Raw genomic sequence first — 57671 nt, 5'->3', positions numbered from 1 at the left:
ATAATGTATGATTGCCTCTAGTATGTACTGGAATTAATTTGATGGCAAAACAACGACGTCTGAACAAAGGGCAACTACGCCGAATTAAGTCAAATCAAGAGAAGCGTATTCAACGAGCCGAATTAGAAATCGAAGTTGAAGACGCAGCTTTAGATGCCTCAGAATCAGGTATTGTTGTAAGTCGATTCGGCCAACAAGCAATTATCTGCACCGACACCGAAGCTGCGCTACGCTGTCATATTCGGCGTGCTGTTGACTCGTTAGTTTGTGGTGACGAAGTGATCTGGCGACGTTTTAAACAGCGCTCAGAAGACGTCGCCGGTGTCATCGAAGCTGTACAGCCACGACGCTCTTTGCTCAGTCGCCCAGACTATTACGATGGGGTGAAGCCGGTTGCTGCTAACGTGGATCAAATTCTCATTGTTTCTAGTGTATTACCTGCATTCTCCAGTCAAATTATTGACCGCTATTTAGTTGCATGTGAGGACATTGGTGTTACTCCCGTTATTATCCTCAATAAAGCTGACCTTCTTACCGAGCTTGATTCTGAGCAACGCCAAGAAATCGATCATGCACTCACGGTCTATCGCGATATTGGCTATCAAGTACTTGAAGTCAGTGCAAAACAACCAGATTCATTGCACGCCCTGCAACAATTATTGAATTCACACGTTTCAATCGTGGTCGGTCAGTCAGGCGTTGGAAAATCATCGTTAGTAAACGCCCTACTGCCAGATATTGATGCCGATGTAGGCGCTATTTCAGATAACTCGGGGCTTGGCCAACATACCACCACAGTGGCAACCCGATATGTGGTGCCAACCGGTGGCGTGTTAATTGACTCACCAGGAATACGAGAATTTGCACTTTGGCATTTAGAGCCTGAGCGCGTGGCTTGGTGCTACATCGATTTTCGACCATACTTGGGACAATGTAAGTTTCGCGACTGTAAACATCAGGATGACCCGGGTTGTGCACTCCATGAAGCTTTAGAAGCAGGTGACCTACACTCGTTACGCCTGTACAATTTCCACAAAATTATTGAATCGATGGCGATTAAAAAGCCATCTAGAGCAACTACTCGAGGTAAAAAAACGTGAATTGGGATCGCGTAAAAATTCAAATGCAGCACTGGCTACCTAAGCATGCCGTATCGCGTCTAGTTGGTAAATTTGCGGCTGCAAAAGCGGGCTGGTTTACGCAGCTCTTTATTCGGTGGTTTATCCGCCAGTATAAAATAGACATGAGTGAAGCCATTCACGAAGATCCGAAGGCATATAAAACCTTTAATGACTTTTTCACGCGCTATTTAAAGCCCGAATTACGTCCGTTAATGGCTTCAGATGACAAACAATTTGCTCATCCCGTTGATGGTGCCATTAGTCAACTCGGCGAAATAGAAGAAGGTCGAGTATTTCAGGCCAAAGGGCATGATTACAGTCTCACTGAATTGCTTGGTGGCGACCCTGATGATGCTCACGCGTTTCGTGACGGCGATTTTGCAACCATCTATTTGGCACCAAAGGACTATCATCGCATCCATATGCCGTGTGACGGTGTGTTACGAAAAATGATTTACGTGCCTGGTGATTTATATTCCGTAAATCCACTTACTGTGGCGAACGTGCCAAATTTATTTGCGCGTAATGAGCGTGTTGTCGCGATTTTTGAAGCCGACTTTGGACAATTTGCAATGGTCCTTGTTGGCGCGACAATTGTTGCCAGCATTGGTACTGTGTGGTCAGAAACAGTAACCCCTCCACGCGGTACAGATGTACATACGTGGGAGTACCCAGCCTCAGGTAAGCAAGCAATTCGATTGAAGAAAGGCGAAGAAATGGGCCACTTTAAATTAGGCTCAACCGTCATCTTAGTATTTCCAGACGATGTGATTGATTTTGATGAGGCTCTCAAACCCGGCTCCGTGACGCGTATGGGAACCTTATTAGGTGAGCGTGACGACTAGTTATGCTCATTTTTGCGCATCGGGGGGCAAGTTTCGAAGCACCAGAGAACACCATCGCGGCGTTCAGCAAGGCTCTCGATGCGCAAGCGGATGGAATTGAAATTGATGTTTATCCAATTGAAGACGAGTGGCTGGTGTTTCTTGATCGGTATCTGGCTCGCCTTACCGCTCAATCTGGTCGCCTGCAAGACTTAACCCTCGCACAACTACGAACGTTAAAGGTGTTTGGCCAACAGCCAATACCAACCCTTGATGAAGCACTCGACTTTATTGGCGGACGCTGCCAAGTCAATATTGAGCTCAAAGGAGCTGACATTAAACGCGGGCTGACACGTCATTTACGACGCGCCGTTGAGTATGCAAACTTTGAGCCTGAACAACTATTAGTATCGAGCTTTAATCATCATTGGCTAGCACAGCTGAAGCAAGATCACCCTCTTCAACGCATTGGTGCCCTCACCACAAGCTGTCCCCTCAATTATGCCTATTTTGCTGCGCAGCTCGAAGCATGGTCGGTACATATTGATGTTGATTTCGTGACACAAGAATTCATTGATGACGCACATGAGCGTGGCTTAAAAGTTTTTGTATTTACAGTCGATGAGCCGGACGATATGCGCGAATTAAATCAAATGGGTGTCGACGGGATATTTACCAACCACCCGACACTTGCAAAAAACGTGCTTCACGGGCTTTTTGTTGATGCCCGTGAAGCGAATCGATGGGAATAACCTTAACTACCTTTACTATCTGGGTGCTGTTGCTCAAGCGCTGCAAGCTCGTGAGCAACCGCTTCCGGCGATGTTGTATTGCGCGCCAATAATGCGTACAGCGACGGAATGATAAAGATAGTTAAAAACGCTGATAACGCGACCCCAGAAAAAATAACTGTACCGATAACCATGCGGCTTTCGGCACCAGGACCACTTCCAAGAATTAGCGGAACAGCACTCATCAGCGTTGTAAAGGCGGTCATGACGATCGGGCGCAAACGTTGTTGCGAACCTTTCACAATCGCCTCGTCAAACTTCATGCCGGCATCACGTAATTGATTGGTGAACTCAACAATCAAAATACCATTCTTCGCGGCAAGTCCAATCAACATCACGATGCCGATTTGGCTGTAGATATTGATTGTCATGCCTGTTGCATAGAGGCCGATAATCGCCCCTAAGAACGCAATCGGCACCATTAACATAATCACTAAAGGATGCACGAAGCTCTCGAATTGCGCTGCCAATACTAAATAAGCGACGAGCAACGCCAACACAAAGACGAAGATGACTGAGCTGCCACTCTCTTTGTACATTTGCGATTCGCCTTTATAGTCAATCGATACGTCATCTGGTAACTCGGAGCGGACAATATCCTCAAGATACGCCAAGGCTTCACCGAGCGAATACCCCTCAGCCAAATTCGCTTCTATGGTAATACTACGCATGCGGTTATAGCGATTTAATGACCCCGAAGTCGCTTGTTCTTCAACTGTCACCAAATTCGAGAGTGGAATAAGTTGGTTTGAGCTATTAGAGCGAACGTAGATATTATCGATAGCTGTTGGACTGCGATAATCTGCGCGTTCACCCTCAAGAATCACATCGTATTCTTCACCTCTGTCAAGATAGGTGGTCGCGCGACGTTGACCTAACATGGTTTCTAAAGTACGCCCAATATCGCCGACTGAAACACCAAGATCTGACGCACGCTCTTGATCGATGCGAATCAATAACTGTGGCAGGGTAGCTTTATAATCACTGTCGAGATCCAACAAGTTCGGGTTTTGGCTTGCTTTTTCAATGACAATATCGCGATATGCAGCAAGTTGCTCATAAGTGTTACCTTGCAACACGAATTGCACCGGACGGCCGTTACCACCACTAATACCGCTTCGCATAAAGGCGAAAGCACGTACACCGGTCACGTTATTGAGTTGCTTCGATACCTCATCCATTAACTCAAACGTTGACCATTCGCGTTCTTCAAATGGCACCGCCCCAACAATTGCAACACCAGCAGAGTTGCCCCAACCGGGTGAACGGATAATTAATCGATCGATTTTCCCTTGATCGATATAAGGCATCAAAATGCTTTCTATCTCACGCATATTTGCTGAGTTTGATTCAAAACTAGCACCTTCCTCGCTACGTACCATCACATAGAAAGTACCGCGATCTTCAGGTGGTACGAACTCTTGCTCAACAAATTGCATCATTCCGTAGGACAACACGCCCGCTAGCACAATCAGCGCTGCTGCCATCCATGGATAGGCCAAGGTTCGCTTCAAAACACGAACGTATCCGGACTCAACCCAAACAAAAGCTTTATCGATAATTTGTCCGAATTTACTAGAGCGTTCTTTCTTATGAAGAATTTTCGAGCTTAACATTGGTGATAACGTTAGTGCCGCAATACTTGAGAATGCGACTGCTGCGGCAATCGCCAAGGCGAACTCGGTAAACAACTGGCCAATGTTGCCATCTAAAAACGCTAACGGAACAAATACCGAAATCAGTACTAAAGTCGTCGCAACTACCGCAAAACCAACTTCTCGCGCCCCACGATAGGCGGCAAGCAAAGGCGGTTCACCGGCTTCAATACGACGATAAATATTCTCTAAAACGACGATTGAATCATCAACCACGAGGCCGATGGCCAATACCAATGCTAACAACGTTAGCAGGTTAATTGAGAAGCCCATGGCAAACAGTGCAATGTACGAGGCGATAATGGCAACAGGCACTGTCAATGCGGGAATTAACGTGGCACGAATATTCCCTAGGAACATATAAATGACAACGACCACCAAAGCCATAGCAATACCGAGTGTATTGTATACTTCGTCAATGGAACCTTTGATGAAAATTGATGAATCATAACTTGGCACCATGAACATGGTTTCAGGCAACGTTTGCGAAATCGAATCGATTTCTTTTTTCACGTTCTCCACAACCTCTAGCGTATTCGCCTTCGATTGTTTCACGATACCAATACCGACCATATTAATCCCATTGCCGCGGAAGTCGGTTTTATCGTTCTCGGCGCCCATCTCAATACGGGCAACTTCAGCTAAGCGAACTAGCTGACCATTGTCACCGCGTTTTATGGTTAACCGCTTAAAATGTTCCGGCGTAAGATACGTACGTGCGACACGAACAGTGAATTCACGGTCGATTGACTCAACCTCACCTGCCGGTAATTCAATATTTTCTGAGCGCAGTCGATTCTCAATATCCGTGACGGTAATGTTTCGGGCAGCCATCGCATCACGGTCGAGCCAGATACGCATGGCGTAACGACGCTCACCACCTAGCTGAACTCGGGCAACACCATCCACAACTGAAAGCCGATCGGCAATGTAGCGGTCAGCGTAATCGGTCAATTCGAGCACCGACATGGTCTCGCTGCGTAAGTTGTACCAGACAATGGTACTTTCATCCGAATTCGCTTTAGAAACTTCCGGTGGGTCGACTTGCTCAGGTAGGTTATCGAGCACCCGCGAAACTCGGTCGCGAACGTCGTTGGCAGCGGCATCAATATCGCGGGTTAGTTCAAACTCAATACTGATACGCGAACGACCATTACGGCTGCTCGAATTAATGTTTTTTATCCCTTCAATACCGCTAATACGGTCTTCAATGACCTGCGTAATTTGAGTCTCAACAATATCTGCCGATGCACCCGTATAGCTTGTATCAATGGAAACAACAGGCGGATCGATGTCAGGGTACTCGCGTAGAGGCAACATCGTAAACGCGACGATACCAAACACGATAAGAAGAATATTGACAACCGAGGCAAAAACCGGACGTTTGACCGAAACATCTGAGAGCAACATGTGTGTTAGCCCTCCCGAACTGTGACAGCAACGCCATCGCGCAGACGTACCATTCCTTCGGTTACGATTTTGTCACCCGGTTGAATGCCGTCGATAACCTCGACGATGCCAGGTTTGCGGCGACCTAAAGTGACCAAGGTCTGATGTGCGATATTATTTTCATCAATCACGTAAACATAAGTACGGTCATTGATAGGTACAATAGCTTTTTCTGGCAGAATCATCGCTTCATCAACGCTGCGCAGCAAATTAACTCGCAACAGCATGCCGGGGCGTAGCTTGTTGTCGTCATTTGGTAGTGTTGCGCGAACTAAAATCGAGCGCGTTAACGGATCGACGCGCGAGTCGATACTGCGAATTTCGCCAAGGAACTCTTCGCCTGGATAGGCACCACTGCGCGCAGCAACCGTTTGCCCGACACGTAAACTGGCAAAGAAGAGTTCAGGAACGTTGAAATCCAGTTTCATTGGAGTGACATCATCAAGGGTTGTGATTTGCTCACCTGGCGACACCAAAGAGCCAACACTGACATGACGAATTCCAAGTCGACCGTCAAAAGGTGCAACAATGCGCTTTTGCGCCAACCGAGTTTCCGCAACCTCTAGTTCGGCAATGATTTCTTTGACTAGCACGTCTTGTGCTTCAAGCTGTTGTTGTGATGCCGCATTTTGACGACGCAAATCAACTAAGCGTTGATACTGTCGATTTGCTTCTGCTAGTCGAAATTTTAATTCTTGAACAACCGCATTTTCTTCGCGGGAATCGAGTTCAACTAATACATCGCCGGCTTCAGCTACGTCACCGTCATCAAAATGTACGGCCATGACAATATCTTGCGCCTGAGCGGTAACAACAATTGACTCATTGGCTTGTGCAGTACCGAGCGCTTCAATCACATCGCGAAATTCGCTAATTTGCGCGGTTTGTACGCGCACCGGAACGGCGTTCTGTGGTCGCTCGTCTTTGCCTGCATTAGGGTCTGCAAAACCGAAAAAGTACGCTGCAGCGGCTGCTACAAGTACAAGTATAATAGTGATCGGATTAAATAAATTTCGTGCTGCCATAAATCCCTCAGGTTACCACTTTGGCTTCATGTCATGGTCTGACACTATTGTAACCTAGGGATTCCATGCGACATCCCCGCTCATCGGACAATAAGCGGGGTTTACCGCAAATAGCAGTTACTTATGGTAGGCAGGGCTTAGCTTGTGTACCGCTTCAATGAAAGCCGCAGCGTGATCTGGATTGACTTCTGGATGAATGCCATGCCCTAAGTTAAAGACATGGCCATGACCCTGTCCATAACTTTCTAATATCGTTGCAACTTCTGCTTCAATGCGCGCTGGCGGAGCGTACAACACACTCGGATCCATATTTCCTTGCAATGCAACCTTATCGTTCACGGCTACTCGTGCAGTACCCAAATCAGTGGTCCAATCGACACCTAAAGCATCACAACCGGTCGCGGCCATATCTGCCAGCCAAGCACCACCATTTTTGGTAAACAAAGTTACCGGCACCTGTCGACCATCGGCGTGGCGAGTTAGGCCGTTTACGATTTGCTGCATGTACTTTAATGAAAACTCACGATAATCACGCGGGCTTAATACACCACCCCATGTATCGAATACCATCACTGCTTGAGCACCTGCTGCAATTTGTGCATTCAAGTAGCTGGTCACTGATTGAGCTAGTTTATCTAACAATAAATGCATTGCCTGTGGTTCGCTGAACATCAGCTTTTTTACTTCACTGAAGTTTTTGGTGCTACCGCCTTCAACCATGTAGGTTGCCAGCGTCCACGGGCTTCCAGAAAAACCAATCAATGGTACTTGGCCATTCAATTCGCGGCGAATAGTGCGCACGGCATCCATTACATAGCGAAGCTCTTGTTCCGGATCTGGTACGCCAAGCTTCTGAATACTCGCGATATCGCGAACGGGACGTTCAAATTTCGGACCTTCACCTGTTTCAAAATACAGCCCCAGCCCCATCGCATCTGGAATGGTTAGAATGTCTGAAAATAAAATAGCGGCGTCTAACGGAAAGCGACGTAATGGTTGCATAGTCACTTCGCAGGCAAGCTCTGCGTTCTTACACAGCGCCATGAAGTCGCCAGCCTGTTTACGCACTTCACGATACTCTGGCAAGTAGCGCCCCGCTTGGCGCATCATCCAAATAGGTGTGCGTTCAGTAGGCTGACGCAAAAGCGCACGAAGATACAGATCGTTTTTAAGTTCAGACTTTGCTTCAGACATTATAGCTATCCAAGTTACCCTTTAAATTTTGCCGCATATTTTACCAGCATTAGGAATTTCTTTCCTGATCAATTTCAGCTTTTAGGCGTTTAATCAGTTTATTTGCGATGGTTCCCTCTTGCGGTATTCGCGGTAGCTTATTGATGTCGAACCAACCACCTTCTTCTAGTTCAAACGGATCAATACGAATATCGCCGCTCTCCCATTCGGCAATAAACCCAATCATGAGTGAATTCGGGAATGGCCACGATTGGCTGGTAACATAGCGCGGATTTTTAATGCGTACGCCAGCCTCTTCCATCACTTCGCGGATGAGAGTTTGCTCGAGTGGCTCGCCAGCTTCAACAAAACCCGCTAACACCGAATATAAACCCTCGGGATGCCGCTTACCGCGAGCCAAGAGAATTTGGTTATTTTTACGAATCGCAACGATGATGCATGGCGAAATACGAGGGTAGCAGCGATGCTGACAACTATGGCAGTGCATCGCGATTTCCCAGTCAACCGCTTGCATGCGCGCGCCACAGCGTCCACAAAACCGGTGAGTGGCTAGAAAGTCGGCGATTTGTTTCGCTCTTGCTGCCATAGCAAACAACTCATCATCAGAACCAATAATTAGCTCTCGAACACTCAAAAACTCACCCACTGCATTAAAATTGGTATCGCCGTAATCAGCAATGACTAAGTAACAATGACGCTCTCGCAATTCGCCAATAAACACAGTTTTGTATTCATTTAGATCAGGCAATGGTAAGTCTTCAAGAAGGCCATGCGGTATCTGTTTGGCTTCGGTCATTAATAGTTCGCCACCGGAGATCACAAACCACCATACAGGTTCGTCTTGCGCTGGGCGTTGGTATGGTTTCGTCATGTAAAATAACCTGCAAGTCAGCGAAAATAGTTGACGCTAGCTTAGCATCATCAGTAGATTGGTGGCTATCAATCAAACGGAGAAAGACATGTTAAAGCGTAACGAGCAAGCCAAGCAACGCTGGGGAGGCGCCCACGCTGCCGTGGATACTTGGTTACAAGAACGACAAGCCATGCTTATTGAATACTTCAAACTGGCAGGTCTACCACCCTATGAACGTGAGGCACACGCGCTTCCAGCCGCGCAAGATATTACGCATTTCTGCGAATTGCTCATGGATTACATTTCAGCGGGACATTTTGAAGTGTTTGACACCATCATTCGCAATAGTCAAAAGGCTCCTAAATCAACCCGTGAGCTCGCTGATGAAATTTTCCCATTAATTGGTGACACAACCGAGATTGCGCTTGATTTTAATGATAGCTATGGCGAGGTGACGCCTGAGTCTGAACTGAATGGGTTTGATCGGGATTTATCGAATTTAGGTGAGGCACTTGAGTTACGGATGGAATTTGAAGACCGCCTATTGAACACGCTAGAGCAGCATCAGCTACTCTAGCGTGACCTGAGCGAAGTAAGAATTATTGCTTCGCTTCAATCTCTACTGTTTCTTCTTCTGTTGCTTCCGGATCAACAATGTTGAGCAGTTCAACTTCAAAGATTAACGTCGAGTTCGGTGGAATTTGACCATTACCAGCGCCACGTTCACCGTAAGCAAGATCGGATGGAATAACAAAACGATACTTATCGCCAACGCTCATCAGCTGAACGCCCTCAGTCCAACCAGCAATAACACGATTCAATGGCAACACTAGCGGCTCGCCGCGGTCTACTGAGCTATCGAATACTTCACCGTTTACCAACGTGCCGTGATAATGAACTTCAACTAAATCAGTTGCCGACGGTTGCGCACCACCTTCAGGCCCTTCTTGCAACACTTCATACTGTAGGCCCGATTCAGTAACGGTAACGCCTTCTTTCTTAGCATTTTCTGCCTGATAAGCTTCACCTTCTGCTTGAGCTTTACCACCAATAACCGTTGCCGTTTGCTCAGCAATTTGAGTTTGCATGGTTGTAATCAACTCTTCAGCTTCTGCTTGTGAAATTTTTGCATCGCCTTTAATGGCATCAACAAAACCAGCAATAACTAGTTCTCGGTCTAAAACAAACTCAGCTTGTTCTTGACGCTCAAGTGTTTCACCAACGTATTCACCCAAGGTTGAACCGAATGCGTAGGCCATTTTGTCTTGCTCAGCCTCTGGTGCTGATTCACTTACAGGAAATTTTTCCTGCTGCTGCATACAGCCAGTTACGGCAAGTGCGATTATTGTCAGCGCCAAAGGCTTTTTAAATTGCTTCATTTATTGTCTCCAGGATTGAATTCTCTGTCAGAGTAAGTTGTAATTCGTCGCGCTGAATATACTACACACAATTAGGGGTGTTTGCCTATGGCTGCGCAACACGAACATGATCTATCACGACGTATCGCCGATTTAGAAAGCCAATTGGCATTCCAAGAAGATACCATTGAAACATTGAATCAATTGGTGACGCAACAAGCGGGTGAATTGCAACATCTACAACGTAAGATGCAATTATTGATCGAAAAGTTCCAACAATTAAACGATAGAGAAGGTGGCACATCGACAAACCCTGCTGACGATATTCCACCGCATTACTAATCTGAACAAAACTTGACCGAGTGTAGCTGACCCCGTATAACATTCTTTCTACGTTTTCGGAGGTTTCATGTCGGTTCAACACCCTATCATCGCAGTTACTGGTTCATCAGGGGCCGGTACAACCACAACCAGTCAGGCTCTGCGGCATATTTTCCGCTCATTAAATGTTGAGGCTGCATTTGTGGAAGGTGATAGTTTTCATCGTTATTCTCGACCTGAGATGGAATTAGCCATTCGAAAGGCGCAAGAGCAAGGTAGGCACATAAGCTATTTCGGTCCTGAAGCAAATGATTTCACCCGGCTTGAAGCTCTGTTCCGAGAATACGGGGCAATCGGAAATGGTGAAATTCGACGTTATTTGCATAGCTTCGATGATGCCGTGCCATACAATCAAGTTCCGGGTACGTTCACGCCGTGGGAACCATTACCGAAAGATACCGACCTACTTTTCTACGAAGGCTTACACGGTGGCGTCGTCGGTGAAGGCTATGATGTTGCCCAGCATGTTGACTTATTAATCGGCATGGTGCCGATTGTTAACCTCGAGTGGATTCAAAAATTACTCCGCGATACTTCTGAGCGCGGTCATTCAAGAGAAGCCGTAACGCAAAGTATTGTGCGCAGTATGGAAGATTACATTCATCACATAGTGCCGCAGTTTTCGCGTACTCATATTAACTTCCAGCGGGTACCGACTGTTGATACGTCGAATCCGTTCAGTGCGAAAGACATTCCGTCATTAGATGAAAGCTTTGTGGTCATTCGTTTTCGCGGCATGAAAAATGTCGACTTCCCGTATTATTTACGCATGATTGACGGGGCGTTTATGTCACGTATGAATACCTTAGTGGTGCCGGGAGGCAAAATGGTGTTTGCGATGGAACTAATATTAGCCCCACTGATTGAAGAGATTTTGGAGAAACAGCGCGGCATTAACCGCGCTTAAAGCCAGATACTTTGATATTCTGCACCGCGATCTTGAGCCAACAACGGTGTTAAATAATCCATTATTTCGTTCACTTGCTGAGTTAGACCAAACGGCGGATTAATAAATAGTATGCCGCAGCCATTTAGCTTGGTTCTATCTACTGCTGTACGAATTAATAAATCAACTGCAAATACCTTCTCGACCCCAGCAATTGCTTTCACTTTTTGATGGAAATCGCCGATAGCTAACGGATCTTTAATTGGATACCACACAGCGTATATACCGGTTGCCCAGCGCCGCACACCATCGGTAAGCGCGCGCACCACTTGGTCAAATTCATCGCGCTGCTCAAACGGTGGATCAATGAGTACCATGCCACGCTTTTGTGGTGGCGGTAGTAACGCTTTTATCGCACCATAACCATTGGTGTGCTCTAACACCTTGATTTGCTTTGCCGCAGGAAATTCGTTGCGTACGTTTTCAGCGAGGGCTCCGCTGTCTTGCGGATGCATCTCACAGAGAGTTAAACTGTCTTGCGAGCGCAAATGCTGAGCGCTAAACCAAGGCGAACCTGGGTACCAACGCAGCTCGTTCGGGCTATTTACTTCTTTAACAAAATTAACATAGCGTTGAATGGCATCGGGTAAATCATCGCGCGATAATAAACGCGCGATACCATCAATTGCTTCACCCGTTTTTTGCGCTTGTTCACCTTGCAGATCATACATACCGATTCCAGCATGCGTATCAAGCAGCCAGAACGGTTTCTCTTTCTGCTGCAGATAATCCAGCGCAACACATTGAAGAACGTGCTTGAAAACATCGGCAAAGTTGCCGGCATGGTAACTATGCCGATAATTCATTTAGGCATTCTCGCCTTCATTTTCAATTGCGTAGCTGTGCGTCACTTTTACCGATGCTTCGAGCATTTTAGCGACCGAGCAGTACTTGTCTGCTGACAGCGCCACCGCCCGCTCCACATGCTTTTCAGCAACATCTGTACCGGTGACAATGAAGTGAAGATGAACGTGGGTAAATACAGCAGGAACTGTGTCGGCACGCTCACCTTTTACTTCACATTGAACGCCAGTTACTTGCTGACGCGCTTTTTCTAAAATACTAACCACATCAACCGAGGAACAACCACCAGCGGCCATCAAGACCAGCTCCATTGGGCTTGCGGCTTCGGTTTTATTACCATCCATTGTCACCGCATGGCCTGAGCCTGATTTGGCCTCAAACACTAAACCGTCACGCCAATTTACTGTTGCATGCATGGTCGCCGCCATTTATTACTCCTCGCTTTATTGTCCGTTAGAATTTAAGACCAGGTGCTAATTTCTCTGGCAAGCTGACATGTTCAGCTTCTACTGAGGCAACCGGGTATGCACAGTAATCAGCGGCGTAGTACGCGCTAGCACGATGATTACCGCTCGCACCAATGCCACCAAATGGTGCAGCACTACTGGCACCAGTAATTGGCTTATTCCAGTTCACGATACCGGCACGAATGCGCTTGAAGAAGTAGCGATAGGTTTCTTCGCTGTCGCATAAAATACCTGCTGAAAGGCCGTATTTGGTGTTATTCGCTTCTTCAATTGCCGCATCAAGGTCGGTGTAACGATAAACTTTTAACAACGGACCAAAGTGCTCGATATCCGGCATTTCAGTTACCTTGGTAACGTCTAAAATACCTGGTGTTACGAAGCCTAGGTTATGGTCTTTCTGCAACATTTTCAGCAGCACTTTAGCGCCAGCGTCAATCAAATCATTTTGCGCTTTGACCATATCCGCAGCTGCTTTTGCCGAAATCATCGCACCCATAAATGGTTGCGGATCGGCTTCATAGTCGCCAACTTGTATGTTTTCAGTCACTTCAATGAGGCGCTTCAATATTGCGTCACCTTGTGGGCTCTTCTCGATAAATAAGCGACGCGCACAGGTACAACGCTGACCTGAGGTAACAAAAGCGGATTGCACAATATCGTGCACCGCAGCATCAATGTCAGCAACATCCTTGACGATCAACGGATTATTACCGCCCATCTCAAGTGCTAAAATTTTATCTGGGCGTCCAGCAAATAATTTGTGAAGCACATGCCCCGTGTTTGACGAGCCAGTAAAAAATAAGCCATCAATTTGTGGGTGCGCCGACAATGCTTTGCCGGTATCAACTAGGCCTTGAACTAAATTCAGCACACCGCTTGGAAGCCCTGCTTTTTCCCACATTTTCACCGTAAACTCGGCAACTTTCGGCGTCATTTCGCTTGGCTTGAATATGACTGTATTACCAGCCAACAACGAAGGGACAATATGACCATTTGGTAAATGACCAGGGAAGTTATATGGGCCGTAAACAGCAACAACGCCGTGTGGTTTATGACGCACAAACGCCTTCGCACCTGGCATGGTATTCTCTACGGTACCTGTGCGTTCGTGGTAAGCACGCTCAGAAATGGCTACTTTACCAATCATCGCAGCGACTTCGGTCAACGTTTCCCACACTGGCTTGCCTGTTTCTTCAGCAATAATGTGTGCAAATTTTTGCTTATTTTCTTCCAACAATTCAGCGAAACGCTTACAAATAGCTAAACGTTCTTCAAAGCTTTTATCTGCCCACGCAATGAACGCTGCGCGCGCAGCCATAACAGCGGCGTCGACCTGCTCGTCAGTTGCGGCTTTCGCTTCCCAAATAATTTCATTGCGAGCTGGATCAATTGATTGAAATAACTCGCCTTCACCGGCAACCCAGTTGCCATTGATAAATAAATTCTGTTCAGACATTAGTTTGCTCCTGTCAATGTGACAAATCGAACGTAATCGCCTTCTTGCACACGCAGCGCAGCAGCCGCTTCGGCGTCAATAATGACTTGTTCGTGCTGTTCATCAAGTTGTGTTTGAATGGCACGAAACTCAGCAACATTCGTATTACATACAATGAATCGAGGCTTATCATCAGCAACCTTTCCAATGGTTACTGGTAAGCGCTTACTATCCCTAACGCTCTTAATATTCGCCACGTCGGCTTCGACGGTCGGACCGGCATCAAAAATATCGATGTAGCCACGACTACGGAACCCTTCGCTTTGTAGCATACGCAAAGCTGGGCGTGTATTCTCATGAACTTTGCCAATAACTGCTTGTGCTTCTGGTGGCAATAGTTGCACGTAAATAGGTAGCTTCGGCATCAATTCATAGACAAAGGTTTTCTCGCCTATACCTGTTAGGTAGTCAGCTTGGGTGAAATCCATTGAGAAAAAGTTTTTCTGCAACCAACCCCAAAATGGTGATTCACCATTTTCATCCGATACGCCTCGCATTTCGGCAATCGCAATATCGCTAAAGCGGTTGCGAAACTCGGCCATAAATAACATACGAAAGCGCGATAGCACGCGACCATTCATATTTTTGCGAAATGGTTCACGCAAAAACAAAGTGCAAAGTTCACTTACGCCAGTGTAATCGTTACATAACGTTAATGTTTCGAGTGCATTGTAGATATCTAGCTCTTTAGAGTGATGGACTACTTTGCCAATATGATAATGATAGAAGGCATCGGTGAGGCCTACCGCGGCCTCAATTCCACTGCAACCGACAACCTCACCGGTGTCCGTATCTTCCATGACAAAGAGATAACCTTCTTCACCCGGCTCACTCACTTGCTCACGCGCAAACGCTTCTTGCGCGCGCGCAATGCGACGACGCAGCAAGGCCTCGTCGACAGGCAATGACGTGAAACCATATCCAGACTCAACTGCACAGGTGTAAAGCGCCGCATAATCCTGCGGCGTAATCGGACGCACCACTAACATAGCGTGTCTCCGCTTCAATTAACCAGCAAGCTTAGCAACAGCTCGTTCAAATCGCGCCAAACCTTCAACAATATCTTGCTCAGGAATGATCAGCGACGGCGTAAAACGAATCACACTTGGGCCAGCAACTAACACCATCGTGCCTTCGTCAGCCGCAGCATTTAGAAAATCACGCGCTTTACCTTCAAATTGCTCGGTTAATTCAGCACCCAACAACAAGCCTTTACCACGGATATCTTTGAATACGTTGTATTTGTCGTTGATTTTCTGCAGAGCATCTTTGAACAATTGCTCGCGTTTCTTAACGCCCTCAAGCACGTCATTGGTGTTCACCACGTCAAACACCGCTTCGGCAACAGCACATGCCAATGGGTTACCACCATAGGTGCTACCGTGTGTACCTGGCTTCAAGTGTTGCGCGATTTCTGTTGTGGTTAGCATGGCACCAATAGGGAAACCACCACCAAGCGCTTTCGCCGTTGAGAGAATGTCTGGCGCAACACCAAGCTGTTGATAGGCATACAAGCTGCCAGTACGACCAAAGCCAGTTTGAACTTCATCAAAAATCAAGAGCGCATTGTATTTATCGCACAGTGCGCGTACGCCTTTAACGAAGTCTACGTCAGGGCTAATGACTCCGCCTTCACCTTGCAACGGCTCCATCATGACCGCGCAGGTTTGCTCTGACATCAGTTTCTCAAGGGCTGCGAGGTCGTTGTAATCAACATGTTCTACCGCCCCTGGTTTCGGTCCAAAACCTTCTGAGTAAGCTGGCTGGCCGCCAACCGTTACAGTAAAGAAAGTGCGACCATGGAAGCCTTTGTTGAAAGCAATAATTTGGTTCTTATCAGGACCGAACTTATCGAGTGCCCAGCGACGTGCTAATTTCAAAGCAGCTTCGTTCGCTTCCGCACCAGAGTTTGCGAAATAGACGCGCTCGGCAAAAGTCGCGTCGGTTAATTTTTTCGCCAAGCGAATAGCTGGTTCATTGGTAAATACGTTACTTAAGTGCCAGAGCTTGTTACCTTGCTCGGTTAACGCCTTCACCATAGCGGGATGACAATGACCTAAACAGTTCACGGCAATACCGCCAGCGAAATCGACGTACTCTTTACCTTCTTGGTCCCAAACGCGAGAGCCTTCACCTTTTACCGGAATCATTTTTGCCGGGTTATAGTTAGGTACCATTACGTCATCGAAGAGTGCGCGATCGACTTTATTCGTCGTTGTCATATGTATCCCTCATTGCTATTCAAATCGGTTCAAATTGACCTTCAAAAGAGGCCGTGTAAAGTGGCTATATTATTGCAGAAAAAAGCATCGCTGTCGTGCTTGAGGTACAGAAAAAGTAGGGGTTTTAGGTAACTTAGCTTGATTTGCAAGCGCCTTGCATAAGTATGCAGAAGCGCCTATTTTGGATGAATATCTAACGCCCTAAATTTACTCAAATTAGGTCGCAAAACTCTAAAAATCGCTGAAAGATGGCATGCCCATGTTCGGTTTCGATCGCTTCTGGGTGATATTGAACACCCCAAACTGGCAGACTCACGTGACGTATTCCCATCACCTCTTGTTCACCGCTTGCTCGATTCACCCAAGCATCCACAATGAGTTCGTCTGGTAACGTGTCGTGGTCGAGAAGTAGAGAATGATACCGCGCGACTGTAAATGGCGACGGCAGGCCTTGAAATAACCCCTGATTGTTGTGATGAAGTTCGGAGGTTTTCCCATGCATGACTTGTTTGGCGCGCACGACCTGCGCACCAAACACTTGTCCAATCGCTTGATGACCTAAGCAAACACCCAGTAAGGGAATTTGACCCGCAAACTGTTCGATAACTGGCAACGAAATACCGGCCTCATTTGGCGTGCATGGCCCAGGCGATATGACAATACCGGCTAGCGGTAACTGGTTTATCTCTGCAAGGCTAATTTGATCATTACGAACAACTTTGACGTCGGCATTTAATTCACGCAAATAGCGAACCACATTGTGCGTGAACGAGTCATAGTTATCGATCATTAACAGCATAAGTTATGGCCGCGGTACAAACCCAATCACGTCATACACTTGACGCAGCGTTTGCGCTGCATGCGCGCTTGCCGCTTCAGCACCTTTTGCCATCACGTGGTCCAGATAAGCGCGGTCATGGCGCAACTCGTTGTAGCGCTGTTGAATTGGCTCCAGCATAGCAACAACAGCTTCCGCCGTATCACCTTTCAAGTGACCATACATTTTGTCTTCGTACTCTGGCACCAGATCAGCAATTGAACGACCGGTTGCTGCCGACAAGATGGATAATAAATTCGATACGCCCGGCTTTTCTTCGGTATCAAAGTAAATACGTGCCTGCTCATCAGAATCCGTTACGGCACGCTTTAGCTTCTTAGTAATTTTTTTCGGATCTTCTAACAACCCAATGAAGTTATTCGGATTATCGTCCGATTTCGACATTTTCTTGGTTGGGTCTTGCAAGCTCATAATTCGAGCGCCAACTTCCGGAATAAATGGGTCAGGTATCGTAAATACCTCGCCATAAAGGTTATTAAAACGCGTAGCGACATCACGAGCGAGTTCAAGATGTTGCTTCTGATCATTACCGACTGGCACTTCATTGGCTTGATACAATAAAATATCAGCAGCCATGAGTGCAGGGTAGGTATACAAGCCTGCATTTATATTATTGGCGTGACGATCCGATTTGTCTTTGAATTGCGTCATGCGATTCAACTCACCCATTTGGGTATAGCAGTTGAGAACCCATGCCAATTGCGCATGTTCCGGCACATGCGACTGAACAAAAATGACGCTTTTCTCTGGATCAAGGCCGCATGCCATGTATAAAGCCAGCCCATCTAAGGTTGCTTCTCGTAGTTTTTCGGGTTCTTGGCGAACCGTAATTGCGTGTAAATCAACCAACATAAAGCGGCAGTCATGAGTGTCTTGCATTTTTACCCACTGACGTAGTGCGCCAATGTAATTACCAATTGAAAGTTGTCCAGATGGCTGACAGCCGCTAAGTACAATGGGTTTACTCATATTCTGTATGTTCCGTTATTTAACTATTGTTGCAAGCTGTTGACGCATTTCGTCAATCACTTGCGCATAATCAGGTTGATTGAAAATGGCTGAACCAGCAACGAACATATCGGCGCCAGCTGCAGCAATTTCAGCGATGTTATCAACTTTCACGCCGCCATCAATTTCAAGACGGATATCGCGACCACTGGCATCAATAATTTGTCGCGCCTGACGCAATTTATCTAACGTGGCTGGGATAAAGGCTTGGCCGCCAAAACCGGGGTTCACTGACATCAACAAAATGACGTCAACTTTATCCAGAACATAGTCGAGGTAATGAAGTGGCGTGGCTGGATTAAACACTAACCCAGCTTGGCAGCCCGCCGCTTTGATTTGCTGTAAAGAGCGATCGATATGTGTTGATGCTTCTGGATGAAAGGTAATAATTGAGGCGCCAGCAGCAGCGAAATCATCAATCATTCTGTCAACCGGCTGAACCATCAAATGCACATCAATCGGTGCGGTAATACCATAGTCACGCAACGCTTTGCACACCATCGGGCCAATGGTTAAATTGGGCACGAAATGGTTATCCATGACATCGAAATGCACAACGTCTGCGCCGGCCGCAAGAACGTTCTCAACCTCTTCGCCAAGCCGAGCAAAATCTGCTGATAATATCGATGGTGCGATTAGAAAGTCGCGCATAGGCACCTCACCTGTTAAAAAGTCGCCATAGTGTACCAAAGGTTAGTGCGCTTAGCAGTCAAAAAAATACGCGAATTAGCTTGGCAGTAGCGCCTTTTTCCTGCTATTTTATGAGTTCATTTATTAACCGGAGGTTCCCATGAAACTGTCAGCGATGTCAGTCATAGTGGCTACAAGCATTGTGCTCACTAGCGCAATGGGGGCTTCTGCGTGGCATACACAGACCAGCAAGTCGCTCGAAGAGTGTCAGGCGCTGATGCAAAATAGCGAACAACCAAATGCTCAACAAGTTTGCCAAGCACAACAGCAAAATGTGACATGGGGTAGTTGGTTTAGTGGTAAAAGCCGTTCAACTCAGTTTCATTTCTTAGATTTATTCGAATTACTGTTTGGTTCGTCAGAATCGAGCAAGCGTGATTACAACCGTCCAATCAGTGGTTAAGCTGCAATGTCTTTCGTTAAGACAAGAGCCAAAAAAAATACCGAACAGCCGAACAAACCTTCCGTTTTAGACATTATCATCAGCGTACTAGCTGCGTTGTTTGGCGTTCAGTCTGACAAGAACCGACAGCGCGATTTCAATCACGGTAATCCAGTGATTTACGTCGCGGTCGGTGCCGTATTTGTCATCTTGTTTGTGCTAACACTCGTACTTGTGGTTAGCTGGGTTGTTCCAAACTCGTAATGCCCGAGTGGCGAAGCAACGCATCAACTTGCGGCTCACGACCACGAAACTCTTTGAACAACACCATTGCTTCACGCGAACCACCTCGTTCTAAAATGGCACGTAAAAAATCCTGCCCCGTTTCGCGATTGAAAATGCCTTCTTCTTCAAATCGTGAAAAAGCATCGGCGGATAATACTTCTGCCCACTTATAGCTGTAGTAACCAGCGGCATAGCCACCGGCGAAAATATGTCCAAAACTGTGTTGGAAGCGATTGTAAGCCGGTGGTTTGCGCACAGCAACTTCATCACGCACGGCATCCAACGTCGATTGAATGGTATCCCCGTGCTCTGGCTTGTAGTCGCGATGAATGCGTAAATCGAACAGGCTAAACTCTAACTGCCGCGCCATTTGCATCGCCGACTGAAAGTTTCGTGCCGCTAGCATGTTATCTAATAATTCTTGTGGCAATGGCTCACCGGTTTCATAGTGACCCGAAATCATCGCCAAAGCTTCTGGCTCCCAACACCAGTTCTCTAAAAACTGTGACGGTAATTCAACTGCATCCCAAGCCACACCATTGATTCCTGACACACCAGCTACGTCAACTTTGGTCAACATATGGTGCAAGCCATGACCGAATTCATGGAATAATGTGAGCACTTCGTCATGGGTAAATAACGCCGGTTTATCACCGACCGGCTTATTAAAGTTACAGGTGAGATAAGCAACGGGTAACTGCAACGCATGATTTGCGGTAATCCGTCGCACCGCACACTCGGCCATCCATGCGCCACCACGCTTACCTGATCGAGCGTATAAATCTAAAAAGAAACTACCACGTACGTCACCGTTGTTATCGGTAATTACAAAATAGCGTACATTCGGGTGCCAAGAAGCAACGCTGTCTTGCTCCTCAATGTGAATCCCAAATAGCGTTTGTACAACGTTAAACAAGCCTTTAACAACTTGATTCTCAGGGAAGTACGGGCGTAATTGCTCATCAGAAATGGCGTAGCGTTGCTGTTTCAACTTCTCGCTATAATAAGCAACATCCCAAGCATTCAATTCATTCACGCCATAGTGTTCACGGGCAAAATCGAGTACTTCTTGATAATCCGCGCGCGCCTGAGGCAACGAACGCTGTGCTAAGTCTTGTAAGAACTGTTCTACCTGCGTGGTTGATTCGGCCATTTTCGTCGCCAATGACAGTTCTGCATAGTTTTCAAAACCGAGTAAAACGGCCAATTCATGACGCAGTGCCAATGTTTCGGCCATAATCTGCGAGTTATCAAATTGCCCTGCTTGTGGTCCTTGATCCGAGGCGCGTGTGGTAAACGCTTCATACAAGGTGCGCCGCAATTCACTATTATCGGCATAAGTCATCACCGGCAAATAGCTTGGAAAATCTAACCCAAAGCGCCACCCTTTTTGCTCATTCTCTTCGGCTGCGGCTTTAGCGGCGGCAATGGCACTCTCTGGCAATCCTGCTAGCTCACTTTCATCAGTGACTAAATAGTGCCACCCGTCGGTTGCGTCGAGTAAGTTATTACTAAACTGCGACGAGAGCTCTGACAATTTTGTCTGAATTTCTGCATAACGTTTTTTCTGCTCTGCCGGCAGGGCAATACCGGAAAGTTCAAAGTCTCGTAACGTATCGGTAATGACTTTACGCTGCGCTTCGGTCAGCTGATTGAACTCCTTGCTCTCTTTTAGCCATTTAAAGGCAAGATACAGTCCTTCATGCTGGCCCACGAAAGTGCCATATTCAGATAATAACGGCAGACATTGGTCATGCGCTTCGCGCAATTCCTTTGAGCTCACCACAGCATTGAGATGTGATACGGGTGACCAGCTGCGTTCTAACAAGTCATCAACTTGCTCAAGGGGTTCAACGAGGCCATCCCAAGTGAAGTCCCCTTTCTCAATAACCTCAGCGATGGTTGCCTTACAATCACGAATGCGTTGCTCAATTGCTGGCACAATGTGCTCAGGTTGAATCGCTTCGAATGGCGGTAAATGGTAATCGCTGAGCAAAGGGTTTTGACTCATGGAACTTCCTCTTGAATAATGCGTGAATACTTTTGTACTGATCTTTTACCGATTTTCTAAAAGTTAGATATGGGGTGCTCGGTCGAATATCAAGGTCAGCACGCAACAACAGGGAATTACAATGACACAAAATACATCCTATTGGCTACGCCAAACTTTCACTGCAGTGACTGCGGCGATTTTTATCTCTGGTTGTAGTTCGTTACCAAGCATGAGTGATACGAGCACCGCATCATCATCGCAAGGCACTGAAGCGTTACAATTCGACCAGTTATACGGTGAAGGTAAGTTCAATGCACGAGGCGTTGGCCCAACGCGTTGGCTTGCAAATGGTAGTGGTTATACCGTGCTTGAAACGGCCGAAAATGGTGGTCAAGATCTCGTCAGATATCATCCTGAAACACAACAACGCACGGTGCTTGTAGAGGCGGATAACTTGCGCCCTAGCGCAACTGAAGAACCGTTAAACGTTGCAGACTACAGTTGGTCTGAAGACGGCAAGAAATTATTAATTTTCACCAACACCAAACGCTCATGGCGCACTCACACCCTTGGTGATTATTGGGTTTACAACCTATCGAGCAAACGCCTTCAAAAGCTTGGCGGCAAGGCTGAACCGTCAACACTGCAATTTGCAAAGTTTGACCCACAAGCAACCCGTGTTGCTTACGTGATGAAAAACAACATCTATGTTGAAGACTTGAACTCAAAGAAAATTACCCAGCTGACCAAAGACGGTAACGAAACCATTGTTAACGGCACCTTCGATTGGGTCAACGAAGAAGAATTTTTCTTACGTGATGGTTTCCGCTGGAGCCCTGACGGCCGTTCAATTGCGTATTGGCAGTTGGATACCGAAGGAACGCCGTTGTTTACCATGATCAATAACACCGATTCGTTGTATCCAACGCTCAAACAATTTCCATATCCGAAAGTTGGTGAAACCAACGCAGCCATGCGCATTGGCGTGATGCCGGCAAATGGCGGCGATACGACATGGATGAAAGTGCCGGGCGATCCTCGTCAAAATTATTTAGTGCGGATGCAGTGGGCCGGTAATAGCTCACAATTGCTAATTCAGCAACTGACTCGCTCGCAAGCAGTCAATAAAGCCTACCTAGCCAATGCACGCTCTGGTGCGGTGCGCGAGTTATTGCAAGAAGTGACTGAGAGCTGGGCTGAGTACGTTGATGACTTACAGTTTATTGACGGCGGTAAATCATTCACCTGGTTAAGTGAGCGCAGTGGTTTTCGTCATATCTATGTCGTACAGCGAGATACAGGGCGCTTGAGTACAATTACCCGTGGTAACTGGGACGTCATTGAAGTACTTCAAATTAATGAAGACGACGGTTGGGTTTACTTTATTGCATCGCCGGAAACACCATTAGAGCGCTATTTGTTCCGTGCGAGCCTTGATGGTAGCGGTAAACTAGAGCGGTTAACGCCAGATCAACCAGGTACCCATAGCTATCAGCTCTCAGCTGATGCCAAGTACGCAGTACACACCTATTCAGACGTTGATAACATGCCTGTGGTCGACATGATTTCACTGCCCGACCATCGCCGTATTCGTGTCATCAAGGATAACCAGAATGCGCAAGATGCGTTTGATCAATTGAAACGCGGCATGTTTGAGTTCTTTCAAGTGGAAGCGCAAGACGGCTTAAAGCTCGATGGCTTTTTGATGAAGCCGGCTGACTTCGATGCCAGCAAAAAATATCCAATCGTGTTCTATGTATACGGTGAACCTTGGGGACAAACCGTTGCAAATAGTTGGGGCGGTGAGCGCTTTTTATTCCATACCTACTTAACTCAGCAAGGCTACATTGTTGCTTCGGTCGATAACCGCGGGACCCGTTCGCCGCGCGGTTTTGAATGGCGCCGTTCAATTTATAAAAATCTGGGTGACATTACCGTTCGTGATCAGCACGATGCACTCCAAGCCATGTTAAAGCGCTGGGATTTCATTGATGGCGATCGCGTGGGCATTTGGGGACACAGTGGTGGCGGTTCACAAACCTTGAACGCATTGTTCCGCTACCCAGAAGCCTACCATGTCGGGATGGCATTAGCGCCAGTACCTGATCTCACCCTTTACGATACGATTTATCAAGAACGCTATTCAGGCTTGTTGCCCGAGTCGGCAGACCGTTATCGCGAAACGTCAGCAATTACTCACGCGGCAAACCTACAAGGTGATTTGTTATTGGTGCATGGCACCGGCGATGACAATGTTCACTTTCAAGGTTCCGAGCGCTTAGTCAATGAATTGATAAAGCATGGTAAGCAATTCGACTATTTTGCCTACCCAAATCGTACCCACGGGATTAGCGAAGGCAAAGGCACCACGCAACATTTACGCACCATGATGGTCGAATTTTTGAAAGAGAATTTACCAGTGAGTGCACCTTAATCATCACTGTAATCTAAATACTGGTTGTTCAGCACGGTTACGCCGTGCTGACGCAACCACTGTTCAGCCTCTTCATAATCCGGCGAATGCGTCGCCACCAATTGCCAAAATGCTTTACTGTGGTTGAACTCGCGCAAATGGCACAATTCATGAATCACCACGTTGCGTACAACCCATTCTGGCGCCAGCCATAACTTCCACGTGAAACGCAGTTCGCGTTTACGCGTGCAATGACCCCATTTACTGGTGAAGTCACCCACTGACCAGCCGGCGGGAGTTAACTCGTGAGTTTGCGGCCACGAATCGAAAAAAGCATCGAGCCACGCTCTGGCCTCAGTTTTGTACCAATCAATGATCGTGCGCTTCGGTTCATGATCACGATTACTGCGTGCCGTGGTGGTTACAAATAATTCGCTGCCGTAGCGTTGTGCTGTTTTGCGCGTGGCAACCGCTACTTTGAGTTTTAACGGTTGCCCCAGCCAGCGCAAACGTTCACCCGACTGCCATTCACGCGGCGTTAAGCTTGCAAGCCGCTTTTGCTGACGATTTAAATGCTTTGAAATCCATTCGTGCTTCTGTTGCACAAAGTCGGCAATGGTCGCCTCTGACATATGCCAAGGAGCCTGCACTTCCAATTTTCCTTGGGCAACTTTTAGGGCTAAGTTGCGCCGTTTCTTGCTGCGATTGATTTGGTAGATAAGGCTCATCGATTTTTTCATTGGTTAATTCTGTTCATTGGCGGGCTGTTGCATTGCACCCGCTGTCTTTTTCGGCGATCATAGCCTGATTCACATTATGAACCATTACTCTAGCATGTCACAGGAGTTGAGCACATGACCCGACATTATGATTATCTTGCCATTGGCGCCGGTAGCGGCGGCATTGCATCAGCTAACCGAGCAGCAATTCGTGGTGCTAAAGCAGCCGTTATCGAAGCTAAAGCAGTTGGCGGAACCTGTGTCAACGTCGGCTGTGTTCCGAAAAAAGTCATGTGGTATGGCGCACACATTGCCGAGGCCATCAAATACAGTTCAGCGTACGGCTTTAATATCGAACAAAAAGGTTTCGATTGGAGTACCTTAGTCAAAAATCGCGAAGCCTACATTGAGCGTATTCATGGCGGCTACAAACGGGGTTTTGAAAGCAATGGCGTTGATTATATCGAAGGCTTTGCGCGCTTTGTGGATTCACGCACCGTTGAAGTAAATGGTGAGCACATTACCGCAGACCACATTACCATCGCGGTTGGTGGCCGAGCGATGATCCCTGTCGTGCCCGGCGCAGAGTATGGTATTGATTCTGATGGATTCTTTGCCTTAACTGAACGCCCCAACAAAGCTGTAGTAGTTGGCGCCGGTTATATCGCTGTTGAAATTGCTGGCGTGTTGCATGCTCTTGGTTCCGACGCGCATTTATTGGTGCGCGGTGATCGTCCATTGCGTTATTTCGACCACGACATTACCGATGCTTTGCTTGAACGCCTCAAGCAAGATGGCCCTACGTTACATACCGGCTGTATTGTTGCACGAGTCGAAAAGAATAATGATGGTTTACTCTCTATCCACTGTGACAACGGTGAATTGATTGAAGGCGTCGATTGCTTAGTTTGGGCGATTGGTCGTGAACCGGCTACTGATAAGATTAATCTAGAGGCTGCCGGTGTGACCGCCGATGCCCATGGTTTTATCCGCACCGACAAATACCAAAACACCAACGTCAAAGGCATTTATGCCGTCGGCGATATTACCGGTGAGGCACAGCTCACACCAGTTGCGATTAAGGCAGGTCGCCTGTTAGCCGAGCGTCTATTTAATAAAGACATGCCTGATGCACATATGGATTACAGCCAAATTCCGACAATTGTGTTTAGTCACCCAACCATTGGTACTGTTGGCTTAACGGAAACCGAGGCCCGCGAAGTACATGGTGATAACGTGAAAGTGTATCGCTCGCAGTTTGCGGCAATGTACAATGCCGTAACACCACATCGCGCGCTGAGCACATTCAAACTCGTTTGTGTTGGTCCTGAAGAGCGTGTAATCGGTTTGCACGGCATCGGCGAAGGGATGGACGAAATTCTGCAAGGCTTCGCGGTTGCCATGAAAATGGGCGCCACAAAAGCCGATTTCGATGCCACGGTTGCACTTCATCCAACCAGCGCCGAAGAATTTGTGACGTTGCGCTAACCTTTCACATCAATCGTCATGGACAATATTCGAGACAGATGGCTGTACGGCAGCCCTGTCTCGCTGTGCCATTGATTAAACGTATCTTGAATTTGCTTTGCGCCGCGACGGCTATACGGCGACGCATCAAGTAAGTTGTGATTACGCAACGCCGTTAGGTTATCTGGGGTTAATAGATAGCCATCCCAACCAAGGCGCCGTAGTACGTGCTGTGCCGCCGTGCCACCTAACCGAGCGCCATGCTGTTTAAAGAATCGAAGTAACTCAGCCTGCTCTGCTGATGGCCACTGCGCTAAAAACTTACCGAAACTACCATGTTGCTCAGCCACTTCAACAATCATGCGAGCATTGACTGGAACCGTCGCGATTTTTTGCAAATTGCGCACAATACGTTCGTCACGCGCCAGCTCATCAAGGCGTTCTGGCGGCACTTGTTGCCAATATAATGGTAAAAAACCAGCAAAAGCAGCTTCAAACCCCGCCCACTTATTTTCAATAACGCGCCAGGCGAAGCCAGCGCGAAACACACAGCGCGTCATTTCAGCAAGCACCTGATTATCTGAAACGTTTTCAAGATCATTTTTGGTTGCGAGCTGTGGCATGCGCTGTTTAATTGCTTGCTCGCCGCCGTGACGTTTCATGGCGCGCTCATAGAAATAATCAAATTTCATTTTTTCTCATCATCTTTATAGGAATCAGCATCAAAGTTTTATACCATTTGTTAGTTACAATAAACGGAATCACCTACCGTTTCATCCATTAATCTAGAGTACCCTATGACAATAGCAGCCGGGCAGGCGAAACAGAGTTCGAGTAAGTGGCGAGTTTGGCATCGCTGGTTATCACTAATATTTGGCGTACAGATGGTTATTTGGAGCGTAAGTGGCGCCTACATGGTGTTCTTCGAACTCAGCTTTATTCACGGCAATCACCTCGTTCAATCCACTCCGCAAGAGCTACCAAACGCGACGAGTGTACGCTCGGTGCAAGATGTGATTGATGCCTATCCCCGCGCTCGCGAAGTGACATTGCAATCGGCATTCGTCGACGGCGAATGGGTTGCTGTATATAAAATATTTGCGCACCGCCAGACCTTTTTAGTGAATGCTCAAACACTGCATACGGTAGAATTTAATGAAGCTGATATCCGCGCTAATGCAGAGCGACTATACGCCCCGAGCAAGCCGGCTCCCATTGAAAGCGTTTTATTGCTAACGCAGAATGCACCATCTGAAATCAGCCCAAGCTTGTTACCTATTTGGCAAGTTAATTTCGACGATTTTGGCAGCTCTAGCTTTTATATGTCGCCAATTACCGGTGAACTAATTACCAAACGTCATGATTTCTGGCGCGGCTTTGATATCTTCTGGATGTTACACATCATGGATTATGAAACCCGTGAAGATATCACCAACTGGTTACTTCGCAGTTTTATTCTTGGTACTGGCCTTTTGAGTATCACCGGCATTGTCTTGTTGGTTTTCACCATTGGTCGCTCACGTCGTAAAGGAGCGCAATCATGATGCGCTTTGCTCAATGGCTTCATCGCTGGGTTGGGCTTGTTTTGCTCATTCAAGTGGTATTGTGGGTTGTCAGTGGCTTTTACTTTTCGACACAAGGGCATCATGCGATGTCTGGGCACCAATACAAAGTAAATCCTACCGGGTTGGTTATCCGCCACACTATGCCAGAAATTGGTATTGACGAAGTTTGGCAGCGTTATCCGCACGCGCTGTCAATCAAGCTCTATCGCGTTGCAGATGAGCCACAGTATCGCATTGAACTTGCATCCGAGCGTGTCTATTTACACGGCGACACCGGCCAACCTTGGCATACTAACGCTGAACAAGCGAAACAGTTAGCAGTTGCCACCTACGATGGTCCCGGCAGCGTAAACTCAGTGGTGCCGATTACCGAAACAAATGAATTAGTCGATTGGAGCGGCCAAGGTTACCAAGTTTTATTTGATGATGACCTTAACACGCGTGTTTACGTTGATGCAGCTAATGGCCAAGTCATTGAGCATCGCAATACGCCATGGCTCATTGCGGATTGGGCATTTAAATTGCACTTTATGGACTATTCAGGTGCACGCAGCTTTAACCACTTATTAATTTATACCGCTGCGCTGTTAGCCTTGTGGTTTACGTTATCTGGTGCCTTGTTATTGGTGCAAAACCTGCGTCGCGGCGATTTTAATCCGCGGCGCAAACCGACACTATTAGAATCGCTGCAGCATCAAAATAAACCGATTGCTAGCGGCTGCGGAGGCGGCGGTACCTGTGGCTTATGTAAGGTGAAAATAACTGAGCCAACAACTGTGACCACGGCCGAAAGTCATCTGTTAACGGCAACAGAGCTAAGTGCAGGAATTCGACTTGCTTGCCAACATCGCGATCATGGCCAAATTGTCACGTTGTTAAATGACCAGGTGCGCGACTTTGAGCTGACCCTAGTTGGTAAATATGAACATTCTGAGGCCATTACTGAAATGGTCTTCGATAGTGCGCCTGTCTGCGACTATCAAGCGGGACAATTTATGCAATTTAAAATACCCACCGCCAATAGCGGCGCGCTGTTTCGCCATTATTCCTTTGCGACCAAGCCAGGCGGCAATCAACAGCTTCACTTTTTGGTTCGCCATGTACCTGGCACCAAAGAGTTTCCGCGAGCAGGTGTTGGTTCATCTTATTTGCTAAGTCTACAGGTCGGCGATTCGGTTAACGCTTTTGGCCCATTTGGCGACTTCGTTGCCACGGATTCCAGCGAAGCTAGTCGTGAGCAAGTTTATATTGCTGGCGGTGTAGGTATCGCGCCAATTCATGCCCTAGTTGCAAATGAGCACGCAAGACAACGTCACCTGTTTCATGGCGCGCGCACTGAGGAAGAACTTATTTTTGCCAATGATTTTCGTGCCGACGCGTCCTTACATTACTATCCAGTGATAGATAAATTTGTACACGAAGAAGTAGCGACGTGGTTGGAGCAGAACCCTGGCGATTATGACTTTTATGTCTGCGGCCCGCCGGCAATGCTAGCGGCCACACTGCAACTGTTGGCAGACAAAAAAATACCGAAGTCTCGCATTCGTTACGACGACTTCGGTATTTAACTTAACGATTGCGTTTCTTTAGAAATCTTGCATTCGGTTTTGCTTCGCTCGATTGTTCGAAGCCGCTGGCCGATTGACCTGCCCACGAGGTGCCGCTTTTGCTGGTGCCTCATAGTGCTTCGAACTTTTCACAGTAGCACGCGGTTGTTGGTAGCTTGGCTGTGGTTTCGGCGTTGCTCGCGGCGTAACCGTCACAGCACGTTGACTTACTTGCGGCTGTTTTGGCGCACGCATATAAGGTTCACGTACGTCACGGTTTTTTACCTTAGGTTGAACACGAACATTCCGCTCACGCACCACAGAATCACCCCACTGAGGCGATTTACTGCGTGGTGTTACTTTTACTTCAGTTCGCGATTCCACCGCCACCTGAGCTGGTTTTCTGTCGCGCAACGTGCGCACAATGCGATCTTGCTCTGGGCGCTTATTGCGCTGAGTAACAACGTTGCGAGCAGTTACCTGCGGTTGCGCTGGTTGCGCTCGCGGTGATGTCATCACGCGTTGGTTATTCACTGCTCGCTGAGACACTTCCGGTCTGACGATTTCATCACGGCCATATTTGCCACCGTTGACCATATAGTATTTCGGCCGTTCGGGCTGCAAATCACGATGGCGATAATCAACACCTCGACGATGACGCGGATTGTGATACCAACGTTTGCTGTCTTTACCCGTCATATAATAATCACGACGTTTTTTCGGCGGCTCACGATAATAATGGTGGTTGATCACCACATAACGCTGTGGCCAATAGAAGTGACTAAAATAATAACGGCTTGGTATCGAGTAGCTAATACCCCAATAAATACCTGACCCAATACTTACGGTAAGCGTTGGGCGCGACCAGAAAACTGGTTGGTAATCATGCCAGCGCCACGAACCATAGACGACCCGCGGGTCATAGTAAGGCACATAAACCACTTCGCGACGAACGTTTTCAATAACAATCGTACGATCTTCGCGCGCGACATTCACGTGCTGGTTTGAACGCAGGTTACCGGCAACATAAGCATCATCACGTAACACTTGAACACGTTCTAACACTTCATCTTGTTGAGCTAGAAATGCCTCGCCGATGGCTTGTGTCCACTGCAGGTCATCACTCATCTGCTTCAACACCTCAGGCGTGCCTACTAGAGCTTTGACACTAGCATCCCACGTCTCACCAGCAGCGCGTTCCAGCGCCTGCTGCGGTGACAAATGCTCATGACGGCGAACCCAACGCTCCGCTTCAACCACTTCCAACGGGTAGGTTGCGGCAATCAATACATGCGAAAGTAAGCTATCCGGATACAGTGCAATTGGCGCAAGTAACCGATCTAATTCAGCCTTTGAATAATAGACAACTTGCTGCTGCGTCGTTTCAGCCTGCGCTACTTGAGGTGCAATAACGAGTCCGGTGACTCCCATTGCACATAGCATTGCGACAGCACTGAAACCGCGCTTAACCTGGTGAATTTGCATCATAATGCCTCCAAACGGCAGATAGCGAAAAGCTATCAGTTACTAGTTTAGTCGCACTGCTGAGCAATTTAGTTTCATCTAAACAATTATTTTTTGTAAAGATTAGGTTAACCAATTGATTATACAAGGCCTTGTTCTAACATGGCATCGGCCACTCGTTTAAAACCAGCAATATTGGCACCTAGTACTAAATTGCGCGGCTTGCCGTACTGTTCGGCCGTGCGTGAAATATCCTTATAAATATTTTTCATTACCTGCTTTAAGCGTTCATCAACTTGTTCAAACGTCCAACGTTGCATACTGGCGTTTTGCGCCATTTCAAGTTGACTCGTGGCTACACCCCCAGCATTGGAGGCTTTACCAGGACCATAAGCAATTGAACTTTGTTGTACCGCATCGAAAGCAGCTTCTGTAAGCGGCATATTCGCGCCCTCGACAATGCCCAAACAACCATTTTCTAAAAGGCATTCAATATCTTCTCGTGTCACTTCATTTTGAGTCGCACATGGGAAGGCTAAATCGACTTTGTAGCGCCAAACTTGATGACCGTTTTCGGGGTAATCTTTGCGAGGCGTGTATTCTGCTTCAGAATGCGTTTCCAAATATTTTTCTAAGCGCTCGTGTTGTTGCTCTTTCAAGCGTTTCACTAGATCTAAATCAATACCGGCTTGATGATAAATCGTCCCTGAAGAGTCACTGCAAGTAACCGGCTTAGCACCAAGCTCATAGAGCTTCTCCATCGTGTAGATTGCCACGTTACCTGAGCCAGATACAGCACAGCACTTTCCTTCAAGCTCCTCATCACGGTCTGCCATCATGTAATTGGCAAAGTAAACACATCCAAACCCAGTTGCCTCTTTGCGCACGAAAGAGCCTCCCCAAGCCAAGCCTTTTCCTGTTAACACGCCGTCAAACGAATTCGCGAGTCGCTTGTATTGTCCGAACAAAAAGCCAAGTTCGCGTGTACCAACACCAATATCGCCAGCCGGTACATCCGTTGTCGGGCCGATATGACGGAACAACTCGGACATAAATGACTGGCAAAACCGCATGATTTCAGCTTCAGATTTACCTTTTGGATCAAAGTTTGCGCCGCCTTTACCTCCACCGATTGGTAACCCTGTTAGCGCATTTTTAAAGATTTGCTCAAAGCCAAGAAATTTAATAATGGAACCATTAACGCTCGGATGAAAGCGCAAGCCACCTTTATACGGCCCCAATGCGGAGTTGAACTCAATACGGTAACCTTTATTCACTTGAACTTGACCATTGTCGTCAAGCCAAGGCACACGAAACATGATTTGTCGCTCTGGCTCAACAAGACGGGCAATGATGGCTTGTTCACGATACTTTGGGTGCTGCTCGAGAATTGGCTCTAAACTCTCGAGTACATCTTCGACTGCTTGATAGAACTCAGTTTGAGCTGGGCTGGTCTGTTGCAATTGTTCAATGGTATCGTGAATATATGTCATACACGGGTCCTTTTTTGTGCATTAAAAGTGTTATTAACATTAGTCTCTTAGAACGGCTAAAAAAAGGAAAAAGCTCATAATTAAAACAATTCATTCAATTGATAACTCGCAATTAGGCATCAAATGACTACTTCATACTCGATAAAATTTAAGCGCGTTTATGACGCAGCAGAGGATCGCGATGGTATTCGCATATTGGTTGACCGACTATGGCCGCGTGGGGTGAAGAAAGAAGCGTTATCGCATCAAGATTGGTGTAAAGACGCCTGCCCGTCGAATGAATTGCGAAAATCTTATCACGCTAAAGAAATCGACTATGAACGCTTTGCCAAACGCTATTTCGACGAGCTTAGCGCTAACCCAGATAATTTAACGCCACTATTGCGCTACGCTCGACAATCGCAAGTAACACTGCTTAGCGCCGTGAAGACGTTTGAATATTCGCACCTTCCAGTGCTAAAACATGCCATGATTGAGGCACTAAAATTAGAAGACCAACAAGCCGACGACAATAAACTGAGTTCACCGGTATGTTTTGGTAAAGATTTCAACTATTGGGGATAACAGTGACCACAGATTTTATTGAAGTTTATGACGACGCCTTACCTGCTGAGTTTTGTGAACAGTTTATTCGACGCTTCGAGCAAAGCCCACATAAACAGCAAGGGCGCACTGGCGGTGGTGTTGATACTGACAAAAAAAGAAGCGAAGACCTCTATCTCAACCAACATCAAGACTATGCCGATGACTTACGCACTATATGCGATATCACCACGCGCTACGCGTTAGAGTACTTCAAGAAATACCACTTTGCGCTGATTGCGCCGGTCGCCCTGAAGGTCAAGCATCCAAAGACTGGCGCGCCAGTGAATTTAACTCACGAAAACTTTGACGAAGTGGTTGCTGGAAATGAACAAGCGTACATGCAATTGCTTTACCGACTCGGCCCCATTCAAGCGCAGAAGTATTTAAAAGATCACGGGAATTACAATTATTGGCACTGTGAAGTTTTTCCTGAGAAAAACAGTGTCGAGGCTTTGCATCGCAGTTTGTTGTTTATGTTTTACTTAAATGATGTGGATGAAGGCGGCACGACTGATTTTTACTATCAACAGCGCAGCATCAAACCGAAGCGTGGGCGCATGGTGATAGCACCCGGCTATTTCACCCACACCCACCGTGGTACGGTACCCATATCGAATGATAAATACATTCTCACTAGCTGGATTCTGATGAACTCAGGTCAGCAGCTATTCGGGTGACTTCAATACTTGACCATCTTCATCCAGCACCGTGACATCCACATGAATACCGTTGCGAACGCTCTGGGTGACCACACAAAAATTTTCAAACTGTTCAAGTACACGGTCTAGTTTGTCAATATTATCAGCCGCTTGCCCAAGATTTAATTCAACTTGCATGGCACTAATGCGTAAGCGGCCATCCACGCGTTCCATATCGCCTTGCACTTTAGCGGTGACTTTACCTGGGTCACCTTTGAATTTTCGAATGGCAAACATTAAGCTCGCCGCCAAGCAATTCGCAACAGCTGCTGCCAATAATTGACTTGGCCCTGGGCCTTCGCCATTTCCGACCGGTTCGTGCTCGTCAGTAATAATTTGCCCAAACTCACCAAAATCGACTTCAAACTTATAATTATCAATCAACGCAAGTTTTACTTCGAATGCCGGATTTTCCATGTGTTCCTCCAGTTTTTCTGCAATAATTACCGATTCATCCATGTCATCACGTCGCGCGAGGAGAATGATTCATGAAGAATCCGCTGTATATTCCTTATGCAGGCCCTAATTTGCTTGAAACGCCGCTATTAAACAAAGGTAGCGCGTTCACCCGAGAAGAGCGAGCTGCGTTTAACCTTACCGGATTATTACCGCCTCGGTATGAAACCATTGAGGAACAGGTTAAGCGTTGTTACATGCAGTATTCAAGCTTTGACACTGCCATCAATAAGCATATTTATCTGCGTGCGATTCAAGATAATAACGAAACGTTGTTTTATCGATTATTACAGCAACATCTTGAAGAGATGATGCCGATCATTTATACGCCAACTGTAGGCGATGCCTGCGAACAATTCTCTGATATTTATCGTAGTTCTCGTGGATTATTTATTTCCTATGAAGATCGTGACCAGATGGAAGATATTCTTCGCAATGCCACGAAACGAAAGGTAAAAGTTATTGTGGTCACCGACGGTGAGCGGATTCTTGGTCTTGGCGACCAAGGTATTGGTGGCATGGGGATACCGATTGGTAAGTTGAGTTTATACACCGCTTGTGGAGGTATTAGCCCAGCGTACACGTTACCGGTATGTTTGGATGTTGGCACCAATAACGAAAAGCTTTTGAACGATCCGATGTACATGGGAGCACGGCATAAACGGATTGATCAAAGTGAATATAATGCATTTGTTGATCGGTTCATGAAAGCAGCACGCCGCCGTTGGCCAGAAGCAATGATTCAATTTGAAGATTTTGCACAGCCGAACGCAATGCCACTGCTACGTAAATACCGTGATGAATATTGCTGTTTTAATGATGACATCCAAGGTACTGCTGCCGTGACAGTCGGTACACTTTTAGCTGCCTGCCGAAGCAAAGGCGTGCAATTAAAAGATCAGAAAGTGGCGTTTGTTGGTGCCGGTTCAGCTGGCTGCGGTATTGCTGAGCAAATCATTCAGCAAATGGTCGCGGAAGGACTAACCGATGAACAAGCTCGTCGTAATATTTATATGGTCGACCGATTTGGCCTACTAACCGAAGGCATGAGCGACCTACGCGATTTCCAGCAAGCATTGGCACAGCCGTTAGAACATCTCTCCGATTGGCAACACAGCGGTGACTATGCATCGCTACTCGATGTTATGCACTGCGCCAAGCCAGCTATCTTAATTGGCGTTTCAGGGCAGCCTGGGTTGTTCACCGAGCAGGTTATTCGAGCGATGCACCAATACACCGAAAAACCAATTATTTTTCCACTTTCGAATCCGTCACGACAAATAGAAGCACATCCAGCGCATGTCATTGAATGGACCAACGGTGAGGCCATCATAGCTACTGGTAGCCCTTTCGATGCGATTCGATATAAGGGCATCGATTATCCGATAGCGCAATGTAATAACAGCTATATTTTCCCTGGGATTGGTCTCGGTGTGATTGCCGTGAAAGCACGAATCATTTCAGATGAGATGCTGATGGCTGCGAGTAATACGCTAGCTGACGAATCACCTCGAGTACGCGGTGAAGGTGATAGCTTATTACCAGGCATACCCCAAATTTCTGAACTGAGTAAAAAAATTGCTTTCAACGTTGGGAAAGTTGCTCAGCAACAAGGGCTCGCCCTTGAAGTGAGTGACGAAACGCTACGTGAACGCATCGACGCCAATTTCTGGCGTCCGGAGTATCGCCGCTATAAGCGTGTAAGCATTTAGTCAAGGCAACTGGCGATTCGACCTATTTCCTTGTATGTTCAATACATAGCGACGCAAGGAGGTCGAATGCGCTGGTGGATAATAGGCCTGTTGCTACTAGTGGTAACACCGGGAGCACTGGGCCAGTCTAAAGAAACGGAAAAACCCACCGAAGACGAAAAGGCCATGATCGATTCGTTTCGGGAGGGATTAACAAAATCGGTGAATGCCACTGCGGCTTGGCTCGACTCTTTTTTTGCCGAAGATATTGATTCGGATGCCTACGACACGGCCTCAGGCAGCTTGCGCGTAACCCCAGAATGGGATGAATACGATGGCTTTAGACTCGACTCTAGCTTTCGCGCAACGGTTGTATTCCCGCACGCAGAAAGAAAGTTCTCGGCAATCATTGGTCGTGGTGATTTCGACGACTTTATTAATGATACCCAACAATCTCGCCCTTCAGTAATTCGTCGTGATCAATCAGATGAAGAATGGATGCTTGGCCTCGGTTTTGACCCGCAAGTAAGTAATAAACATAGTCTTTCATTTGGCGCCGGCATTCGCGGCGGATTAGCCCTAGACACCTATCTTCGCGCCCGTTACAAATACGAATCGATAATCGGAGACAATATTGAATTCTTCACGCAAAGTGTTGCTTTTTGGCGCGATAGTGACGGGTTTGGTATCGCTCAGACTTTTGAATTTGATGCTGCGCTATCAGATAATTGGTTTTCAAAAAGTTGGGTAAAAGGAACATTTGCCGAACGCACTGAAGGAGTGCGCTGGCATGCTTCGCAGAAAATTTATTATATGTACCATTTTGAACGAGCTATTGCTGGTGAAGTGTGGTGGTACGGTGAAACCGAACTTGATGTACCGATGCAAGATTATGGTTTGCGAGCGTTACACCGTAGTCGTTTTAAGCGAGAGTGGCTGTTTTTAGAGGGATGGGTAGGCTTGCATTGGCCACGAGAAACCCTCGATGAACAACGCAAGCCGCGATGGATGGTCGGCTTAGAACTCGAATTACTATTCGGCAATTAAGATTAAAGCCAGCCAAATGCAGCAGCGATACTCCGCGCCCCTAGGCCTACTGCAATGAAGCACACGATGATTCCGAGTATATTTTGTTGCCAAGAATTTCGATGTTTGCCAAGGCGTGGTTGATTACATACCCAGACCAAGAACACCGCTATAAATGGCAGTAATATGCCATTCGCCACTTGCGCAAATATAATAACCTCAATTGGCTTTAAGCCTAATGACGCAACCACGACACCTATACTTAAAATGGCTAACCAAATGGTGCGGAATTTTTTGTCTTTCAGGCTGTTGGAGTAACCTAAAACGCCACTTAAAGCATAGGCTGATGCTAACGGCGCCGTGAGTGACGACGACAAACCAGCAGCAAATAATCCCAATGCCATAAATGTCGTTGCCGCATCGCCAAACAGCGGCTGCAATGCCTGACCGAGATCAGCTGCACCTTCAATCGTCAGTGCTTTACCGAAGAATGCTGATGCTGCAGTTGCTACAATTGCAAGAGAGATAAGGCCACCCAACGGAATTGAGATATAGATATCTTGACGCGCTTCGTCGAGTTGTTCAGGAGAATGCCATTTTTCGGCGCAACTTGACGCATGTAAAAACAAATTATAAGGCACCACCGTAGTACCGATAAGTGCGACTACCATCAATATACTGCCAGTCGGAACCGATGGAACGAGAAGGCCGGCAAATAGAGCAGCCCAATCTGGCTGCGTCAAAATGAATGTTGCCAAAAATGCCACACTCATTAATAAAACCAGCCCAATTAAGACTTTTTCTACCAACTTGTAACTACCCTGCCATAATATGACACCGGCCAAGCCACCGAGTAAAACTGGAATATATTGACCGTCAAAAGGTACTAGATCCGCAAGCCCCATGCGAGCGCCACTAATATTTCCGCCTTGATAAACACTATTACCAATAACGACTGCTGCAAAAATCAATAGCACAACCAGTTGTCGCACCCAAGGTTGTTTAATTGCTGCGCGAATGTTTTCCCCCAACCCTTGCTGGGTCACAACGCCAAGACGTGCTGACATCTCTTGCAAAATCATGGTAGCGAGCACTGAAAAAACCAACGCCCACATGAGTGCATAACCATAATTGGCACCCGCTAATGAAGCGGTCACTACTGTCCCCGGACCAATAAATGCGGCTGCCACGAGCGCGGCAGGCCCCATACTAAAACGTCGTCGTGTTGTCATTCTTTACCCGCTTTTTGTTATCGTTATTGTCGTATTCAGAGCTTCTCAGTTGGCAGCGTTGTCAGTAGCATGCTAAATAATAATAACAGCCCAACACCTACTTTAGGATAGCTATGTATCAAGACAGTTTTGAAAGCCCAATCGGTCCGGTGACCGTCAGCAGCCGTGATGGAGAGTTTATCTGTGAAATTGCATTTGCGGAACCCGACGGGTTCCCGTCATGCAATGTCACCAGAATTGGCAAGCAACAGCTTCAAGAATATTTCAACCGCAAACGCAAACGGTTTAATTTACCCTTGAAAGCAGAAGGCACGGAATTTCAACACCGGGTTTGGAAACAGTTGACGACGTTAGAATATGGGCAATTGGCCAGTTATCGAGACATTGCTGAAGCCATCGGCAACCCGAAAGGAAATCGCGCGGTTGGTATGGCAAATAGTCGTAATCCCATTGCCATTGTTGTTCCGTGTCATCGTGTTATTGGTGCCGACGGCAGTATTACCGGCTATGCGGGTGGTATTGAGAAAAAAGCATTTTTACTCTACCACGAAGGCGCTGTGTTCGATTAAATCAAGAATACTCAGGAAAAGCCGTTAACCTTTGCCGTTGTAGCGCGCGTGCATTCTACTTACGTGTGCTTCAATTTCACTTCGCAGTGAGAGCGGTTCTACCACTTCAATGTGTTCGCCACAGCTCAAAATCCAAGCGACTAAGTCTTTAGTCACGGGTTGTACAAAGGTAAGATAGAAACTGAGTCCATTGCGCTCGATATGTTGTTCTGGGTGTAGCGGATTATTCGTCACCAAATTCAGCATACCGTTTGAGCATTTTAGTTTGATGCGGGCTAAAGAGCCGTGTGTCGTGTTATCAGGTAAATCGGGGAACGGCAGATGGGGAGCCGTTTTTGAGAGGCTCCAGCCGAACGGCTTTGAGCGATCGTCGGCAATTAACGGAAAAACTTCCGATAATTCATTCAAATTCCGCTGTATGGTACGAACACTGACATCTACCCCATGCTCTGAGAGTCTTTTTCGCAACGACTGTACATCTACTTTTTGCGGCTCACGTGGAATATGTTGTAGCAGCATTAAATATCGTAAAACACTCTGCACCGACGAGCTCCTTGTCTATTGCGGTATGACATCCATCATACCTTGACTGTGCGTCAGAACCTGTCGCATCAGTTACATATTTGTAAAACTACAGCAAAATCAACCTATGTCACATTGTATATCGGCCGGATAAGCGCTTTACTTAGTATAGCTGGCTAATCAGACTAGCACTCGCAATAAGCCAGATAGGAGGTTCAGATGGTTCGATTTGCCCTAATGATGTTGCTTGCATTGAGCGTTGTGAACGTAGCAACGGCACAAGATCAGAATGCACAAAAAGGTCAACAAACGGCTGAAGAAGCGAAAGAGAAGGCCGCTAAAGCCGAAGCTGAACGCGAAGCGCTACGCGCTCAAATGAAAGCTGAAAAAGAAGCTTTGCAAAAAGAGCGGAAAGAACAAAGCAGCAAGCTCAAAGCAAAGTCCAAGAAAAAGGACGATAATGGCGACAATGGCGACAATCGCTAAAAGCTGATCGCAAAAGTCAATTTATTCCGCTGAGGGCCGCATCAATGCGGCCCTTTTTTTACTGTGGTAAGGTCTGTTATTCACGTCGCTAGGTGTATACTCAGGAACTAGTTGTGCTATACATAGATGCACGTTGCGTGAATATATTTAAGGAAGAAGCTTTAATGCAAGTCGAGCAACCGGATACATTGCCAAACCTCCCTGGAATGTTTTTTCGTTCGTTATTTACTGTTGCGAGAAATGACCAGGAAGTTGCAGAGCCACAAACTCTGGATGCTGAATTCAGCGCGCCAGCGTTTTCTGCTGCGCAATTAAAGCGGTACCACGAAGCATTCAACGGCTTTATTAGCGAGGTTCCATTAACTCTCATTTATTGCCTAGCGCAACGCGTCCATCTCGCTCAAATGCTTGGGGAGCACTTCCCATGGCCTGCACCAGGGCTCGTTCACGTTAGTAACAGTATTGAACAACACAGTGATATTAATGCTGACGATGGGTTCATTTTAAGAGCGTCAATTAAGCTACCCGCACGTGGTCCTAAAGTGTCACCGCGTCGCTTACGTCCGCTCTTTACAGTTGAGTTCTGGCAACGAGACAACCACGTCGCAACCTGTGTCAGTGAATATCAGGTGATGCCAAAGCAAGTTGATCGACCACGTCGAGCAAAAGAGAGTAAAACGTCCGAGCCACCAAGCGACGATTGGAAACGCCTCGATACTTGGAAGTTAGCCGGCAAAGTTGCTCGCGACTATGCTCGTCTGTCCGGTGACTTTAATCCGATTCACCTACACCCGTTACTTTCTCGGTGGTTTGGCTTTGACCAACCGATTATTCACGGCATGTACATGTCAGGGCGTGCCCAAGCTGAAGTCGAGCGCGCTGCGAAACGGCCAGTCGTCAAAATTGATGTTGCGTTTAAACGCCCTGTGCCACTGCCTGCAAAGGTTTCCCTTTGGCAACAGTTGAATGAAGGCGGTGATAGCGGCCAATATCAGATTTGCGGCGCCGAAGACCACCTTCAACGATTAGAAGGTAGCTTCAGCTTCGCGAACGACTAGTTACTTCTTCGGTTTGAGTCGTTCAACACCCATAAAGCGCAGTGAAAGCTTTTCATAAATTGGCTCAGAAGTACCGCGACGCACCTTATACATAAAGTATTTCTCGAAAGCGACTTTGGCCCAGTGTACCCAGCGACCACTGCCAGTCCAATTACGATTACGTGGCGGATTTTGAGGAATCGCTAAAAATGCCGCACCAGTATTTCCCATATCCGCCAAACACAAGGCACTGAGCGTTGGCTCTACCAACTCATCGGTACCAGCTTCTAGTGCTTCGATATTTGAAACAATGGCTGACGTCATGGACTCAATCATCAAGCCTGTCTTAGGAGCGCCTACTGGCACCGGTGTGGCTTCAATTGGAGGAATCGCCACACAGACACCTGCAGCAAAAATATTTGGATACTTCGGTGAGCGCTGATATTTGTCGGTTATCACAAATCCTTTCGGGTTACATAACTCTTCCACAGCTGCCACCGCCGGTGACCCCTTGAAGGGCGGCAAGAACATCGCATGTTTGTAATCTAGCTGATGTTGTTTGATTACCTCGCCCGCTTCATTGAGCTCATCAAAATAACAAACTCCATCTATCAATTTCGTTACTTTGGCATTGCAAATCCATTTAATGCCGTGCTCACGGAACTTATGTTCCATTAAGCCCTTAGAGTCGCCGACACCGCCAAGTCCCATATGCCCAATATAAGGCTCTGGTGTCACAAAAGTAATCGGTACGCGATCACGAATTTTCTTCTTGCGCAGCTCATATTCCAATGACAGAACATATTCATAAGCTGGACCAAAACAGCTAGCGCCGGGAAGTGCACCAATAATCACGGAGCCTGGGTTTTCGCACAGTTTAAGATAATCTTGATGAGACGTTACGGCGTGATCAACAGTGCAAATAGATTGTGATCCCCCTATATCCGGACCCGCACCCTCGACGGCAGCAAAATCTAACTTGGGTCCAGTACAAAGCACCAAGTAGTCATATATCAGCTCGCCACCATCATGGAGAACCAAGGTATTCTCTTTTGCTTTTATTTCTTTTACGCCAGCGGGAGAAAATTCAATATCACGCTTACTAAAGAAATCACCAATTGGCATCACGACATCATCGCGTTTGCGCGTGCCAAGTGCCACCCAAGGGTTTGACGGTACAAAATTAAATTCAGCACCTTCACCGATAACGGTAACTTTCGCCCCTTTTCCAAGTTTCTCGCGTAGTTCAAAGGCGACCGATACACCGCCTAAACCAGCACCAACAACTGCAACATGTGCCATAACGAAATGTCCTACGTTGTTCAAATAATGTTCATTGACTATGTGCAAGCATTTGTATTTCGTCAATAGCTAAAATAAAAAAATATTGATCTAACCTGTCAATAAAAAAGGGCAGTTGAGAAATCTCAGCTGCCCTTTTTAGGTTTATCAAGTACCTATTAGCGTAAACTATCACCACTCAATGTGGCTGTTCTAGCTGCGTTCGCATCAATATCGTCTTGCTGGAAATGAAGTGAGCGTAACTGCGGTTGCTCAGAATACAACAAGGTCTGGTCAAGATAATGGTCTGATAACACATTCGAACTCTGGGAGTAACTTAACAATCCATCAGCTTTAGGACCATCCGCGGTGAATTCCATGGCGAACATCCAGCTTGAGCCGTACGTAATGTGATAACCGCCCGCTTCTGCACTCAAATCTGATCCAGCTAGTAATGGATAACGATGACGGGGAAGAATCGTTCCGTCATTGCTCATATTGCTCCGAAACACGTTAAAACCACCTTCAATGTTATGAGCTCCACCCCATGGTAACTTCACGCCAGACGCTGTGCCGTCTGGGTTACTACGCTCGACAAATTGCACGCTACCAAGTGTTGCGGATGGGTTAAGACCAGCATCAACAATGCGCTGCTGCGCCGTCGCTAATTGTTGCAACACCGTGTTGTTCGCGTCCAAAGTATTTGGTGTGGTGGTGGGTTGTTCAGGATCATAGGCAACTTGCCATTGCGGGTCACGGTTAAACTCAAAAGCAAACTCGCGGAACATCATCGCACCTTGGCTTTCAAGATTCATACGTCCGTCCCATCGTGCTAGCGCATCGCAAGCTGGCGTAATAACCACCGTACTTGAATCCGCCATTGTTACAGGCGTTGCGCCTTGAGATTCGCACAATACCAAGAGGTCTTCCAGCACGGCTTCACCAAGGAAATTACGATTGCCAATGAGTCGGTCGACTAAATCTTCACGAGTAAATCGGCCGTCGACTGAGCCACCTTCTGCCAGCATTTTTTGCCCAAGGCGAGAACGTAACGACTGTTGGTTGCCCACTGGCCCCCACAGCGGTGAAAGCCCTTCAATTGGCGCCGCTGGATTAGTTAGCCAAAAACTATCGTTGGAATTTTGCACGAAATCGTTACGCTCAAGTTGCGGCGCCTGTTCAAACGGCACGGTGCCTTGCGGCATAAACGCACTATCGTCGCCTGGAAAGATAAATAATCCAGCTTGTTCGGTTAGTGTTTGGTAAAGCGGGTTTTCAGCCCATACTGCTAGCGCATCTGGGAGAATATGTGGCACCGAGGAACCATCGGTGAAAAAAGCATTACCTTGCGCATCAACTGCCATCGCATTGTTGAACACCGTGCCGGTATAGTCGACAAAGGTCTGTTTATAGGCATCAATGCTGTCTGCCATATTCATACCTAACCAATGATCAAACAAATCATAGTTTGGCAGGTTGGCATCATATAGTGCATAAGCAACATCTTGCCCAGTGCCATCAGTACCCCATGGCAGGGCATTAGGAATCACGACAATTGGACCGAACTCGCTATAGTAGCTGGTCTTGCGCAATGTCATATAGGTACCCGGACCAGTTGCCACACGAATATCGTGGGTTTTCGTGGTCATCGGTACACTCTCACCGTCAAGCAAATAGCTGGTGCCCTCACTGTCTTCAGGATCAAGTGTCAGACGGTGAATGGTGAAACGTGAAGCCGTAGAAAACGTGTGCGTCCATGCCACATTTTCATTGAAACCAATGTTTACAATGCCCGGCATGCCTGACAATGAACCACCAACCACTTTAAGGTGGCCTGGTATTTCAATACCGAATTGCCAGAAACGTTGGTTACCGGTATGAGGGAAGTGTGGGTTAGCAATTAACATCCCCTGTTCGGTCGCACTGAGCTCACTGCCTATCGCCCAGCCGTTAGAGCCTGACTCAGTTGGGTTGGTATCTGGAATACCCACGGTGCTGATGTCAAAATTCAACGCGACAGGCTCGCCCGACTCACTTGTCACAAACGTTTGATTATTTGGTACACCTAAGAACAACGGCCCAGTGAAGTTTGCCGCGCCCGGTAATAAAGCAACCCCTTGCGCATAAGTCATCAAATCGATTGGGGTAATATCTTGTACCCAAGGCTGCCCAGCACAGGTTGGATCCATGTCGGCTTCGGCGGTTTCATTAATGTACTTGTTATAACCTGCTGCGTAACCGGTCAGCAACGCTTGTGCTTTTTCACTGATTTGTTCAAAGCCTGCTTCGGCATTGTCGCGAATACCAAGCGTCAAGAAGCCAAAGTCGGTAAGTAAATTCTCAGAGTCTCCCGAACCAGGTACGGCATCAGGACCAAAATAGAACGCGCGTTTCGAGTTAAATTTAACGATCTGGTCGGCCAATATACACAAATTATCTTGAGCAAAGGCATAACCAACCCCAAAACCCAAGCTTTCTAAATTATCGGCTTTAACATACGGAACACCGTAATTGGTCCATGTAACATCAGCGTTTAAATTACCTGCGGGAGCAAATGTCGCGATGCTATCTGGTGGAGTGAGATTCCCTGTAGGTGGTTCAGCTTCGCTCGAGCTATCGCCACAGGCTGTGATTAAAAAAAAGCTACCGGACAACACCAATGGCGTGAGTAAATTAAATTTTTTGGTTTTATTTTTCATGAGCTTACCTGGTTGTTCTGAGAAATAAAGTTTGTATAAAACTTGTAAACAACCGCAGTATGGATCGAACTGGTCGGAGCTGCAAGCTCAAAAATTAATCGACTTTGCCGCGCATTGCTTTAATCGATGCGCGCTTTTTCTTGGCATCAACGCGGCGTTGTTGAGCTGCCTTGGAGGGCTTGGTGGGAATTCGTTTTTTGCGAGTTGCGCCAACACTACGAACTAATGCGATGAATTGCTCAAGTGCTAACTCACGATTGGTAAGCTGGCTACGTGTCTCTTGGCACTTAATAATAATTTTGCCGCTTTGCGTGATGCGATGGTCGCGTAGTGCCAATAACCGCTCTTTGTACATATCTGGTAACGAAGAAGCGCGGATATCAAAAATCAGCTGAGCCGCAGTGGATACTTTATTGACATTCTGCCCGCCTGCGCCTGATGAACGAATAAATTGCCATTCAATTTCGCGTTCGGGAATGAATACACGCTGCGATATCTGAATATCACCCATCGGCTAATCCTCCACTTCGTTGGATGCGACGCTCGACTGCTTTTAACACTAACTGGGGATTCGCGCACAGCAGCGTGAATTGCTCTTTCGCACGGGTGATGCCGGTATATAACAATTCTTTGGTCAAAATTGGCACGTCGTGCTCCGGTAACACCATGACTGTGTGAGTAAATTCCGACCCTTGCGATTTGTGAATCGTCATCGCAAACGCAGTATCGACCTGAGTGAGACGGCTTGGCAACAACCAGCGTATATTGCCCTCTGTCGTTGCAAAGGCAACGCGCAATGGTTCATTTGGTTGCCGTCGCAAGACGATGCCGATATCGCCATTGCGCAAATCAAGACTGTAATCGTTATGGGTAACCATGACTGGTCTTCCTTCAAACCAACCATGATCGGCCGCTAAATCACCAAATAACCAATAACTAATACGTTGATTAAACTGGTGCATTCCCCATTCGCCTTCACGCACAGCTGTAAGAATCTGAAACTGTTCAAGTTGTTTAAGAATGTCTGCCGCCCAAACATCTATTTCAGCAGCGCTACTCGATTCTGGCCGCGTCTGAATTAATGTCAATAACGGCGCATAGCCTTCTTCAACCATTTGTTGAACAGACTGATGATTGGGTCTTGAGACAGCGCGCATGCGTATATTGTCAAATTCTGCCTGCGCCGCGGCCATCGCGTCGCTATCGCGCAGCCATTTTTCTAACCACGTCCGCTGTTGTCGATTGACTTCGTCGGCTAATTTCCCAATACCTTTGTTTGGATCAAAGCGACGACTCTCATGAAACATAGTGGTGTGTTGCAAGTATGGCCAATTTTCGCCAGCGGCATCGGTTTTATCTGCTGGCAACGCAACATCGGCAGTCGCATTTAACCAATTAGTTAACTCCGGCGTGTAGTGCCCGTGCTCGGCTTGTTCACATAACTGCCCCAATATAGCGCCAGCCTCGACTGAGGCCAGCTGATCTTTATCACCCAGTAAAATGAGTCGAGCATGTGATGGCAGCGCCTGAACCACCGCAGCCATCATTTCAATATCTACCATCGATGCTTCGTCAATTATCACAACATCGGTGTGCAATGGGTTGTCCTTGTTATGACGAAAGCCACGGCTGTTTGGTAAGGTTCCGAGCAATCGATGCAGTGTCACAGCTTCGGTTGGAATATCGGCTTTCACATCATCAATGCTTGCTAAAGTCAGTAATTCATTGCCGATGGATTCACTCATACGCGCGGCGGCTTTCCCGGTCGGCGCAGCGAGTCTAATTCGCAGCGGTTCCGACTGCCCTCGCAACTTCTGTAAAGTCGCCAACAATCGGACCACGGTGTAGGTTTTACCAGTTCCAGGCCCACCGGTTACAATGGTGAACAAGCTGCGCATTGCCATCGCACAAGCGGTGCGTTGCCAACTGATTGTTTGTTGTTGACCAAACAACTCATCTAAAACTTGCTTCAAGTGCTTCGGGTTTACTTGTTGCAACGATGCCATGCGCGCTGCTAAGTCAGTTTTAATTTGTTGTTCATAACAAAAATAACGACGTAAATACAAACGCTGCTGTTGGAGTACTAAAGGGCTATTTTCTGGCTTTACTGCCGGCGAGCAAAGCAACACTTCAAGTGCGTTTTGTAACGACATACCCGCCGAGACGTTGGCCAAAACTTGGTGCGGCATTTGACAAACTTGCAAACTCTCAACGCTGGCATGCTCTGGCGGTAAACCCAACGTTTGCTCAGGTGCAGCGTATAACTGTGCTAAATCAAGACAAGGATGACCACGCCCCAGTTGATAACTAACCAACGCCGCCAGTAAAACAACGGTTGCTTGGTCATCATCGAGTTGCTGCGCGAGTTGTTGCGCAAGGCTGAGATCAATCGCGCGTATCCAACCATGCTGATACCAAAGTTGCAATTGCGCTAGCATGGTAACACCTCCGCCACGCTAAATAGCTCGGCTAATTGCTCAATCAACTGCCGCGGCGGTTTGTCATAAAAAACGCCCGCAGACGGTGCTTCGATACCACGTAAAAACAAATACACCGCACCACCAACATGCTGATCGTAATCATAGAGTTCGCCAAGACGTACGCCGAGAAGCTTATGCAGCGCAACTAAATAAATGACGTACTGAAGGTCATATCGGCTGCTCAAGATTTTGTCGCGCATTGCATCCGCAGTGTATGCCATTTCGTTTGGACCTAAATAATTTGATTTATAATCAGCAACGTAATATTTCCCGTTGTGTTCAAACACCAAATCGATAAAGCCTTTAAGCATGCCGTTTAATTGCATCGGTAGCACTTTCGGACGGTCATAGCCGCGCAATACCTGTTCACGAACTAACGCATCAATACGCTGTGCATCGAGCTCGGGCGCAGGAAACCAAAATTCGGGCTCCGCTTTAAGTTTCTGCAAGTCAGCCAACCTCATTTCGGTCCCATTGAAATGCATCGGTTTTGAAAGCATTGTCGCTAACCAATGCGTTAACACTTCTTGGTGAGCTGCCCAAGGTTCGAGTTGCGAGCGCTCAACTACAAATTCCTGCAATTTGGCTGGGTTTTCGTGTAGCAGTGCGAAACCTTCTTCGGCTGCATCTTCGAGTAGGTTATGTAAATACGTACCGGCATCCGCACCTTTCGGAAAACCATGTATCGTATCTAAACTTGGTGCCGTTAGTTGCACTGGCTGCTGATCATGTTGTTCTTCAAGCGCATTCGCACTATTGACATCATCAACAGCTACCCAATCACCGTACTTCAATGCACTGTAGCTCGCGACCCACCAGCTCTCGAAACGAAAGCTTGCTGGCATTCGACAATAATTGATTGCTGTTTGAGCAGCCTGTGATGGCTGATACCACGTCTGTGCGATGTCGTCAGCAACGTCATTGCGATGACAATGCAAAGGCGGCTGCCATTGGCTCAACTCCAGCTGGCTACCGCCACTTAGCACATAATTAATCGCGGTATCGTGAAGCGTATTAAACGGCGCCAAACCAATAAACGTAGCAAACTGAGCTCGGGTAACAGCCACGTAAAGTTTGCGAATATCTTCCTCGAGTCGTTCTTGGTCAAGCTTCGCCGCAATGGTTTCATCGTCACCGGCAAGCGCAACCTGAATATTGCCATCGCTATCGTGATAAACAGCTGGGAATCGAACTCGCTTATCCTTTGTTTTCGTACAAGCAATAAATGGCAAATAAACCAACGGATACTGCAAGCCTTTCGATTTATGAATCGTGATAACTTGTACCAATTGGCTATCACTTTCTAGACGCACCTGTTGCTCTTTTGAATCGGTGCTGCTTCCTTCTCGCGCCAACTCAATATGCTCAGCTAAATAGCGCAAAATACCTGACATGCCCTCGCTAACAGCAGCCTGTTGCTGTAGTAGTTCGGTGATATGTAACAAATCCGTCAGTTGCCGTTCACCGTCTACTTCGCGCAGTAATCGAGCTGGAACGTCATAGTCATGCAGTAAGCGCTGAATCATGGCGAGAACGCCATGATATTGCCAGCGCAGGTGATAAGCCAAAAAGCGCTCTGCAAAACTATCCCAACGCAGTTCATCATTCAGAGTTTGGTCAATGTCGGTCAACGACAAATCCAACAACCGACTGACTAAAGCGGCTCGCAATAAGCTCGGGTCGCGCGGTTGTGCGCAAGCTTGCAATACCCGCAACAATTCCACTGCAAGTGGGCTACTAAACACCGAATCACGGTCAGATAAGTAAACGCTTTGAATACCGCGCTCGCGTAACGCCTGACGAATAATTTTCGCTTCTACGCCGCTATTTACCAACACCGCCACATCGCTCGGTTTAACGCGCTGTAACTCGCCGTTCTCAACAAAGCCAGCCTGCGGGTTGTTGAGCAACTGCGCAATATGTTCAGCATGCCAATTAGCCATTATTGCGTTGAGATTAGCATTATTTTGCTTGCCTTCAGCCGTATAACAATCGAACTGTAAAGCGGCGGGCGCAACACCATCAATTTCAAAACGCTGTTTCAATCCGTTTGCCGATACCGGTATAAATGGTAATGGATCGTCTCCTGAGGCTGGATCGCGAAAATGAAATGGCCCCTTCGGCGTGTCTTTTGCCTCTAAAAACAACGCATTACTTGCATCAACCATCGCTTGAGTCGAGCGATAATTGGTTGCCAAGGTATAATGCCGACCGGTGGTCGCGGTACGGGCTTTTAGATACGTATGGATATCAGCATTGCGAAATGAATAAATGGCCTGCTTCGGGTCACCAATTAGGAATATTCCCGTACCTGCCTGGGGCGTTTCAAGCTGATATACCTTATCAAATATCGCGTATTGAACTGGGTCGGTATCCTGAAATTCATCAACCATAGCAATTGGAAACTGTTGCCGAATGGTATCTGCAAGCGCGTCTCCAAACTCACCATATAACGCATAACGCAATCGGGTCAGCATGTCATCAAAACCCATTTCGGCACGTTGTTGCTGTAGCGTAGCGAAGCGCTTTTGAAACCATTGTGCGGCGTGTTGCAGTAGCCCAGAGCGAGGCGTTGGGATGTTTTCAAACGCTTCTCTTAATGCAGTGAGTTGTTGCCATAAGGGGTGCTCAGGCACGTCCCCTTTCAGCGCATCTTGCAAGCCATCCATAGTGAACCGATCCCACCCTGTTTTCGGCTCAAAACTTGGCACTAGCGGCGCATTCGCATGGTGCAACGACGCCGCCCACTCGCGCAGCTGCGCCAGCCATTTAGCGACCGAATCGACACGCATTTTATTGCCATTTAGGCGTTTTTCGTCGCGCAGTTTAGCTAAAATCGCTTCGCCTTCTTCAATCCATTGTGGCCAACTGGCATGGTGAAAATTGTCTCGAATTGCCTGCTGTGCTTGCATCGTTTTTTGTAACACAGCAGATGGCGCCGGAAGGCTACTTGGCTGACCATGGTTCAAGATCGGTCTAACCGCGTTCAACAATGCTTCAGGATCGGCAAACTCATTGATGACAAGCTGATAATGTTGTAGCTCGGCTTCAGTGTAAACACTAATAAATGTCCGCCAATAGTCTTCACTAACTTGCTGCCACAATGCCTGAGTATCGGTATTTAGTTGCTGAGTAAACAAGCTACCACTGGCAAAAGCATGCTCACGCAACATCCGGTTACACCAACCATGAATGGTATGTACTGCAGCTTCGTCCATTGCTTGCGCCGCCAAATCAAGTAAGCGAGCATAGCCGGCCAATTCATCCACGGCGTACGCCGCTTTCAAAGCCTGCAAAAAGCCATCGCGTACATCAATATCGCCACGGAAGTAGGCGGCAGCTTCACTCAAATTAGCGCGAATTCGATTGCGTAGCTCTTCGGTTGCTGCATCGGTAAAGGTCACGACTAGAATTTCATCTGGGGTATAACAACGTTGGCATTCGTGGCCAAGCACTAAACGTAAATAAAGCGCTGCAATGGTATAGGTTTTACCCGTACCGGCACTTGCTTCAATTAACCGACTGCCCTCGAGTGGAAACGTCAACGGCTGTAATTTATTAATTGCACTCACCCTGCCACCTCCGTTGTTGGCATGCTCAGAAATAAATGCTGCATCATTGGTTGATACAGCGCTTGCGCCATATCATTCAATGTATCGGTTGCCGTCAAACTGGCATAGTCAGGGAAGTAGCGCGCCGTATAGACTGCTCGTAACTTCTGTGCCGTGTGATTGAACCCTGATTCATCATAGAATTCCTGAGCTTTTGGATGGATGGCATTGACAGATTCTTGCGCAAAAGCCTGTTGCCAGTCTTTGTGATTTCCCTTGATTCCCTCAAATGCGGTTTCTAATTCCAATGGCAGTGGTTGCTGAAGCCCTGCGTGAACCCAATGCATCACAACAGTTAGCAATTCCAGCGCTTGTTGTTGTTTCATGGGCGCGAATTCAATCACGCCCTCGCGTCCCAATAGGCAACTGCGTGTCATACGAAGCGTGTTGAGTAATAGATGCTCTAGCCATAACTTCACCGCATGCTGCGGACGCGGGCGATACGCTTTGCGATTGCTATCAACAATAACCGATGGCGTAACCTGCAGCCAGAGTCGCTCACCTCGGCTGTTCTGCTGAAGTGATGCAAAGGTTGCTTCAACGCTTATTCCATTCGCAAATTTATGGGCAACTTGCACCGTTCCAATCTGCTCGCGATAAACATCAAAAAAACTGCTGGCTCGTTCTAACAAGCCTTGCGTGTCGGCAAGCAAATTATCCCGCATGAATAAACCGGACGCACCAAGTGGTAGTTCGCCAGCGCGCTGATAGCGTTCGAGCATGGCAGCAATAGTTGCTTCGGCTTTCGCGACATCGTGTTGTTCACGTAGACATCGCATAGCTTGCTGTAACGTTGGTTGAAGCAATTGCCAGCGCTCTAAACCATCAAGTGCAAATCGCTCTTCATCTCGAAGTGTATGCGTTTGTTCCTGTAAATAGGTATTGAGGCGTACCTGGGTAAACAATTTTGCCGATTCCTTCATGAAGTCACTGAGTTGTTTTACTGTCAGAGCGCGAGGCGGCACCCACTCAGTAAGCTGCTGTTTTCGTGGCGCATCCGTTGCCGATTCGCCGTGCACAACATGCCACTCTTCAGCGAAACTAAATAAGTCATTCAGCTGTGGCTGTGACAGTTTGAAATAATCGCGATGGAAAGGCTGCAGTCGATGCTCGACTACCCAAGCGTTGCCATCACTGCGCTCGCCATATACCTGCTGAATGTGCTCGAGAAATTGGCTGACTAATACTGACGGCGGCTTTTCGCTGTTGTCACGAATGCTTCTTCCTTGCCAGCTGATATATAGCAACTGCTGGGCGGACAAAATAGCTTCCAAAAATAGGTAACGATCATCTTCACGGCGAGAACGGTCACCGGGCCGATAGTCGCGCGCCATTAAATCAAAATCGAATGGTTTCTGGGTACGCGGATAGTCACCGTCGTTCATTCCCAATAAACAAACATATTTAAACGGGATAGCACGCATAGGCATTAGCGTTGCAAAGTTAACGCGACCCGCTAAGAAGCGTTGGTTCAAACTGGGCTCATCGACTTGGCTGAACCAACTTTCGAGCACAACAGTTAGTGCAATCGGCTCATCAAGGGCGGCACTTTGCGTCGCTTCCAGCCATTCTTGTAAGCGTTGCTGAAGTCGGTTCAGCAAAACGACATCGGCGTCGGATTCAGGCAAAAACAAGCGCCCGAGCAAAGCATTGAGATAGGTTGCCCATTGTACCGGTGTGCGTTCTTGTCTGGCTTGCTCAAAATGTTCGTTTAACACCATGACGAACTGATGTAATGCGCCAACGATATCCGCGTCTAAGCCACCAACATCAACCAATGGTTCAATCTGCTGCCAGCCAGGGTCAAAACCTTCCACTTCTCCAACGGCATACCCAAATAGCATGCGCTGTAATCCAAACAGCCAAGTGTTTTGGTGTTCAGCGGGCAACTGTAATTGTGCCCGATGATGCTCATCTAGAGCCCACCGTATACCTGATGCATCAATCCACCGTTGTAAGGTGGTTAATTGATCGGCATGAAGGCCAAACCGTTTTTGAATGGCGGTTACTTGCAACAAATCGAACAACTCACTGGCGTTTGCGCGTTGCTGGCCAATGGTCAAGATATATTCCAGCGCGATTAGCATCGGATGCTGATGCCGTGCGCCTTGGTCGGCTAAACTATACGGAATACATCTTGCATCATCGCGCTCGTAACGTCCGAACACGGCATCAATATGCGGTGCATACTGATCGATATCGGGTACCATAACCATGACATCGCGAGGCTTTAAACTCGGGTCAGCCGCAAATCGTGCCAATAACTGATCGTGTAGAATTTCGACTTCGCGTTGCGGGCTATGGGCACAGTGAAATTGGATCGCGCTATCATCTAAAACAACACCTTGCCACTGTTGTTGCGCTTCATGAGGCGAATTGAGATGTAAAATATCATAGCGAATCGCGTCGAGAACGGATGGTTTTTCCGGCAACGGTTGCTCAAACATATCAAGTTTTAACGTCGGAAATTCATGACGCAATTCGTTCGTTTCATCAAAGAAATCGAGTAATCGAATATAGTCGCGCCCTTGTTTACCCCAGGATGCTAGTAGCGGGTGACTATATGCGTGCAGCTCATCCGTGTTCACATAATCTGGGCGCTGATGACGACGTTGATGGCGTGCTTTCACTTCCTGGTCGTAAATGTCTTTACCGTCAATGATATCAGCCCAGTAATACTGACAGGGGTTGTGCACACACAAAACCACTTGCGTGAACCGGCTCAGAGCCTGTAACACCTCGAGCGTTTGCTTCGGCAAACTGGAGATACCAAACACCACCACCCGCGGTGGTAAATTGGACGGTCGCTGGCCAGCTGCGCGTTGGCGACAGGTGTCGATAAATTTTTGGTGCAAATAGGCGCGGTTATTCCAGCGCGAATCACCGACATCGGCCAATAAATAACGCCACAATAACGGTTGCCATGCTTGGCCATCGGAGACCGCTAATGAGCCACCAGCCGCCCAATCGCTTAGCCAGTCGGCGCGATAAATTTGGTACTGATCATATAAATCGGCAAGGCGTTCGCTTAACTGGAAACATTTTCGCTGTTCCAAATCATCAGCCATATAGCGCCGTAACGGCTCAAACTCAGGTTCGTTAAGATGTTGCGGTAGAATGCGTAAAATTCGCCAGGTTAGACGATCTTTATCGAATGGTGAATGCCGCGGCAGATCATTGCCCAACACCGCGCGATAAGCCTGCCATTGAAATCGTGCCGGCAAGGTCACATCAACCATCGCTGCAATACCTAGATCGCGAGCAAGATGTTGCTTTAGCCACTGAGCAATACCATTGGATTGAACCAATATGGTCTCGCTATCTAAAACGCCGATGGGATAGTGACGATTCATTGATACCACAAGGTCGGTTAAATCCTGTAACCGATGGCTATGGGCAACTATAAATCCTGGGGTAAGCTGACTCATGACTGTTCCTCTGCATGTGTAATTGCCATCCTAACCAAATACCGAGCCTGAAACCAGCCAAATCAAAGGTGATCTTATGCCACAGAGCCGCTATATTTACTGCAACCTGAACCAGAGTAAGGAGTCTTTCCATGCAACGCGTTTATCTCTTAGTTTTAGCGCTACTATCTGTTCTATTTTTATCCGCCTGTGATGAACAACAACCCGTCAATAAAATTCCTGTCGCCGTTGCTGACGTGCCAAACATTCATCACCCAAATGAACAGCATTTTACCGCTGGTAAACCAGCAAAAGACGACCTCGTGAAGTTAAAAGAACAAGGTGTTACTGCCGTTATCAATCTACTGACCGATAGCGACATGAACAACGACGATCAAGAAGCCCAGTGGGCACAGGAGCTCGAGCTGGAATACTATCGTGTGCCAGTGGGCGGACCAAGTGACCTCACTCGTGACAATGTTGCCGACTTTGACCGAGCACTTGCCGCAACACAGGGCCAAACCACACTAATTCATTGTTCAAGCAGTAACCGCGTTGGCGCTATGATGGCTCTACATGCCGCTTGGTATGACAATGCATCCACCGAACAAGCGCTGCAAATCGGACGGGATTACGGCCTTAAGAGTCTTGAGACCGAAGTACAAAAACTGCTTAGCGAATAAAATTGTGGTAGAATGCGCGCGCAAATTTTGACCTCGGATTTACGTTCCGAATCGCCAAAGAAGGAAATAACAGATGTATATTTGCGCCGCACTCTACAAGTTTGTGGAATTTAATGATTTTGAAGCCTTTCGTGAGCCTCTTTATAACTGCATGCTCAAAAACGAAGTGAAAGGTACGTTGTTGTTAGCACGAGAAGGAATTAACGGCACTATTTGTGGTACCCGCGAAGGTGTCGACAATGTGTTAGCCTTTATTCGTAGCCAAGAAGCCTTTGCTGATATTGAGCATAAAGAATCACCAAGCGATAAGCAGGCGTTTTACCGCACCAAAGTAAAACTGAAAAAAGAAATCGTTACCATGGGCATTGATTGGGTTGACCCGAAGAACGTGGTGGGCACCTATGTTGAACCAAGCGACTGGAACGATTTGATTCGTGATCCTGAGGTTCTGTTAATTGACACACGCAATGACTACGAATATGCAGTAGGTACGTTCGAGGGCGCAATTAACCCAAAAACCGACTCTTTCCGTGAATTTCCACAGTACGTGAAAGATCATCTCGATCCGGAAAAGCACAAAAAAGTTGCGATGTTTTGTACCGGCGGTATTCGCTGCGAGAAATCAACAGCTTATTTGAAATCTATCGGCTTTGATGAGGTTTATCACCTTAAAGGCGGCATTCTAAAGTACCTAGAAGAAGTACCGGAAGAAGACACCACCTGGCAAGGTGATTGTTTTGTGTTTGATCAACGCGTGACTGTTCGCCACGGCTTGCAACAAGGTGATTACGATCAATGTTATGCCTGTCGGATGCCAATTACTGACGAAGAAAAACAGTCAGAGCACTATGTAAAAGGTGTGAGCTGTCCGCACTGCCATGACAAGACAACACCTGAGCAAAAACAACGGTTTGCGGAACGTGAAAAACAAATTCAATTGGCCAAGAAACGAGGCGAACAACACATTCGTGATGGCAAAGTCGATGAGCTTAATCGAGTTTAATCGTTGCTACCTATAACTTGAAATAGTCTATACTGGTCCATAGATAAAAGTTATAAATTAAATCCAAACAAGGAGTTAAACATGCAACAGTTGAATGTGATTGGTATTGACCACCATCATGCCGAGCAGCTTGCGGAACGTTTGAATCAGTTGTTAGCCAACTATCAAGTAATGTATATGAATGTTCGTGGTTTTCACTGGAACATTAAAGGAAAGGAGTTTTTCGAACTTCATGCGAAGTTTGAAGAAACCTACAATGACTTACTTTTAAAGGTTGACGAAGTTGCTGAGCGCATTCTCACGTTAGGTCAGCGCCCGTTACATGCTTATTCGACTTATATCAAAGCAAGCGAAATTCAAGAGGCGAAAGATATTCACGACGGGAAGGCCTGTGTACGTGAAATTCTTGATAGCTATCGTGTCATTATTCGCCTGCAACGCGAGATTCTTGAAATTGCCGGCGAAGCGAGCGACGAAGGTACCGCGTCATTAATGAGCGATTACATCAAAGAACAAGAGAAAACGTCTTGGATGTTAACCTCTTATTTAGGCTAATTCCTACCTCATGAAAGACCGCGCAAATTAGCGCGGTTTTTTTATCCCTTTCGCAAATTCTATTATTTTTGCTATGCTGAATCGGTAGTACCTTAATCCATGAAAATAAAAAGGAAAAATTCGATGAACAAAGTCATTGGAATCGTTCTGTTAGTGGTAGGTGTTATTTTGCTGTATTTTGGTTGGGAAGCGTATAACTCAGTTGCCTCTGAAGCGACACAAGCGCTTACTGGCGAAACAACTGACGAAGCAATGTGGTACTTAATTGGTGGCGCTGTTGCTGTGATTGTCGGTTTATATGGCGTCATTCGCGGCAAGTAAAAGCAAGCTTTAAACGAAAGCGAGCCTTGCTGGCTCGCTTTTTTTTTCTTAATCCTGTTGGACGTTTGGTAAACTGAGCGCACGAAGCGACGCAACAACACCCAAGATAATTAATAAGCCAATCACCGCTTCGACGCCCGCAAAACTTTCTAAGACACCGAGTAAAATACCGAGCAATAAAACCATACCGAGCACCGTATTAGAAACGGCTGTATATTGCGCACGTGTTTCTTGCGTTGCCATATCCACCAAATACGTCTTCCGTCCTACGCGCGCGCCGTGATGTGACACTGCGGCACTAAAAATAAGCAGTCCCGCTAACCATTGCTGGGCCAACAACTCGGGGCTTAATACATACAATGCTAAGGCTATTGCCATCACTAGCGTTGCCATAGCCGCTGCCGCCGCCATCACATGATGACTTGCGCTATCTGACCATTTACCCCAAAACCGTCCTGCCAACATTCCGGCTAAACCGCTTGCCAACATAAGTCCGCCCAAACTCGTTAGGCTACCCTCGCCACTGCGCTGAATCATCACCACGATGTATGGAATCGCAAATGCAGAAGCCACGAGCAAGGCTCGAGTAAGAACAAACTGGCCAAAGTTTTTGTCTTGCCACAACAAACGTATCGATTTTAGTGCTTCAATGAGGGCATTGCCGCCGCCTTCAGTGGCACCGGGAACTTCCGGCACACTCGCGTACACAGCGGCGGCAACCAGCCACAAAAGCGCTGCAAACGTCAGGAGCAAAATGAATAACCAAGCATCGCCCTCGTCACCAACATTGGTAAACTGTGGTGCAAAAATAATGACTAATGCTGTCGCCAACGACAGAAGCCCTGCCACTGATGCAGCAAGCCCAGAAAGTCGGCCACGC

Annotated in this window: 51 protein-coding genes (1 of these 51 only partly in view); 23 read left to right on the top strand and 28 right to left on the bottom strand. The window is 47.2% G+C overall.

Going from position 1 to position 57671, the window contains the following annotated elements:
* Nucleotides 1-41 precede the first annotated feature (41 nt).
* The 3 genes from rsgA to LG272_RS03820 are packed head-to-tail and all read left to right on the top strand — an operon-like array spanning nt 42 to nt 2697.
* Nucleotides 42-1100 (top strand): small ribosomal subunit biogenesis GTPase RsgA, encoded by a 1059-nt coding sequence (gene rsgA, locus LG272_RS03830; protein ID WP_126760183.1) that lies wholly within the window; start codon nt 42-44, stop codon nt 1098-1100.
* A 23-nt stretch (nt 1101-1123) separates the two neighbouring features.
* Complete coding sequence (gene asd / locus LG272_RS03825) at nt 1124-1966, top strand: archaetidylserine decarboxylase (RefSeq protein ID WP_404409971.1); 843 nt, start codon at nt 1124-1126, stop codon at nt 1964-1966.
* A 2-nt stretch (nt 1967-1968) separates the two neighbouring features.
* On the top strand, nt 1969-2697 hold the full coding sequence (locus tag LG272_RS03820) for a glycerophosphodiester phosphodiesterase (RefSeq protein ID WP_404409739.1): 729 nt from the start codon (nt 1969-1971) through the stop codon (nt 2695-2697).
* A gap of 2 nt (nt 2698-2699) precedes the next feature.
* On the opposite strand, the gene LG272_RS03815 is transcribed toward LG272_RS03820, so the two are convergent.
* From LG272_RS03815 to nudC, 4 genes are all read right to left on the bottom strand, one after another.
* Nucleotides 2700-5801 (bottom strand): efflux RND transporter permease subunit, encoded by a 3102-nt coding sequence (locus tag LG272_RS03815; RefSeq protein WP_126760181.1) that lies wholly within the window; start codon nt 5799-5801, stop codon nt 2700-2702.
* Between the two features lie 5 nt (nt 5802-5806).
* A complete protein-coding gene (locus tag LG272_RS03810; RefSeq protein WP_404409738.1) occupies nt 5807-6865 on the bottom strand; it encodes an efflux RND transporter periplasmic adaptor subunit in 1059 nt (352 codons plus the stop codon).
* Between the two features lie 117 nt (nt 6866-6982).
* On the bottom strand, nt 6983-8059 hold the full coding sequence (gene hemE / locus LG272_RS03805) for a uroporphyrinogen decarboxylase (protein WP_126760179.1): 1077 nt from the start codon (nt 8057-8059) through the stop codon (nt 6983-6985).
* 49 nt (nt 8060-8108) lie between these two features.
* Nucleotides 8109-8930 (bottom strand): NAD(+) diphosphatase, encoded by an 822-nt coding sequence (nudC, locus tag LG272_RS03800; RefSeq protein ID WP_404409737.1) that lies wholly within the window; start codon nt 8928-8930, stop codon nt 8109-8111.
* Nucleotides 8931-9018: 88 nt separating this feature from the next.
* Here nudC and rsd point away from each other — a divergent pair, with 88 nt between their 5' ends.
* Nucleotides 9019-9489, top strand: a complete 471-nt coding sequence (gene rsd, locus LG272_RS03795; protein WP_126760177.1) for a sigma D regulator — start codon at nt 9019-9021, stop codon at nt 9487-9489.
* Between the two features lie 22 nt (nt 9490-9511).
* Here the strand turns inward: rsd and LG272_RS03790 are convergent, their stop codons facing one another.
* Nucleotides 9512-10291 (bottom strand): FKBP-type peptidyl-prolyl cis-trans isomerase, encoded by a 780-nt coding sequence (locus tag LG272_RS03790; RefSeq protein ID WP_126760176.1) that lies wholly within the window; start codon nt 10289-10291, stop codon nt 9512-9514.
* Nucleotides 10292-10378: 87 nt separating this feature from the next.
* Here LG272_RS03790 and LG272_RS03785 point away from each other — a divergent pair, with 87 nt between their 5' ends.
* Together LG272_RS03785 and LG272_RS03780 are read left to right on the top strand one after the other, a co-directional pair.
* Complete coding sequence (locus LG272_RS03785) at nt 10379-10612, top strand: SlyX family protein (protein WP_126760175.1); 234 nt, start codon at nt 10379-10381, stop codon at nt 10610-10612.
* Between the two features lie 67 nt (nt 10613-10679).
* On the top strand, nt 10680-11558 hold the full coding sequence (locus LG272_RS03780) for a phosphoribulokinase (protein ID WP_126760174.1): 879 nt from the start codon (nt 10680-10682) through the stop codon (nt 11556-11558).
* Here the strand turns inward: LG272_RS03780 and LG272_RS03775 are convergent.
* The 8 genes from LG272_RS03775 to rpe all read right to left on the bottom strand — a co-directional run bounded on the left by LG272_RS03775 (nt 11555) and on the right by rpe (nt 19082).
* On the bottom strand, nt 11555-12403 hold the full coding sequence (locus tag LG272_RS03775) for a 23S rRNA (adenine(2030)-N(6))-methyltransferase RlmJ (protein ID WP_404409736.1): 849 nt from the start codon (nt 12401-12403) through the stop codon (nt 11555-11557). The two genes, LG272_RS03780 and LG272_RS03775, sit on opposite strands and share 4 nt — an antisense overlap.
* Nucleotides 12404-12817, bottom strand: coding sequence for an OsmC family protein (locus tag LG272_RS03770; RefSeq protein WP_404409970.1), 414 nt, complete (start codon nt 12815-12817; stop codon nt 12404-12406).
* A 37-nt stretch (nt 12818-12854) separates the two neighbouring features.
* Entirely contained in the window at nt 12855-14324 is a 1470-nt protein-coding gene (astD, locus tag LG272_RS03765) for a succinylglutamate-semialdehyde dehydrogenase (protein WP_126760172.1), read from the bottom strand.
* On the bottom strand, nt 14324-15352 hold the full coding sequence (gene astA / locus LG272_RS03760; RefSeq protein WP_404409735.1) for an arginine N-succinyltransferase: 1029 nt from the start codon (nt 15350-15352) through the stop codon (nt 14324-14326). Before astA ends, astD begins: the two co-directional genes overlap by 1 nt.
* 18 nt (nt 15353-15370) lie before the next feature.
* Nucleotides 15371-16585 carry an aspartate aminotransferase family protein gene (locus tag LG272_RS03755; RefSeq protein WP_404409734.1) on the bottom strand — a complete coding sequence of 405 codons (1215 nt, stop codon included), beginning with the start codon at nt 16583-16585 and terminating at the stop codon, nt 15371-15373.
* Nucleotides 16586-16796: 211 nt separating this feature from the next.
* Entirely contained in the window at nt 16797-17384 is a 588-nt protein-coding gene (locus LG272_RS03750) for an aminodeoxychorismate/anthranilate synthase component II (protein ID WP_126760169.1), read from the bottom strand.
* Between the two features lie 3 nt (nt 17385-17387).
* The gene (gene trpS, locus LG272_RS03745; protein WP_126760168.1) at nt 17388-18392 is read right to left on the bottom strand and encodes a tryptophan--tRNA ligase; all 1005 of its coding nucleotides are present in this window, start codon (nt 18390-18392) and stop codon (nt 17388-17390) included.
* Nucleotides 18393-18407: 15 nt separating this feature from the next.
* Entirely contained in the window at nt 18408-19082 is a 675-nt protein-coding gene (rpe, locus tag LG272_RS03740; RefSeq protein ID WP_126760167.1) for a ribulose-phosphate 3-epimerase, read from the bottom strand.
* A 139-nt stretch (nt 19083-19221) separates the two neighbouring features.
* Between rpe and LG272_RS03735 the strand changes: the two genes are divergently transcribed.
* Nucleotides 19222-19524 (top strand): hypothetical protein, encoded by a 303-nt coding sequence (locus LG272_RS03735; RefSeq protein ID WP_126760166.1) that lies wholly within the window; start codon nt 19222-19224, stop codon nt 19522-19524.
* A gap of 6 nt (nt 19525-19530) precedes the next feature.
* On the top strand, nt 19531-19767 hold the full coding sequence (locus LG272_RS03730) for a DUF2970 domain-containing protein (RefSeq protein WP_404409733.1): 237 nt from the start codon (nt 19531-19533) through the stop codon (nt 19765-19767).
* Here LG272_RS03730 and prlC read toward each other — a convergent pair.
* Nucleotides 19742-21799, bottom strand: a complete 2058-nt coding sequence (gene prlC, locus LG272_RS03725) for an oligopeptidase A (RefSeq protein ID WP_404409732.1) — start codon at nt 21797-21799, stop codon at nt 19742-19744. The two genes, LG272_RS03730 and prlC, sit on opposite strands and share 26 nt — an antisense overlap.
* Nucleotides 21800-21920: 121 nt before the next feature.
* Between prlC and LG272_RS03720 the strand changes: the two genes are divergently transcribed.
* The gene (locus LG272_RS03720) at nt 21921-24215 is read left to right on the top strand and encodes a S9 family peptidase (protein WP_404409731.1); all 2295 of its coding nucleotides are present in this window, start codon (nt 21921-21923) and stop codon (nt 24213-24215) included.
* On the opposite strand, the gene LG272_RS03715 is transcribed toward LG272_RS03720, so the two are convergent.
* The gene (locus tag LG272_RS03715) at nt 24212-24934 is read right to left on the bottom strand and encodes a M48 family metallopeptidase (RefSeq protein WP_404409730.1); all 723 of its coding nucleotides are present in this window, start codon (nt 24932-24934) and stop codon (nt 24212-24214) included. The genes LG272_RS03720 and LG272_RS03715 overlap by 4 nt on opposite strands.
* Nucleotides 24935-25048: 114 nt before the next feature.
* Between LG272_RS03715 and gorA the strand changes: the two genes are divergently transcribed.
* Complete coding sequence (gene gorA / locus LG272_RS03710) at nt 25049-26401, top strand: glutathione-disulfide reductase (protein WP_404409729.1); 1353 nt, start codon at nt 25049-25051, stop codon at nt 26399-26401.
* Here gorA and LG272_RS03705 read toward each other — a convergent pair.
* Nucleotides 26398-27072, bottom strand: a complete 675-nt coding sequence (locus tag LG272_RS03705; protein WP_404409728.1) for a DNA-3-methyladenine glycosylase I — start codon at nt 27070-27072, stop codon at nt 26398-26400. The genes gorA and LG272_RS03705 overlap by 4 nt on opposite strands.
* A gap of 105 nt (nt 27073-27177) precedes the next feature.
* Here LG272_RS03705 and LG272_RS03700 point away from each other — a divergent pair, with 105 nt between their 5' ends.
* Nucleotides 27178-27924, top strand: coding sequence for a PepSY domain-containing protein (locus LG272_RS03700; RefSeq protein WP_404409727.1), 747 nt, complete (start codon nt 27178-27180; stop codon nt 27922-27924).
* Nucleotides 27921-29513, top strand: a complete 1593-nt coding sequence (locus tag LG272_RS03695; RefSeq protein WP_404409726.1) for a PepSY domain-containing protein — start codon at nt 27921-27923, stop codon at nt 29511-29513. Before LG272_RS03700 ends, LG272_RS03695 begins: the two co-directional genes overlap by 4 nt.
* An 18-nt stretch (nt 29514-29531) precedes the next feature.
* On the opposite strand, the gene LG272_RS03690 is transcribed toward LG272_RS03695, so the two are convergent.
* Both LG272_RS03690 and gdhA read right to left on the bottom strand, forming a co-directional pair.
* The gene (locus LG272_RS03690) at nt 29532-30980 is read right to left on the bottom strand and encodes a DUF3300 domain-containing protein (RefSeq protein ID WP_404409725.1); all 1449 of its coding nucleotides are present in this window, start codon (nt 30978-30980) and stop codon (nt 29532-29534) included.
* 116 nt (nt 30981-31096) lie between these two features.
* Entirely contained in the window at nt 31097-32449 is a 1353-nt protein-coding gene (gene gdhA, locus LG272_RS03685) for an NADP-specific glutamate dehydrogenase (RefSeq protein ID WP_126760156.1), read from the bottom strand.
* A 123-nt stretch (nt 32450-32572) separates the two neighbouring features.
* Here gdhA and LG272_RS03680 point away from each other — a divergent pair, with 123 nt between their 5' ends.
* Both LG272_RS03680 and LG272_RS03675 read left to right on the top strand, forming a co-directional pair.
* Nucleotides 32573-33013, top strand: a complete 441-nt coding sequence (locus LG272_RS03680) for a DUF488 domain-containing protein (RefSeq protein WP_404409724.1) — start codon at nt 32573-32575, stop codon at nt 33011-33013.
* A gap of 2 nt (nt 33014-33015) precedes the next feature.
* The gene (locus LG272_RS03675; protein WP_404409723.1) at nt 33016-33711 is read left to right on the top strand and encodes a 2OG-Fe(II) oxygenase; all 696 of its coding nucleotides are present in this window, start codon (nt 33016-33018) and stop codon (nt 33709-33711) included.
* Here LG272_RS03675 and LG272_RS03670 read toward each other — a convergent pair.
* Nucleotides 33700-34191, bottom strand: coding sequence for an OsmC family protein (locus LG272_RS03670; protein ID WP_198678605.1), 492 nt, complete (start codon nt 34189-34191; stop codon nt 33700-33702). The genes LG272_RS03675 and LG272_RS03670 overlap by 12 nt on opposite strands.
* Before the next feature lie 29 nt (nt 34192-34220).
* On the opposite strand from LG272_RS03670, the gene LG272_RS03665 reads away from it, so the two are divergent.
* Together LG272_RS03665 and LG272_RS03660 are read left to right on the top strand one after the other, a co-directional pair.
* Nucleotides 34221-35900, top strand: coding sequence for an NAD-dependent malic enzyme (locus LG272_RS03665; protein WP_126760153.1), 1680 nt, complete (start codon nt 34221-34223; stop codon nt 35898-35900).
* Nucleotides 35901-35966: 66 nt separating this feature from the next.
* Entirely contained in the window at nt 35967-36926 is a 960-nt protein-coding gene (locus tag LG272_RS03660) for a hypothetical protein (protein ID WP_404409722.1), read from the top strand.
* A gap of 2 nt (nt 36927-36928) precedes the next feature.
* Here the strand turns inward: LG272_RS03660 and LG272_RS03655 are convergent, their stop codons facing one another.
* The gene (locus LG272_RS03655; protein ID WP_126760151.1) at nt 36929-38137 is read right to left on the bottom strand and encodes an Nramp family divalent metal transporter; all 1209 of its coding nucleotides are present in this window, start codon (nt 38135-38137) and stop codon (nt 36929-36931) included.
* A 113-nt stretch (nt 38138-38250) separates the two neighbouring features.
* Between LG272_RS03655 and LG272_RS03650 the strand changes: the two genes are divergently transcribed.
* On the top strand, nt 38251-38706 hold the full coding sequence (locus LG272_RS03650) for a methylated-DNA--[protein]-cysteine S-methyltransferase (protein WP_126760150.1): 456 nt from the start codon (nt 38251-38253) through the stop codon (nt 38704-38706).
* Between the two features lie 24 nt (nt 38707-38730).
* On the opposite strand, the gene LG272_RS03645 is transcribed toward LG272_RS03650, so the two are convergent.
* A complete protein-coding gene (locus LG272_RS03645) occupies nt 38731-39249 on the bottom strand; it encodes a WYL domain-containing protein (protein WP_126760149.1) in 519 nt (172 codons plus the stop codon).
* A 198-nt stretch (nt 39250-39447) separates the two neighbouring features.
* Here LG272_RS03645 and LG272_RS03640 point away from each other — a divergent pair, with 198 nt between their 5' ends.
* Both LG272_RS03640 and LG272_RS03635 read left to right on the top strand, forming a co-directional pair.
* Nucleotides 39448-39714, top strand: a complete 267-nt coding sequence (locus LG272_RS03640) for a hypothetical protein (RefSeq protein ID WP_404409721.1) — start codon at nt 39448-39450, stop codon at nt 39712-39714.
* A 137-nt stretch (nt 39715-39851) separates the two neighbouring features.
* Nucleotides 39852-40772 carry a MaoC/PaaZ C-terminal domain-containing protein gene (locus tag LG272_RS03635; RefSeq protein WP_404409720.1) on the top strand — a complete coding sequence of 307 codons (921 nt, stop codon included), beginning with the start codon at nt 39852-39854 and terminating at the stop codon, nt 40770-40772.
* Here the strand turns inward: LG272_RS03635 and LG272_RS03630 are convergent, their stop codons facing one another.
* The 6 genes from LG272_RS03630 to recC all read right to left on the bottom strand — a co-directional run bounded on the left by LG272_RS03630 (nt 40773) and on the right by recC (nt 54250).
* Nucleotides 40773-42053: an NAD(P)/FAD-dependent oxidoreductase gene (locus tag LG272_RS03630; RefSeq protein WP_404409719.1), complete on the bottom strand. Its 1281-nt coding sequence runs from the start codon at nt 42051-42053 to the stop codon at nt 40773-40775.
* A 158-nt stretch (nt 42054-42211) separates the two neighbouring features.
* Nucleotides 42212-44731 carry an acylase gene (locus LG272_RS03625; RefSeq protein WP_126760147.1) on the bottom strand — a complete coding sequence of 840 codons (2520 nt, stop codon included), beginning with the start codon at nt 44729-44731 and terminating at the stop codon, nt 42212-42214.
* A 94-nt stretch (nt 44732-44825) separates the two neighbouring features.
* Entirely contained in the window at nt 44826-45242 is a 417-nt protein-coding gene (arfB, locus tag LG272_RS03620) for an alternative ribosome rescue aminoacyl-tRNA hydrolase ArfB (protein ID WP_126760146.1), read from the bottom strand.
* Entirely contained in the window at nt 45235-47169 is a 1935-nt protein-coding gene (gene recD, locus LG272_RS03615) for an exodeoxyribonuclease V subunit alpha (protein ID WP_404409718.1), read from the bottom strand. Before recD ends, arfB begins: the two co-directional genes overlap by 8 nt.
* Nucleotides 47163-50783, bottom strand: coding sequence for an exodeoxyribonuclease V subunit beta (gene recB / locus LG272_RS03610; protein WP_404409717.1), 3621 nt, complete (start codon nt 50781-50783; stop codon nt 47163-47165). Before recB ends, recD begins: the two co-directional genes overlap by 7 nt.
* Nucleotides 50780-54250: an exodeoxyribonuclease V subunit gamma gene (recC, locus tag LG272_RS03605; RefSeq protein WP_404409716.1), complete on the bottom strand. Its 3471-nt coding sequence runs from the start codon at nt 54248-54250 to the stop codon at nt 50780-50782. The genes recB and recC overlap by 4 nt, the downstream gene beginning before the upstream one ends.
* Before the next feature lie 131 nt (nt 54251-54381).
* Between recC and LG272_RS03600 the strand changes: the two genes are divergently transcribed.
* The 4 genes from LG272_RS03600 (at nt 54382) to LG272_RS03585 (ending at nt 56791) form a co-directional block, all read left to right on the top strand.
* Nucleotides 54382-54912 (top strand): serine/threonine protein phosphatase, encoded by a 531-nt coding sequence (locus LG272_RS03600; RefSeq protein WP_404409715.1) that lies wholly within the window; start codon nt 54382-54384, stop codon nt 54910-54912.
* 73 nt (nt 54913-54985) lie between these two features.
* Nucleotides 54986-55915 (top strand): rhodanese-related sulfurtransferase, encoded by a 930-nt coding sequence (locus tag LG272_RS03595; RefSeq protein WP_126760141.1) that lies wholly within the window; start codon nt 54986-54988, stop codon nt 55913-55915.
* Between the two features lie 81 nt (nt 55916-55996).
* Nucleotides 55997-56470 (top strand): Dps family protein, encoded by a 474-nt coding sequence (locus LG272_RS03590; RefSeq protein WP_126760140.1) that lies wholly within the window; start codon nt 55997-55999, stop codon nt 56468-56470.
* A gap of 123 nt (nt 56471-56593) precedes the next feature.
* Complete coding sequence (locus tag LG272_RS03585) at nt 56594-56791, top strand: DUF3185 family protein (RefSeq protein WP_092857114.1); 198 nt, start codon at nt 56594-56596, stop codon at nt 56789-56791.
* Between the two features lie 48 nt (nt 56792-56839).
* Here the strand turns inward: LG272_RS03585 and LG272_RS03580 are convergent, their stop codons facing one another.
* On the bottom strand, nt 56840-57671 hold the 3' portion of the coding sequence (locus tag LG272_RS03580) for an MFS transporter permease (protein ID WP_404409713.1). It continues 494 nt past the right edge of the window; 832 of the gene's 1326 nt are visible here — the last part of the coding sequence; its start codon lies beyond the right edge, outside the window; the stop codon is at nt 56840-56842.

The sequence above is a fragment of the Pseudidiomarina marina genome (genome assembly GCF_044807045.1).
Classification (GTDB): Bacteria; Pseudomonadota; Gammaproteobacteria; order Enterobacterales; family Alteromonadaceae; genus Pseudidiomarina; species Pseudidiomarina marina.
This window is presented reverse-complemented; position numbering and strand designations above follow the sequence as displayed.

Excerpts from the sequence above, each read along its gene's own strand:
- arfB (WP_126760146.1), bottom strand. The coding sequence starts at position 45,242 with ATGGGTGATATTCAGATATCGCAGCGTGTATTCATTCCCGAACGCGAA.
- LG272_RS03625 (WP_126760147.1), bottom strand. The coding sequence starts at position 44,731 with ATGAAAAATAAAACCAAAAAATTTAATTTACTCACGCCATTGGTGTTG.
- LG272_RS03700 (WP_404409727.1), top strand. The coding sequence starts at position 27,178 with ATGACAATAGCAGCCGGGCAGGCGAAACAGAGTTCGAGTAAGTGGCGA.
- LG272_RS03755 (WP_404409734.1), bottom strand. The coding sequence starts at position 16,585 with ATGACAACGACGAATAAAGTCGATCGCGCACTCTTCGATGACGTAATG.
- trpS (WP_126760168.1), bottom strand. The coding sequence starts at position 18,392 with ATGAGTAAACCCATTGTACTTAGCGGCTGTCAGCCATCTGGACAACTT.
- hemE (WP_126760179.1), bottom strand. The coding sequence starts at position 8,059 with ATGTCTGAAGCAAAGTCTGAACTTAAAAACGATCTGTATCTTCGTGCG.
- rsd (WP_126760177.1), top strand. The coding sequence starts at position 9,019 with ATGTTAAAGCGTAACGAGCAAGCCAAGCAACGCTGGGGAGGCGCCCAC.
- LG272_RS03720 (WP_404409731.1), top strand. The coding sequence starts at position 21,921 with ATGACACAAAATACATCCTATTGGCTACGCCAAACTTTCACTGCAGTG.
- LG272_RS03730 (WP_404409733.1), top strand. The coding sequence starts at position 19,531 with ATGTCTTTCGTTAAGACAAGAGCCAAAAAAAATACCGAACAGCCGAAC.
- LG272_RS03695 (WP_404409726.1), top strand. The coding sequence starts at position 27,921 with ATGATGCGCTTTGCTCAATGGCTTCATCGCTGGGTTGGGCTTGTTTTG.
- LG272_RS03690 (WP_404409725.1), bottom strand. The coding sequence starts at position 30,980 with ATGATGCAAATTCACCAGGTTAAGCGCGGTTTCAGTGCTGTCGCAATG.
- LG272_RS03600 (WP_404409715.1), top strand. The coding sequence starts at position 54,382 with ATGCAACGCGTTTATCTCTTAGTTTTAGCGCTACTATCTGTTCTATTT.
- LG272_RS03780 (WP_126760174.1), top strand. The coding sequence starts at position 10,680 with ATGTCGGTTCAACACCCTATCATCGCAGTTACTGGTTCATCAGGGGCC.
- recD (WP_404409718.1), bottom strand. The coding sequence starts at position 47,169 with ATGCTAGCGCAATTGCAACTTTGGTATCAGCATGGTTGGATACGCGCG.
- LG272_RS03820 (WP_404409739.1), top strand. The coding sequence starts at position 1,969 with ATGCTCATTTTTGCGCATCGGGGGGCAAGTTTCGAAGCACCAGAGAAC.
- LG272_RS03775 (WP_404409736.1), bottom strand. The coding sequence starts at position 12,403 with ATGAATTATCGGCATAGTTACCATGCCGGCAACTTTGCCGATGTTTTC.
- gdhA (WP_126760156.1), bottom strand. The coding sequence starts at position 32,449 with ATGACATATATTCACGATACCATTGAACAATTGCAACAGACCAGCCCA.
- LG272_RS03735 (WP_126760166.1), top strand. The coding sequence starts at position 19,222 with ATGAAACTGTCAGCGATGTCAGTCATAGTGGCTACAAGCATTGTGCTC.
- rsgA (WP_126760183.1), top strand. The coding sequence starts at position 42 with ATGGCAAAACAACGACGTCTGAACAAAGGGCAACTACGCCGAATTAAG.
- nudC (WP_404409737.1), bottom strand. The coding sequence starts at position 8,930 with ATGACGAAACCATACCAACGCCCAGCGCAAGACGAACCTGTATGGTGG.
- LG272_RS03590 (WP_126760140.1), top strand. The coding sequence starts at position 55,997 with ATGCAACAGTTGAATGTGATTGGTATTGACCACCATCATGCCGAGCAG.
- recC (WP_404409716.1), bottom strand. The coding sequence starts at position 54,250 with ATGAGTCAGCTTACCCCAGGATTTATAGTTGCCCATAGCCATCGGTTA.
- LG272_RS03585 (WP_092857114.1), top strand. The coding sequence starts at position 56,594 with ATGAACAAAGTCATTGGAATCGTTCTGTTAGTGGTAGGTGTTATTTTG.
- LG272_RS03665 (WP_126760153.1), top strand. The coding sequence starts at position 34,221 with ATGAAGAATCCGCTGTATATTCCTTATGCAGGCCCTAATTTGCTTGAA.
- LG272_RS03785 (WP_126760175.1), top strand. The coding sequence starts at position 10,379 with ATGGCTGCGCAACACGAACATGATCTATCACGACGTATCGCCGATTTA.
- astD (WP_126760172.1), bottom strand. The coding sequence starts at position 14,324 with ATGTCTGAACAGAATTTATTTATCAATGGCAACTGGGTTGCCGGTGAA.
- LG272_RS03705 (WP_404409728.1), bottom strand. The coding sequence starts at position 27,072 with ATGAAATTTGATTATTTCTATGAGCGCGCCATGAAACGTCACGGCGGC.
- LG272_RS03810 (WP_404409738.1), bottom strand. The coding sequence starts at position 6,865 with ATGGCAGCACGAAATTTATTTAATCCGATCACTATTATACTTGTACTT.
- astA (WP_404409735.1), bottom strand. The coding sequence starts at position 15,352 with ATGTTAGTGGTGCGTCCGATTACGCCGCAGGATTATGCGGCGCTTTAC.
- LG272_RS03750 (WP_126760169.1), bottom strand. The coding sequence starts at position 17,384 with ATGCTGTTAATGATCGATAACTATGACTCGTTCACGCACAATGTGGTT.
- LG272_RS03660 (WP_404409722.1), top strand. The coding sequence starts at position 35,967 with ATGCGCTGGTGGATAATAGGCCTGTTGCTACTAGTGGTAACACCGGGA.
- LG272_RS03815 (WP_126760181.1), bottom strand. The coding sequence starts at position 5,801 with ATGTTGCTCTCAGATGTTTCGGTCAAACGTCCGGTTTTTGCCTCGGTT.
- LG272_RS03715 (WP_404409730.1), bottom strand. The coding sequence starts at position 24,934 with ATGAAAAAATCGATGAGCCTTATCTACCAAATCAATCGCAGCAAGAAA.
- asd (WP_404409971.1), top strand. The coding sequence starts at position 1,124 with ATGCAGCACTGGCTACCTAAGCATGCCGTATCGCGTCTAGTTGGTAAA.
- rpe (WP_126760167.1), bottom strand. The coding sequence starts at position 19,082 with ATGCGCGACTTTCTAATCGCACCATCGATATTATCAGCAGATTTTGCT.
- LG272_RS03630 (WP_404409719.1), bottom strand. The coding sequence starts at position 42,053 with ATGGCACATGTTGCAGTTGTTGGTGCTGGTTTAGGCGGTGTATCGGTC.
- LG272_RS03790 (WP_126760176.1), bottom strand. The coding sequence starts at position 10,291 with ATGAAGCAATTTAAAAAGCCTTTGGCGCTGACAATAATCGCACTTGCC.
- LG272_RS03640 (WP_404409721.1), top strand. The coding sequence starts at position 39,448 with ATGGTTCGATTTGCCCTAATGATGTTGCTTGCATTGAGCGTTGTGAAC.
- gorA (WP_404409729.1), top strand. The coding sequence starts at position 25,049 with ATGACCCGACATTATGATTATCTTGCCATTGGCGCCGGTAGCGGCGGC.
- prlC (WP_404409732.1), bottom strand. The coding sequence starts at position 21,799 with ATGAGTCAAAACCCTTTGCTCAGCGATTACCATTTACCGCCATTCGAA.
- LG272_RS03680 (WP_404409724.1), top strand. The coding sequence starts at position 32,573 with ATGACTACTTCATACTCGATAAAATTTAAGCGCGTTTATGACGCAGCA.
- LG272_RS03595 (WP_126760141.1), top strand. The coding sequence starts at position 54,986 with ATGTATATTTGCGCCGCACTCTACAAGTTTGTGGAATTTAATGATTTT.
- LG272_RS03655 (WP_126760151.1), bottom strand. The coding sequence starts at position 38,137 with ATGACAACACGACGACGTTTTAGTATGGGGCCTGCCGCGCTCGTGGCA.
- LG272_RS03670 (WP_198678605.1), bottom strand. The coding sequence starts at position 34,191 with ATGGATGAATCGGTAATTATTGCAGAAAAACTGGAGGAACACATGGAA.
- LG272_RS03770 (WP_404409970.1), bottom strand. The coding sequence starts at position 12,817 with ATGCATGCAACAGTAAATTGGCGTGACGGTTTAGTGTTTGAGGCCAAA.
- LG272_RS03650 (WP_126760150.1), top strand. The coding sequence starts at position 38,251 with ATGTATCAAGACAGTTTTGAAAGCCCAATCGGTCCGGTGACCGTCAGC.